The organism is Amycolatopsis alkalitolerans, assembly GCF_006152065.1.
GTDB classification, from domain to species: Bacteria; Actinomycetota; Actinomycetes; order Mycobacteriales; family Pseudonocardiaceae; genus Amycolatopsis_E; species Amycolatopsis_E alkalitolerans.
Genome location: NZ_VDFW01000001.1, coordinates 400,859 through 452,274 on the forward strand (window position 1 = coordinate 400,859; position 51,416 = coordinate 452,274).

Genomic DNA, 51,416 nt, shown 5'->3' on the forward strand with positions numbered 1-51,416 from the left:
CTGGGCAGCTCACGGGTCTTGGTGGGGTGCGCTCCTATGTGCTCGAACCGGTCACCACCGATCCGCTGGGGAACTATGTTTTGCGGCCACCGCCTCGTCATCGAGTCTGGCGAGGCGAAAGCGCTGGCCATGCCCGCCGACCCATTCGGGGAGAACCAGTTGCCAGCGGTTCACCGAGTTCGGCAGCGCGACGGCGGGTTGTGAGGCCGGTGGTGGTTGGGTGAGTTTGACGGCCGGGGAGTGGCGCGGGTGCGGTCGAAGGTAGTCGATTCCGTGGCCGGGGCACCGACCCCGCAAGAACGAAAGGCCCCACGCTCGGGAAAGCCATCGCCACGAGATCAGGTGGGCTCGTAGGCCGGCAGGCAACAACGCACGACGGAAGCGGTCTGGAGGTGAACGAACAAATACAACATCGGGCTCCGTCTGCCGAACGCGAGGTTCCTAGAATGGGCCCTTCAGGACCTCGGGACCGGAGGAGACGTGGCCGGCGAAGGTGAGCTGATCGCAGGACGGTACCGGCTGGTGTCCCGCATCGGCCGCGGGTCGATGGGTGTCGTGTGGCGGGCGCGGGACGATCGCCTGGACCGGACCGTGGCCGTGAAGGAGCTGGTGCTCGACGCGGCCGCGGGTGAGGAAGCCGCGCAGCAGGCCGTTCGTCGCGCGGTGCGCGAGGCGAGGCTGGCCGCTCGGCTACGCCATCCGCATGCCATCACCGTGCACGACGTGGTGGAGCACGGCGGGAAACCGTGCCTGGTCATGGAGTTCCTGCCGTCGAAAAGCCTGGCCGCGCTGCTCGCCGAGCGGGGGACGTTGCCGCCGGAAGACGTCGCCGGCATCGGTGGTCAGGTGGCGTCGGCGGTCGCGGCCGCGCACGCCGAGGGAATCGTGCACCGTGACGTGACGCCGGGCAATGTACTCATCACGGCCGATGGCACAGCGAAACTGGCCGACTTCGGCATTTCGCGTGCCCTCGGTGAAGGCACCATGACGGATGGTGGGGTCATCGCCGGTACCCCGGCCTATCTGGCGCCGGAGGTCGCGGGCGGGGCGGATGCCGTCTTCGCGTCGGACGTGTTCTCGCTGGGCGCGACGATGTACGCGGCCGTGGAAGGCGTGCCGCCGTTCGATGGCGAGGAGAACCCGTACGCGCTGCTGCAACGGGTGGCGCGAGGTGACGTCCGTCCGCCGCGGCAGGCGGGTCCGCTCACCGGGGTGCTGGTCCGGATGCTGCGGCCGAACCCTGCTGACCGGCCGCGGATGGACGAGGTCGAGGAAACGTTGACGGCGGTGGCGGAAGGGAAACCCGCGCCGCCGCCGCGCGATCCGACGCTCCTGCTGCCCAGTCGCCGCAAGCCTTCTCGGCGGTTGGTCGTCGCTGGGGCGGGTGCGGTGGCCTTGCTAGCGGTTGGGGTTCTGCTCGGCAGCCGGATCAACGGCTCCGGCACGCGGTCGGCCGAGGGCGTTCCACCGCCGGCGGCGGCTCCCGCGAGCACGACCACCACGACGCAGGCTCCGGAGCCGGACTGTACGGCCGATTACCGGGTGACGAACTCCTGGCCGAACGGCTACCAGGTCGAGGTGACGGTGCGCGATGACGGGCGTGGCCTCACGGGGTGGGCCGTCCAATGGCAGTTGCCGGGCGGCGACGCGATCGACAACCTGTGGAACGGCACGCTCGCCCGCGACGGGCGCACCGTGACCGTGACGAACGCGGGATACAACGCCGTGGTCGCCGCCAACGGCACCACGAGCTTCGGTTTCGTCGCGACCACATCGGGCGGTGGCGCGGCCACGCCCGACTTGAGCTGCGCCCGTTCCTGATCTGTTCGGCGGGGGTCCCGCCGAACAGATCAGCCAGGGTCGGGGCCTGGGGTGGTTCAGGAATGGGGCCGTGTTCGGCGGTCGCGGGTGTGGGGGTCGTTTGAGAGTTGGGTCGTGTTCGGCGGTTGTTGGGGGAGGGGTCGGGCAGGTTAGTCAGGGTGAGGGTGTGGGGTGGCCCGGGAGCTGGGCCGTGTTCGGCGGTCGCGGGGGGCGAGAGCCGAACCGGTCAGCTGGGGTTGGTGTCGGGCGGTTCGGGAGGTGGGTCGTGTTCGGCAGTCGCTGGGTGTGAGGGCCGAGCAGGTTAGTCGGGCTCAGGGCGTGGGGCAGTTCAAGAGCTGCACCGAGTTCTGCAGCCGCTGGGTGAGGAAGTCGAACAGGTTCGCGGCGCCGGCGTCTGGGGACGGTGCTTGCTGGAACAGGGCGCGATCGGTTGCCAGGCGGCGGTTTCCGATCGAGGCCAGGTTCGTGCAGTAGGCGTTCGCCGTATCGAGGCCCGCGACTGGCGGCGGCTGGTTCACGCCCGCACGGTACAGGTTCACCTTCGGGACGCTCGGTTTCCCGTCCGCCAGCGTCATCGGATCATTGGGCGGCACCAAGGCCACCGGCTGCGCCTGGTGCGCCGCCGCTTGGAGTTCGTTCAGCGCTAGCGACGTCGCCGGCTTGCCATGGTTCGTCAGATCCGGTGCGGTGAACGGAGTGCAGCCCAAAGCCGGGTCGACGAAGTTCACCAGCAGCCCGTTGTCGCTGCCGTTGGTCAGCGTGGTCGTGCCGGGCAGGCGGACCGTGCCGGCCTGCGCTGTGCGACCATCGCGCGTCGCGAGGTAGGTCGCGGTGACGTTGTCGCTCTGATCCTGGTCGACGAGGCCGAAGTCACGCACCGTCGGGCAGGGTTGCCCGTCCTTGCCGGTACCTATGTCAGGAACGGTCAGCCGCTTGTTCTCGATGGCCGCGTTGGCGGCGGCGAAGAACGCCGGCGCGTTGCAGTACCCGAACTGACCGAACGGCGACCCGGGCAGGCCGTTCACGCATCCCGGCGCACCAGTCAGCGTGAGGACGTCGCCGTTGAACCCGAACCACACACCCACGACCGCGTTCGGGGGCAGGGTAGGCACGATCGTCGGCGCCGCGGGGCGCCGGCCGCGGTCCACGACCAGCGGACGGTAGACCGACAGCTTGCCCGTGGCCGGATCCAGGATCGTGGCCTCGACGAACGCCGACTGTGCGGCATCCGCTTCGTGGCAAGGGCCTCCGTCGCCGGTTCCGCTCAGTTCGTAGGGCGTCGCAAGACCCTGCGCTGTCAACGGGTTCGCCGGAACCGAGAGCGTGCAGTTGGGGTTCACCGCCTGCGGCGGCGGTTGCTCGCGTTTGTGTGGCCGGTGCCCGTAGGGCGTGCGTGCCGGCACGGCTTGCGCGGCCACCGTCAGCGTTTGGCCGCCGCCGCGCTGCGAGCCCGATCCGAAAGAGGCGAACCCGAAGACGACAAGGAGTGGCACCACCAGCAAAGTGCCGATCAGCAGATTTCTCGCGGGTTTCGGCGCACGATGCCGCCCGGTTTTTCTCAGCAAGGAATTCTCCTGTCGTGTTCGTTTCTCACCCCCCTCGGGTCGAACGGATCGTGAGGCTAGCACGGATAACGGGCGGATCACAGTATGATCACCGTGCGAAAAATTCCCCAGTTCAGCAGTGAGGTGCGGGTGGCCTTTTTCTTCCCGTTGAGTACCAGAAGTGGGCGCGCTGGGGTCGGAGCGCTTCCGTTTTCGGACGTTCGGTTCCCGGCGAGGGCCCAATGCCGGCGGGGTGCCGGAAATTGATCAGAGGTGCCTTGCGTCCCAATTCGGTATTGGAGGTAAAAAGGTCCGATTTGCGCGGGAGATCACTCTGGAACGAGCCAGAGCACCCCGGCCGGAGGAAGCTGCAACACCGCCGACGCGGGCATCCCGTGCCACGGCCGCGCCACCGCCTCCACCATGCCGTAGTTGCCGACGCCCGAGCCGCCGTAGACCTCGGCGTCGGTGTTGACCACCTCGCGCCACCGGCCGGCGGACGGCAGGCCCACCCGGTAATCGTGGTGCGGCATGCCGGCGAAGTTCGCGATGCAGGCCAGTTTTGAGCCGTCGTCGCCGTGCCGGAGGAAGCTCACCACGTTCCCGTAGGCGTCGTTCGCGTCGATCCACTGGAAGCCTTCCGGCCTCGTGTCCGCCGTGAACAACGCGGGGGACCGGCGGTACACGGCGTTGAGTTCGGACAGCAACTGCCGGATACCGCCGTGTAACGGCTGGTCCAGGAGATGCCAGTCCAGCGACCGCTCCTGCGACCACTCCTGCTCCTGCCCGAACTCCCCGCCCATGAACAACAACTGCTTACCCGGATGCGCCCACATGAACGCCAGCAGCGAGCGCACGCCGGCCGCCTTGTTCCAGCCGTCGCCGGGCATCCGACCCCACAGCGAACCCTTGCCGTGCACCACTTCGTCGTGCGAGAGGGGCAGCACGAAGTTCTCGCTCCAGGCGTAGACCAGCGAAAACGTGAGTTCGTTGTGGTGATACGACCGGTGCACCGGGTCATGCCCCAGATACTGCAGCGTGTCGTGCATCCAGCCCATGTTCCATTTGAACCCGAACCCGAGCCCGCCCAGATGCGTCGGGCGCGAAACGCCCGGCCAGGCCGTGGACTCCTCGGCCACCATCACCGTACCCGGGTGTCGCTTGTAGACGGTCGCGTTCAGCTCCTGCAGGAAGCGCACGGCGTCGATGTTCTCGCGCCCGCCGTACTCGTTCGGCACCCACTGCCCCTCCGGCCTGGAGTAGTCGAGGTACAGCATCGACGCCACGGCGTCCACCCGCAGGCCGTCGAGGTGGAACTCCTCCAGCCAGTACAGGGCGTTCGCCACCAAGAAGTTCCGGACCTCGTTGCGGCCGAAGTCGAACACGTACGTGCCCCAGTCGGGCTGCTCACCGCGCCGGGGGTCGGCGTGCTCGTACAACGGCGTCCCGTCGAACCGGGCCAGCGCCCAGGAGTCCTTCGGGAAATGGGCGGGCACCCAGTCCACCAGTACGCCGATCCCGCGCTGGTGCAGCCTGTCGACGAAGAACCTGAAGTCATCCGGTGAACCGAACCGGGCCGTCGGCGCGTAGTAAGAAGTGACCTGGTAACCCCACGAGCCACCGAAGGGATGTTCCGCGACCGGCAGCAGTTCCACATGCGTGAAACCGGTCTCCCGCACGTAGTCCGCCAGCTCCTCGGCCAGCTCCCGGTACCCCAGTCCCTGCCGCCACGAGCCGAGATGCACCTCGTAGATGCTCATCGGCGCGTCGGTCCAGTTCGTCTCGGCGCGCTCGGCGAGCCAGTCGTCGTCGCCCCACTCGTAGTGCGAATCCGCGACCACCGACGCCGTCTTCGGCGGCTTCTCCGTGGCGAACGCGAGCGGATCCGCCTTCTCACGCCAGTGCCCGTCCGCGCCGAGGATCCGGTACTTGTAACAGGTCCCGGCTTCGATCCCCGGGATGAAGATCTCCCACACCCCCGACGAGCCCAGCGAACGCATCAGGTGCGCCCGGCCGTCCCAGCCGTTGAAGTCGCCGATCACGCGCACGCCGCGCGCCGTCGGCGCCCATACCGCGAACGAAACCCCGTGCACGGCCCCATAACGGCGGACGTGCGCGCCGAGCACGTCCCACAGCCGCTCGTGCCGTCCCTCGCCGATCAGGTGCCGGTCGAGTTCGCCCACCGTGGGCAGGTAGCGGTACGGGTCGTCGAGCTCCACGACATGCCCGCCGAAATCGGCTTCGAAGCGGTAGTCGCCGGGATGCCGGGGCAGCACGGCACAGAACAGCCCGTCCACGACGCGGGTCAGCTCGTACTTGTGGTCGGCGGCGACCAGCGTCACCGAGCGGGCTTGCGGCAGCAGGGCCCGCACGACGGCGCCGTCCCCGTGACCGTGCACCCCGAGCACCGAGTGCGGGTCGTGGTGCGACCCGGCCAGCAACCGGTCGATGTCCGCGGGCGCCGGGGCGCCTTCGGGCAGTTCGGACACGGGTTATTCGCCTCCTGAGCTACTGTTCCGGCAGATATCAAACCGACCGAAAGTAAGCGGCTTGTGCAGGTCAGCCCGCTTCATCGGTCGGCTTACTTCCGGCCTCATCGGTAAGCTGCGCGATCGACGCGAGCGGCACGCCGAGCCACTCCGGCCGGTTCGCGTGTTCGTAGGCGACCTCGTAGACCGCCTTGTCCAGTTCGAGGGCCCGCAGGAGGACAGCGTGCGCGCGCGGGTCGCCAATCGCGTCGTCCGCGCTCTTCGCGTAGCCCTCGCAGAACGCCGTTCGGTTGCGCCGCGCCCATTCCAGCGCGCGCTCGGTGAGCCTGGGCTCCTCCGGCTGCCCGACCAGCATCTGGTGCGCCGCGTAGTCGAACGAGCGCAGCATGCCCGCGACGTCTCGGAGCGGTGAGCGCAGGGCCGACCGTTCGCTCACCGGCGCGGCGGGTTCGCCTTCGAAGTCCAGCAGCAACCAGCCGGTGACCGTCCGCAACACCTGGCCCAGATGCAGGTCGCCGTGGATGAACTGCATCGGGACCGGGCCGTCGTGGTCACGCACCTTTTCGAACGCGGCACGCAGAACCGGGGCGTACGCGCGCAGCTGCGGGACCGCCTCCAGCACCGAGTCGAGCCTGTCGTGCATCGTCTTCACCGTGCGGTCGAGCTCGTCTTGGTCCGCCAGTTGCCCGCCGAGCGCGCGCCGCAGGTCGTTGTGCACGGTCGCGACCGCTTGGCCCAGCCGGTGCGACTCACCCGCGAAGTCCCCGCCCACCTGGTCGGGCGGCAGCTCCGGATCCGCCATGAGATCGCGGACGCTCGTGGTGGCCATGGCCCAGCCGTCCACCGCGTCGGTGATGAACCGCTGCAGCATGCCGACCGTGGCCGGCTCGCCGCCCAGCTCGCCGGTGATGCTGCCCAGCAGCGGGGCGATGTGCTCGGACCCCTGCCGCTGCAACGCCCGGTGGAGCCGGACGTCCGGGTTCTCGCCGGGGGAGAGCTTGCGGAACAGCTTGAGGATGTACTGGTTGCCGTAGACGATCGAGGTGTTGCTCTGCTCGGAGGTGATCGGCCGGCCCCGGAGGCCGCCGCTCACCTCGGCGCCCGGCTCGTGCTCGAACTCGAGCGACCCCACCCGCGTGCCCTCGGCGATCAGATCCAGCAGCCGCCCGTTGACGTCGGCGTCCCCGGCCGCCTCGTAGCACGGGCGGCCCTGCTCGGTGCCGATCCAGCTCGAGCCGAGGTACTCCGGCAGCGGATCCCGGCTCGCGATCAGCAGCTGGTACGGCGCGCTCCGGTCGGCCTGGCGCACCTCGACGATCAGGTGCACCAGCAGCGGCTCCTCGGCCAGCACCGTCGTGCTCAGCGCACGCACCTCACTGACCGGGCGGTCCTTCCCGCCGAACCACCGCTGGCCCGGCAGCCATTCCGGCAGCGCGTGCACCAGGGGGCCGATCAGTTCAGCCGGATCGCTCACGGTCCGTCACCTCGCCTCGCTTTCGCGTCCTCGTCGAGCAGCTGGAACCAGTAGAACCCGTGTCCGGGCAACGTCAGCAGGTAGGGAAGTTCCCCGATGTCGGGGAACGACACCCCACCGGTCAGCTCCATCGGCGTGCAGCCCTCGTGCTCGGCCAGGTTCAGCTCCACCGGCTGCGGGAACCTGGACAGGTTGTTGACGCAGAGCACCACGTCAAGCTGCCCGTCCGGCCGCATCCAGGTGCGCTTGTAGGCCAGCACGCTCGGGTTGGACCCGCCGAGCTCGATGAACTCGCCTTCGGCGAACGCGTGGTGCTGCTTGCGCACCTCGATCATCCGCCGCGTCCAGTTGAGCAGTGAGGAGGCGGCGTCCCGCTGCGCCTCCACGTTGATCGCCTGGTACCCGTAGATCGGGTCCATGATCACCGGCAGGTAGATCCGGCCGGGATCGCACTGCGAGAAGCCCGCGTTGCGGTCCGGTGTCCACTGCATCGGTGTCCGCACCGCGTCCCGGTCTCCCAGCCAGATGTTGTCGCCCATACCGATCTCGTCACCGTAGTACAGGACGGGTGAGCCCGGGAGCGAAAGCAGCATCGCGGTGAACAGTTCGAGCTGGTTCCGGTCGTTCTCCAGCAGCGGGGCCAGCCGCCGCCGGATGCCGATGTTCGCCTTCATCCGCGGATCCTTGGCGTACTCGGCGTACATGTAGTCGCGCTCTTCGTCGCTGACCATCTCGAGCGTGAGCTCGTCGTGGTTGCGCAGGAAGATGCCCCACTGGCAGTTGTCGGGGATCTTCGGGGTCTGGGCGAGGATCTCCGAGATCGGGAACCGCGACTCGCGCCGCACCGCCATGAAGATGCGCGGCATGAGCGGGAAATGGAAGGCCATATGGCATTCGTCGCCGCCGTTGGCCGGGTCGCCGAAGTACTCGACGACGTCGGAGGGCCACTGGTTCGCCTCCGCCAGCAGCACCCGGCCCGGGTACTCGTCGTCGACCACCTTGCGGCACTTCTTGAGGAACTCGTGCGTGCGGGGCAGGTTCTCGCAGTTGGTGCCCTCCTGCTCGTACAGGTACGGCACGGCGTCGAGGCGGAACCCGTCGATGCCGAGGTCCAGCCAGAACCGCAGGACGTCGACCATCGCCTCGGCCACGGCCGGGTTCTCGTAGTTGAGATCGGGCTGGTGGGTGAAGAACCGGTGCCAGTAGAACTGGCCGCGCACCGGGTCGTAGGTCCAGTTCGAGGACTCGGTGTCGACGAAGATGATGCGCGCGTCGGCGTACCGGGAGTCGTCGTCGCTCCACACGTAGAAGTCGCCGTACGGGCCGTCCGGGTCGCAGCGCGACTGCTGGAACCACGGGTGCAGGTCCGAGGTGTGGTTGAGGACCAGGTCGGTGATCACGCGGATGCCGCGCTTGTGCGCCTCGTCGAGGAGGTAGACGAAGTCCTCGACGGTCCCGAAGTCGGGCAGCACCGCGCGGAAGTCGGAGATGTCGTACCCGCCGTCGCGCAGCGGCGAGGCGTAGAACGGGGGCAGCCACAGGCAGTCGACCCCGAGCCATTCGAGGTAGTCGAGCCGGTTCGCCAGGCCGCGCAGATCGCCGGTGCCGTCGTTGTTGGAGTCGGTGAACGCGCGCACCAGCACCTCGTAGAACACCGCGCCCTTGAACCACATGGGGTTGGCCGGGGCCTGTTTCGCCGGCCGGAAGTCGTCGGCCTGCGGTTCGACCAGGATGCCTTCCGGGGTCACCGCTTCACCGGTGTGCGGCACGCCTTCCAGCCCGAGCGCCGCGTCGGGCCGGGGTTCTTGATCCATCAGCTCCACCTCGTCCCAGTGCCGGTAACCCCTGCGCGCCTCGCCGGCGCAGGGGGTGGGTTCGCTCTTAAATCTCTAGTCGGCCAGCCGCCGTTGCAGGCTGACGATGTGGGCCACCGCCCGCCACGGCTCCAGCCGGACGAAGTTCGCCTGCCCCCAGTCCCAGGTTTCGCCGGTCACCTCGTCGTGCGCGATCAGCCGGTCGTACCAGCCGAACCCGAGCGAGGGCAGGTCGAGCCAGAGCGTGCCTTCCTCGGCGCCGTACGGGTTCAGGGTCGCCACGACCACGACGGTGTCGCCGGTGGCGGGATCCTGTTTCGAGTAGGCGATGAGACCGCCGTTGTCGACGTGATGGAAGCGCAGCGTCCGCATCTGGTGCAGGGCCGGATGAGCCCGCCGGACCGCGTTGAGCTTCGTCAGCCACGGTTCGAGCGAGCGCCCCTCGGCGAGCGCGCCCGCGAAGTCGCGCGGGCGCAACTCGTACTTCTCGGAGTGGAGGTACTCCTCGCTGCCCTCTCGCGCGGGCTGGCACTCGTAGAGCTCGTAACCGGAGTACACGCCCCAGGTCGGCGACATCGTCGCGGCGAGTGCGGCGCGCAGCGCGAACATGCCCGGCCCGCCGCGCTGCAGCGACTCGTGGAGGATGTCGGGCGTGTTCACGAAGAGGTTCGGGCGGCCGGAATCCCAGTGCTGGACGAGATCCACCCCGAACTCGACGAGCTCCTCCTTCGAGGTCCGCCAGGTGAAGTAGGTGTAGCTCTGGGTGAACCCGAGCTTGGCCAGCCCCCACAGCCGCGCCGGGCGGGTGAACGCCTCGGACAGGAAGAGCACGTCGGGATGCGCGTCCTTGACCGTGCTGATCAGCCAGGCCCAGAAGTCCGGCGGTTTCGTGTGCGGGTTGTCCACCCGGAACAGCCGCACCCCGTGCTCGGCCCAGTGCAGCACGACGCGCAGCACCTCGTTGTAGATGCCCTGCGGATCGTTGTCGAAGTTGATCGGATAGATGTCCTGGTACTTCTTCGGCGGGTTCTCCGCGTACGCGATCGTGCCGTCCGGGCGCGTGGTGAAGAACTCCGGGTTCTTCATCACCCACGGATGGTCAGGCGCGGCCTGCAGCGCGAGGTCGAGCGCGACCTCCATGCCCAGTTCCTCCGCGCGGGCGACGAAGGAGTCGAAGTCCTCGAGCGTGCCCAGCTGCGGATGCACCGCGTCGTGCCCGCCCTCGTCGGCGCCGATGGCCCACGGCGAGCCGACGTCGGACTCGTCGGCCACGATGGAGTTGTTGCGGCCCTTGCGGTTCACTCGTCCGATGGGGTGAATCGGGGGCAGGTAGACGACGTCGAAGCCCATCTTCGCGATCCGCTCCAGCTCGCGGCTCGCGGTCGCGAACGTGCCGTGCACCGGTTTGCCCTCGGCGTCCCAGCCGCCCGTCGAGCGGGGGAAGAACTCGTACCAGGCGCCGTAGGCGGCGCGCTCGCGGTCCACCCAGAGCTTGAGCGGTTTGCCCTTGGTCACCAGCTCGCGCACCGGGTACTCGTGCATCACGTGCTCGACGTCCTCGGACAGCGCGGGCCCGACGCGCTCCGGCAGCAGGCGGACGGAATCGCGCAGCGCGGCCGAAGCGCTGGCCAATATCGCGCGTTCGCGACGACGGTCCGGCCTGCGCGACACCCGGTCGAGCAGCTGGGCGCCGGTTTCGAGGTCGTTGGCCAGCTCCTCGGCGCCCTGCCCAGCGGCCACCTTGACCTTCACGTTGTGCCGCCAGGTCGCCCACGGGTCGCTCCACGCGTCCACGCGGAAGGTCCACTTGCCCTCACAGTCGGGGACGATCACCGCCGCGTAGCTGTCGAGCCCCTGGCCCACCTCGGTCATCCGGGTGCGCCGGGCGACCCGGTCGTGGGGGCCGCGCCAGGTCACGGTCGCGGCGAGGGCGTCGTGACCCTCGCGCCAGACGGTCGCGGAAACCGGTACGTGCTCACCGACTACGGCTTTGGCCGGGTATTGGCCACAGCTCACCATCGGGGTCACGTCGTCGATGCCGAGCCGGCCGGTCATCGGCAGCGCCCCTTTCTTGCGAATGTGGATAGCAGCCGCAGCCTCGTGTGTGAACGTGGCGGTACGCGTTACCCGGCTGCGGACAGGCGCAAACCTATCGGTTGTCACTTTCTGCCGCCGGGCGGCTCCTGTCCAGTCCGCGAGCCGTCTGGTAACCCAGGTGTCACCCGTCAGCGGGGTGCGCGCAACAGCAGAAGGGACCAGGACGGCAGCGTGAGGGCGCCGCCCGGCTTCATCGGATCCGAGGAAACCGGCGTCCCGTCCGCGCGGCTCGTGTCGAGCGTCGGCTTGAACGTCGCGCCGTATTCCTCCGGGGGCAACGTGATCTCCACGGGTTCGTCGCCGGCGTGTAACCACAGCAGCCACGAATGGTCGGGGATCAGTTCGCCCGCACGGGTGCGCGACTGGCTGTTCGACCCGTCGATCCACATCCCGAGGGTGCGGCGGTCGTCGTCGAACCAGTCCTGTTCGGTCATCTCCTCGCCGTCGGGCCGCAGCCACACCAGGTCCGGTTTGCCGGTCGGCGTCGTCCGGCCCTCGAAGAACTGCGGCTGGCGTAGCGCGGGGCTGTCCGCGCGCAGGTGGATCAGGCGCCGCGCGAACGCGAGCATCGATTCGGATTCGGCGCCGCCGGCCCAGTCGAGCCAGGACGTCTCGTCGTCGAGGCAGTAGGCGTTGTTGTTGCCGTGCTGGGTGCGCCACAGCTCGTCGCCCGCGGTGACCATCGGGGTGCCGGTGGACAGCAGGAGCGTCGCGAGGAGGTTGCGGGCCTGGCGGGCGCGCAGGGCGTTGATCTCCGGATCGTCGGTCGGGCCCTCGGCGCCGTGGTTCCAGGAGCGGTTGTCGTTGCCGCCGTCCCGGTTGTCCTCGCCGTTGGCCTCGTTGTGCTTCGCGTTGTAGGAAACCAGGTCCCGCAGCGTGAACCCGTCGTGCGCGGTGACGAAGTTGATCGACTGCCACGGCCGGCGCAGGTTGTGGTCGTAGAGGTCCGACGAGCCCGAGAGCCGGTACGCCAGGTCGTCCACCCGGACCATGCCGCGCCAGAAGTCGCGCACCGTGTCGCGGTAGCGGCCGTTCCATTCGGCCCACTGCGCGCCGAACGCGCCGACACGGTAGCCGTCGCCGGTGACGTCCCACGGCTCGGCGATCAGCTTGCAGTGGGACAGGACCGGGTCGGTGGTGATCGCGGTGAGCATCGCCGAGTCGCGGTCGAAGGCGCCGCCGTGCGGGCGGCCGAGGGTGCTGGCGAGATCGAAGCGGAAGCCGTCGACGCCCATCTCGGTGGCCCAGTACCGCAGGGAGTCGGTGACCAGGCGGATCACGGTCGGGGAGCCGGCCTCCAGCGTGTTGCCGCAGCCGGTGAGGTCGAACCCGCCGCCGCGCGGGCCGTGCAGGTAGTAGGCCGGCGCGTCGAGGCCGCGGAAGCTCAGCGTCGGGCCTTCGAACCCGCCCTCGCAGGTGTGGTTGAAGACCACGTCCATGATGACCTCGATGTTCACCGCGTGCAGCGCGGCGACCATGGTCCGGAACTCCTCGACCTCGCGCCCGGGCTCGCTCGCGTACGCGACGTGCGGGGCGAAGTAGCCGAGAGGCGAGTAGCCCCAGTAGTTGCGGCGCCCGGTGCGGACGAGATGCGGCTCCTCGGTGAACCAGTGCACGGGCAGCAGTTCGACGGCGGTGACGCCGAGGCGCACCAGATGCTCGATGATCACCGGGTGGGCGATGCCGAGGTACGTGCCGCGCAGCTCCTCGGGCAGGAACGGGTGCCGCTCGGTGAAACCCTTGACGTGTAGCTCGTAGACGACCGATTCCTCGTACGGCACTTCGGGTTTGGCTCCCGTGTCGGGCCCGCCGTGCGAGCCGACGACCGACAGCGGGACACTGCCCAGAGAGTCCACTTCGGACGGTTTGCCGTGCATCGGGTCGCCGGTATAGCCGAGCGCCGCGTCGAGATCGGTCAGCGCGCCGGTGATCCTCGTGGCATACGGGTCGACGAGGAGCTTGGCCGGATTGCAGCGCACGCCCCGGTGCGGATCGTACGGGCCGTGGACGCGGTAGCCGTACCGCTGGCCCGAGGTGACGCCCGGGATCAGGCCGTGCCACACGCCGAAGGTGCGCTCGGTGAGTTCGACACGCCGCTCGGTGCCGTCCTCGGCGAGGAGACAGACCTCGACGGCCTCCGCGACACTGGAGGTGACCGCGAACCGGACGCCGCCACCCTCCGCGTGCGCACCCAGGGGAAACGGGTGCCCGGCGAGAGCGGACGTTTCGGCGGGCAGTCGGGTGGCCATCTTCCGATCTTCTCAGTTCGGTACGACATTACGCATCTATGCAGGTCAATGGTCTTCAGCGGGTCTTCAGGTCGGTCACCTAGCGTGTCGATCACGGCTGAGGGAAGGGAGTTGTCGATGTCGAGCGCCCTTGTGACGCGCCGCCGGATGCTCGGTCTGGCCACCGCGGCGGCCGGGCTCGCCGGAGCGGCACTCACGGGCTGTGGCTCGAACCCCGGCGCGACGGCGTCCGGCCGGGTCACCGCGCCGCCTCCGGCCGGTGTGCTGGGTGTCAACGTCGACCAGAACCTGAGTGCCACGAATTTCGCCGAGCTGCGGGCCGTGTGGGCGACCTGGCTGCGGGGCTTCTACCCCATGCAGGACGCCGATCAGGGCGACGTGGCGGGCCAACAGGCCATGCAGAAGCTCCTCGCCGCCGTGAGCCAGGGCTACGGCACGGTGCTGAACCTCAAGTTCGACTATCCGCACGGGCTTCCCGCCGCGGGCAGCGCCGAGTTGAACGTCGCGTTCCAGCGGCTGGACAAGGTCCTCGCCGTGGTCATGGGCGAGGTCGACATCCTGGTCGTCGGCAACGAACCCTTCTACGAATGCGGCCGCAAGACCGCCAACCTCAATGCGTTCTACGAGGCGCTCGCCCAGCACACGATCGACTACCGGAACCAGCGGGCCCGAACAGCCGGCAAGACCCGGATCTATCTGGGTGCCCTCACCGATCTCGAGGATTCGCGGAGCCGCAACGCGCTGACCGACCGCTGGCTGGAGTTCGTGCGGAACACGCCGTCGGTCGCCGGTACGGATTGCCATCCGCACGTGGCCTCTTTGACCGACGCCCAGCAGTATCTCGACTACATCGTGCCCCGGCTTCGACCCGGCCAGAAATTCCTGGCCACGGAGTTCTCGCTGGTCAAGCTCTACAAACAACATCTCAAAGATCCCGTACCCACGGGGTTCGCCGACAGTTACCGGATACCGCGAGGCACCCTGGTGTGGCAGTTCGTGCGCGAGGCGATCGCGCGTCCGATCCCCGAGCGCGAGTGGAACGATTTCCTCTTGGCCTGCCCGTGGTTCGCGGACACCAAGCAGTTCCTGACGGATACCGTCGGGAACTTCCGGCGGACCGGCCGGTGCGCGGTGGCCGCCTGCGCACTGACCCAGGCCGCCCCGATGGTCCAGGATTTCGGCCCCGCGAAGCCGCCCTGGGTGTTCAACACGCTGTTCTGCCCGCGCACGGTCCAACCGGGAGCCGACGGCGTTCCCGGGCAGAACCTCACCTGGACCGGAGAATTTCGCCCACTGCAACAAGGCTGACGTCAACGCAGGTCCACCAGCACGAACGTCTTTGGCGGCAGCGTCGCGGCGCGCTCTGACGCCGTCGCGTCGCCCCAGGACAGCAGGATTCCCGCGGCTTCGCCGTCCAAGGGGGCCGTGACCGGCTCCGGGCCCAGGTTCACCGCCAGGCGCAGGGAGCCGCGGTGCAGGACAAGTGTGGAACCCTCGGCCTGCACCGTGAACCGGTCCAGCCGCGGATCCGCCAGTTCAGCGCGTTCGGCCCGGAGCGCGATCAGGGACCGGTACAGCTCCAGGATCTCCCGGTGGCCCGGTTCGTCACGTTCGGTCCAGGGCAGGCGCGAACGTTCGACCGTCGCCGGGTCGATGGGGTCGGGAACCTCCGCCTCGCCCCAGCCGTGGCGGGCGAACTCCCGGCGCCTGCCCGTGCGGACCGCCTCGGCCAGCGCGGGGTCCGGGAACGAGGCGAAGAACTGCCATGGCGTGCTCGCCGCCCATTCCTCGCCCATGAAGATCATCGGCGTGTACGGCGAGCACAAGACGATCGCGGCCCCGCACGCGAGCCGGCCCGGCGACACCGAGGCGGACAGGCGGTCGCCGGTCGCGCGGTTCCCGATCTGGTCGTGGTTCTGCAGGTACGCCAGGAACCGGTGCCCCGGCACGGTGCGCGTGTCCACCGGACGCCCGTGAGTGCGGCCGCGGAACGAAGACCAGGTGCCGGCGTGGAAGAAGACCTCCCGCAGCGTGCGGGCCAGCGCGCCGGGTGCGGCGAAGTCGGCGTAGTAGCCGCTCTTCTCGCCGGTCAGTGCGACGTGCAGCGCGTGATGCAGATCGTCGGACCACTGCGCGTGCAGCCCGTACCCGTGGGCCTCGCGCGGGGTGACCAGTTTCGGGTCGTTGAGATCCGACTCGGCGATCAGCGTGAGCGGCCTGCGGACGGCCGCGGAAAGCGCTTCCACCGCGACGGCCAGTTCCTCCAGCAGATGCGTGGCGCGGCGGTCGGACAGCGCGTGCACGGCGTCGAGGCGCAGCGCGTCGACGTGGAAGTCCCGCAGCCAGCCCAGGGCGTTGTCGATGACGTAGCGGCGGACCTCGTCGGAACCCTCGCCGTCGAGGTTGAGGCCGGGACCCCAGTCGTTGTGCCCGGCGAAGTACGGGCCGAACCGGTCGAGGTACGCGCCCGAGGGCCCGAGGTGGTTGTAGACGACGTCGAGCACCACGGCCAGCCCGCGCCGGTGGCACGCGTCCACGAACCGCTTGAACCCGTCCGGCCCGCCGTAGGGTTCGTGCACCGCACCCCACAGCACGCCGTCGTAGCCCCAGCCCGCGGTGCCGTCGAACGAGTTGACCGGCATGACCTCGACGAACGTGAGGCCGAGATCCGCGAGGTAGTCCAGCTTTTCGATGGCGGAGTCGAAGGTGCCGCCTTCGGTGAACGTGCCGATGTGCAGTTCGTACAGCACCCCACCGGGCAGCGCGCGGCCTGTCCAGACCTGGTCCGTCCAGGCGAACGCGCTGTGGTCGTAGACGCGCGAGGGCTCGTGGACGCCGTGGGGCTGCCACGCCGAGCGCGGATCCGGCAGAGGTTCGCCGTCCCCGAGCAGGAACGAGTAGTCCGTTCCCGCGACCTCGGAGTACCACCACTCGCCCCGTTGGGCCATCTCGTGGTCGACGCCATCGACCCGCACGCGGACCCGCTGCTGCCCCGGGGCCCACACTCGGAAACTCATGCGCCGTCCCGCACCAGCAGTGCGACCGGATACCGCGTCAGCAGCTCCCCCACCCGCGGAACTGCCGTGAGGGACCCCCTCATGCCCTTATGTGCCGTGAGGGACCCCCTCACGGCACTGCCGGTCAGTGCATCGGTCCAGGTGCCGGGTGGCAGGGGCAGGACCGTGTCGCGCCAGCCCCCGGTCGAAGCGAGCCGGACCGGGAGGCGGGTTGCCACGGTGACGAGCCCGGCGCGGGCGAACGCCACGGCGTGCGCGGCCGCCGGTCCTTCCGCGTGAAGTGGGCGGTAGCCACGGAAAAGCTCGGGGCGCTCACGCCGCAGCGTCAATGCCTTGTGCACCACCAGGAGTTTCGCCGTGCCGGTGTCGTCGATCTCGGGGAGTTCGCCGCCGAGGATCTTCTCGAGCAGCTCGCGCCGGACGCCGTAGTCGACCGGACGCCGGTTGTCCGGGTCCACAAGGGACAGATCCCACAGCTCCGTGCCCTGGTATACGTCGGGTACGCCGGGCGCGGTCAGCTGGATCAGCTTCTGCCCCAGCGCATTCGACCAGCCCGCCGCCTTGATCCGCTCGGCGAACGCCGCGACGTCCGGCTCGTCCAGCGCCCGCGCGGGCCAGGCCGCGATCTCCGCCTCGAATTCCTCGTCGGGCTCGGTCCATGTGGTGCGGATCTTGGCTTCCCTGGCGGCTTTCAGCAGGTACTCACGCAGCCGCTCGGCGCTGATCGGCCAGGCGCCGACCAGTGTCTGCCAGGCCAGCAGGTTCAGCGCGGGTTCGTCGATCCCGCACTTCTCGGTCCACCGCTCCACCGCGTCGGCGAACTCGTCCGGCAACTCGGATAGCACGGCGAGGCGGGCCCGCACGTCTTCGGAACGCTTGGTGTCGTGGGTGGTCAGCGTGGTCATCGTCGCGGGATGTCCGGCCTCGCGCGCGGCGGCAAGGTCGTGGAACTCGGCGACACCGAGCCCGAAATGGTCCGGCGAGCCGCCGACCTCGTTCAACGCCGCGAATCGCGTGTACCGGTAAAATGCCGTGTCCTCGGTGCCTTTCGCGACGACCATGCCCGAGGTCTGCTGGATCCGCGTCGCGACCTCGCCATGTGGTTCGCCGCGCACGAGGCGATCGACCAGGTCCACTGTGGACGCAAGATCGGGGCGTTTCACCTTGACCCGTTCGACCGCGAGCGCCCAGTGCGCCGAACCCTCCGGCAAATACGAGCGGTACACCGGGAACGCGATCATCAGCTCGGCGACGGCCTCGGCACCATCGGGCACCAGCGCGCCGATCCGGCGCATCTCCGCGACCAGGATCGTGTCGGTGACCAGGCGCCGCGCGTCCTCCTCGACGGCGTGGTAGTCCGGCGAACCGGCGAGCAGGGAGAACCGGGGCGCGGCGGCGGGATCGAGGAAAACCCCCGTGATCTCACGCAACGCGTCGTATCCGGTCGTGCCGTCCACCGGCCAGCTCTGCGGCAGATCCTCGCCCGGATGCAGGATCTTCTCCACGACCAGCCACGCGTCCGGCGCGGCCGACCGCACCGCGCGCAGGTACCCGCCGGGGTCGGCGAGTCCGTCGGGATGGTCCACGCGCAGCCCGGTGACCTCGCCCGCGGCGACCCAGCGCAGCACTTCCCCGTGTGTGGCCTGGAAAACCTCGGGCAGCTCGACGCGCACCGCGGCGAGCGAGGTGATGTCGAAGAACCGCCGGTAGTTCAGTTCCGTGTTCCCGCGCCGCCAGTGCACCAGCTCGTAATGCTGCCGCGCGTGCACCTCGTCGGGAGTCCCGCCTTCGGTGCCGGGTGCGATCGGGAAGCGGTGTTGGTAGTACACCAGTTCGGAGCCTTCGATCTTCAGCTCCACGTCGTCACCGAGCACCGGCAGCAGGATCCGGCCACGGCTCCAGTCGATGTCGAAATAGGACGCGTAGGCCGAGGACTGCCCGTGCCGCAACACATCGAGCCACCACGGGTTCGGCACCGCCATATGGTTGGGCACGATGTCGACGACGAAGCCCAGCCCGGCCTCTCGCAGCTCCCGCGCCAGCGCCTGCCGACCGGGCTCTCCACCCAGCTCCGGCCGCGCACGCGCCGGATCGACCACGTCGTAGCCGTGTGCCGAGCCCGGCGTCGCGTCCAGCACCGGCGACGCGTACAACGCACCCACGCCGAGCTTCCGCAGGTAGCCGACCTGGTTCCGGGCATCGGCGAAGGTGAACCCGGGGCGCAGCTGCAGCCGGTAGGTCGAGCTCGGCACGCTCATCCGGCGACCTCGCGGATCCGCTGGAGCACCATCAGTGACCGGGCCGCGAGCGTGACCTTGCCGCCGGCCGCGACATCCGGTTCGCCGGGTTCCTCGATGATCTCGCCGTTCGCCGTGTCGATCATGATCGCCCACTCGGCGCCGTACTCACCGTCCGGAATGGTCAGTTCGATGTCCTCGTAATGCGCGTTGAACGCCATCAGGAACGAGTCGTCGCGCACCGGCATCCCGCGCTGGTCGAGATCGGGGATACCCTCGCCGTTGAGGAACACGACGACGGACTTGCCGAAGCCGTCGTCCCAGTTCTGCTCCTTCATCTCGCTCCCGGACGGGGTGAACCAGGCGATGTCGGCCACTTCGTCGCTCTTGCGGATCGGCTTGCCCTGGAAGAACCGCCGCCGCCGGAACACCGGATGCCGCCTCCGGAACTCCGCGAGCCGGCCGGTGAAGTCGACCAGATGCGGGTTCGCGTCGACCAGATCCCAATCCACCCACGAGATCTCGTTGTCCTGGCAGTACGCGTTGTTGTTGCCCTGCTGCGTGCGGCCCATCTCGTCGCCGTGCAGCAGCATCGGCACACCCTGCGACAGCAGCAGCGTCGCGAGGAAGTTGCGTTTCTGCCGCTCGCGCAGCGCCAGTATCCCGGAATCGTCCGTCTCGCCTTCGACGCCACAGTTCCACGAGCGGTTGTCGTCCGCGCCGTCGCGGCTGTCCTCGCCGTTGGCCTCGTTGTGCTTTTCGTTGTAGGACACCAGATCCTGCAACGTGAACCCGTCGTGCGCGGTGACGAAGTTGATCGAGGCGAACGGGCGGCGGCCGTCGTCCTGGTACAGATCGGAGGAACCGGCGATGCGGGACGCGAACTCGCCCAGTGTCGCCGACTCGCCACGCCAGAAGTCCCGCACGGTGTCGCGGAACTTCCCGTTCCACTCCGTCCACAGTGGAGGGAAGTTGCCGACCTGGTAACCGCCGGGCCCGACGTCCCACGGTTCGGCGATCAGCTTCACGCGGCTCACCGTCGGGTCCTGCTGCACGAGATCGAAGAAGGTGGACAGGCGATCGACGTCGTAGAACTCGCGGGCCAGCGTAGCGGCGAGGTCGAACCGGAACCCGTCCACGTGCATGTCGGTGACCCAGTACCGCAGCGAGTCCATGATCAGCTGCAACGTATGCGGGTTGCGCACGTTGAGCGAGTTCCCGGTGCCCGTGTAGTCCATGTAGTACCGCGGTTCGTCGTCGACCAGCCGGTAGTAGGCCTGGTTGTCGATGCCGCGCATGGACAGCGTCGGGCCGAGGTGGTTGCCCTCCGCGGTGTGGTTGTACACGACGTCGAGGATGACCTCGATATCCGCCTCGTGCAGGGCGCGGACCATGCCCTTGAACTCCTGCACCTGACCGGCCTGTTCGGGCAGCGCCGCGTAACCCTCATGCGGGGCGAAGAACCCGATCGTGTTGTAGCCCCAGTAGTTCCGCAGGCCTTTCCGCGTCAGCCCGTGGTCGGTGATGAACTGGTGCACCGGCATCAGTTCGATCGCCGTCACGCCGAGTTGCTTGAGATGCTCGACCACGGCGGGATGCGCGAGCCCGGCGTACGTCCCGCGCAGCCGCGGCGGCACCGCTGGATGGTTCATCGTCAGCCCGCGTACATGGGCTTCGTAGATGACGGACTCGTTGTACGGGGTGCGCGGCGGCCGGTCGTCGGCCCAGTCGAAGAACGGGCTCACCACCAGCGAATGCGGTACGTGTGCGGCCGAATCCCCGTCGTTGCGCCCGCCGGGGGAGCCGAACGGGTACCCGAACAACGACTCGTCCCAGTCGAGGCCGCCGGAGATCGCCTTGGCGTACGGGTCGATGAGCAGCTTGTTCGGATTGCAGCGATGCCCGTTCTCGGGCTCGTACGCCCCGTGCACGCGGTAGCCGTACCGCTGGCCGGCACCGATACCCAGCAGGTAGCCGTGGTGCACGAACCCGTCGACCTCGGGCAGCACGACGCGCTCTTCCTTGCCCTCCTCGTCGATCAGGCACAGCTCGACCCGGTCGGCGACCTCGGAGAACAGCGCGAAGTTGGTCCCGACACCGTCATAGGTGGCGCCAAGCGGGTAAGGCGTTCCGGGCCAGGGCGGCAACTCGCATCTCCTCAGTCGGGCAACGGGCGGGCCGCCCGCAGGGTGGTGATCAGGCGGCGGACGCGCTCGTCGGCGAAGAACTCGTCGACGGTGACGGGCAAGGGTATCCGCCAGTTCGGGTACTGCTCGACGGTGCCCGGCAGGTTCGGCTGGCGGCGCTGGCCGACGACGTCGGCGGGGGCGGTCAGCAGCAGGCGGGAGGCGGCGGAGGCGAGCAGCGCGTGCAGCGCGGCCACCATGTCCTCGTAGGGAATTCCTTGCCCGGCCAGGAAATCGGTGAGGTCCTCCCGTTCCCGGCCGGCCACCTCGTACTCCCGGTCGCCGTCGAGCAGGCCCAGTTCAGCGCGGACCCGCACGTGTTCCCCGGTGAGCCAGCCGGCGACGGTCGGCAGGTCGTGGGTCGTGATGCTCGCCATGGATTCGGGATCCCACTCGGATGGCGGAATGAACGGATGCCCCGGCGTGTCGTAATCGCGCTGGAACCACAGCACGGCCGAGCTGAGCACGCCGCGTTCGTGCAGCGTCTCGGTGACTTCTGGCTCCACCGTGCCCAGGTCCTCGCCGACCACCACCGCGCCCGCCCGGTGCGCTTCGAGCGCGAGCACGCCCATCATCGCTTCGGCGTCGTAATGCACGTACGTCCCGCGAGAAGGCGGCTCGCCCGGCGGGATCCACCACAGCCGCCACAGGCCCGCGACGTGGTCGATGCGGATGCCGTCGGCATGCTGGAGCACCCCGCGCAGGACGTCACGGAACGGTGCGTAGCCCAGTTCGGCGAGCCGGTCGGGCCGCCAGGGCGGGAGGTTCCAGTCCTGGCCCTGCTGGCTGAACGCGTCGGGCGGCGCGCCGACGGTCACGCGTGGCGCGAAGACGTCGCCGAGCGCCCACGTGTCGGCGCCGCCCGGGTGCACACCGACAGGCAGGTCGTGCACGATGCCGACCGGCATCTCCTGTGCGGCCTCGCGCGCGGCGTCGAGTTGCTCGCGGCACAGGTGCTGGAGCCAGCCGTGGAAGGCGACGCGGTCCGCCAGCTCCTCGCGCGCCTTGACGACCTCGGGGCTGCCCGGATCGCGCAGCGGCTCGGGCCATTCGCGCCAGTCGGGGCCGTGTTTCTCGGCGAGCGCGCCGAAGGTCGCGAAGGCGTCCAGCGCGGGGTCGAGCTCCGCCGTTTCGCCTGGCCACAACAGTTCGAGCGCGGCGAGCTTCGCACTCCACACGGCGTCGTAGTCGATCAGTTCGGTGCCGTGAGGGACCCCCTCACGGCACTTAAGGGCATGAGGGGGTCCCTCACGGCGTTCCGGCTTGAGAGCGCGGACGCGCGCGCGGGTCGGGGCGTCCGCGTCCGCAAACGCTTTCGTGTCGGTGACCCGCAGGTAGAGCGGGTTCGCGAAGCGGCGGCTGGACGGGGAGTAGGGCGAGCGTTCGACCGGGTGAGTCGGGCTGATCGCCTGCACCGGGTTGACCAGCAGCACGCCCGCGCCCAGGTCCTTCGCGGACCGGCGGGCGAACTCCGCAAGGTCGCCGTAGTCCCCGGCGCCCCACGATTCGTCCGAGCGCAGCGCGTACAGCTGCAGCATCCAGCCCCACGCGGGCGGCACGTCCGGCAGCTTGTTCGGGACGACGGCGAGTACGACGTCCTGCTCCGCCGTGACCACCCGGTGCCAGCCGAGCGGGAGATCGTCGGGAATGAACCGCTCGATCTCACGCCGCGTACCGTCTTCCAGGTGCACCACGGCCGGGCCGGTTTCGTACCCGGTGCCCTCCCCGAGCACCAGGGTCGGAGGCAGCACGGTACGTTCACGGGTCTCGCGGACCGCCGCCAGTTCACGCCGGATCGCTTCGGGGGTCGAAGCGTCGACGCCGAACTGGGCGAGCACCGCGACCACGACTTCGGCGTCGACGACGACCTCGCGCTGCTCGGCGTTTTCGTACCGGGTGGCGACTCCGTAGGCGTCCGCGAGTGCGGTGAGGTCGCTGAGGTCCTGCTGCACCCGTAAAGCATCGCGGTCCGGCCCGGGCCGCGCTACCGCTGGGCATGAGACAAGGAGCACGGATGGTTCGCTGGGCCGAGTACGCGATCTTCTGGCAGGTCTACCCGCTGGGGTTCACCGGCGCGCCGCGGGTGCTGTCCGACGAGCCGGACCGGCACCGGCTGCGAAGACTCGTGGACTGGCTGGACTACGCGGTCGAACTCGGCTGCTCGGCGCTGCTGCTCGGCCCGGTGTTCCTGGCGGAGACCCACGGCTACGACACGATCGACCATTTCCGTATCGACCCGCGCCTCGGTACGGACGAGGACTTCGACCGGCTGATCGGCGCTGCGCGCGAGCGCGGGGTGCGGATCGTGCTCGACGGCGTGTTCAACCACGTGAGCAGGCGGTTCGAGCACACCGAGTGGTTCCGGCGCCGCGCGGACGGGACGTACGACGTTTTCGAAGGGCATCAGCACCTCGTCGCGCTCGACCATGAGAATCCCGCCGTCGCCCGGTACGTGGCGAGGGTGCTGGACCACTGGCTCGAGCGCGGTGCCGCAGGGTGGCGGCTCGACGCGGCGTACGCCGTGCGGCCGGAGTTCTGGCGGAAGGTGCTGCCTTCGGTGCGGCAACGGCATCCCGAAGCGTGGTTCCTCGGCGAGGTGCTGCACGGGGATTACGCCGCGTACGCCGAGCGAAGCGGGCTGGACTCGGTCACGCAGTACGAGCTGTGGAAGGCGATCTGGAGTTCGCTCAACGACGCCAACTTCTTCGAACTGGCGTGGGCGCTGAAGCGGCACGCCGGATTCCTCGAAACCTTCGTGCCGCAGACGTTCGTCGGCAACCACGACGTGACGCGCCTGGCCACCTGCCTGACCGACGAGCGGCATTTCGGGCACGCGCTGGCGTTGCTGATGACGCTCGGCGGCATCCCGAGCATCTACTACGGCGACGAGCAGGCGTTCCGCGGACTGAAGGAGGAGCGCGAGGGCGGCGATGACGCGATCCGCCCGCGGTTCCCGCGCGACCCGGCGGAACTCGCCCCGTTCGGCTGGCCGGCCTACCGGCTGCACCAGCGGCTGATCGGGATGCGCCGCCGCGACCCGTGGCTGGTGCGCGCGCAGACCTCGGTCGAACACCTGACGAACCGGGCCGTCGCGCTCCGGGCGCACTCAGCCGAAGGCGAGGTGCTCACGCTGCTGAACATCGGGGACGAGCCGTACCGGTTTCCCCTGGACACCAGCGGGTTCTCGGTGATCGGAGCGCCCTCGTCCGAGGAAGGACCCGGCAGGCCCGTGCCGGGGCACAGCTGGGTGGTGCTCAGGCGACCTGATGGACCCGGCGCAGCATCAGGCTGAACCAGATCATGCCGATCCCGCGGAAGAGCAGCGAGATGCCGAGCCAGATCGCGAGGGTGAGGATCGTGATCCCGGGCCACGCGAGCGCGACGACGCCGATGAGCACCGTCAGGATGCCGAGCACGAGCGACAGCCCCCACATCGGCGCACGCGTGGTCACCGCCATCACCGACTCCAGGGCACCGGCGACGATGAGGCCCACCCCGACGGTCGCCGCGAGGGCCAGCAGGGTGATGCCCGGCCAGGCCAGCGCGATCACGCCGACGACGAGCCAGACGACGCCGAGCAGGTAGGACGGCCACCGCCGCCGCGCCCGGTCGGCCATCACCAGCTCGTTGAACCCCTCGAAGATCAGGGCGACCGCGACGAGCACGGCGAGCACCCCGACCGCGGTCGCGAGGTCCGCCAGCAGGAGGATCCCGAGCACAGCGGTCGCGAGGCCGAACAGGGCGACCAGCCACCACCTGCCGGTCACCTTGCGCACGGTTTCGCCGATGCCTTCAGCCGTGCCGAGCCCGAACGGGCGGTATGGCGGATTCGTCACCATACCGCCGAGCTTAAGCGGGCTGGTCCAGTTGCGCTCGCTGGCGGATCTCGCCGGGGGTCAGCTCGAGCAACTGGTCGGGGCGCAGCGGCAGGTCGAGCAGGCTGCGGCTCGCGTGCGTGCCGGCCGGTCGACGACGACCGCATCGCGCCGAGCGTGGTCCCGTCGCCGCCGAGGCTGATGATCCCCTCGACCTGGCGCACGAACTCCTCGTCGGGCACCGGCGCGACGTCCGGCACCCGCTCGGCCTGCGACGCGCGCACCAGCACCCGTAACCCGTGCCCGCCGGCACCGGATTTGACAGTGCTTATATAAGTGCTGTTACATTTGGCCGGTGACCGATCCCACCGAGCAGAGCCGGTGGCGCCCGCTGCGCCTGCTGCTGGACGCGATGGACGCCGATATCGACCGCCTCTACCGCGAAGCGCGGATCGAAGGGCTCAAGACGAGCTTCGTGATGGAGCTGATCCGCCTGGACGCCCGCGGTCCGATGACCATCACCGAGCTGGCCGAATCCGTGGAGCGCACCCATTCGGCGATGAGTCAGAAGGTCTCCGCGATGCGCGCCGCCGGTCTGGTGCGCACAGTCGCGGGCTCCGACGCGCGCAGCAAGCGGGTCACGCTGACCGCGAAGGCGAAGCGCGTCGTCGGCCGGCTGGCGGCCGAGTGGCGCGCGACCGAGGCCGCCGTAGCCGAACTCGAGGCCGAGGTCCCGTATCCGCTGACCAGGGTGGTCGCCGACATCCAGGAAGCCCTGGGCCGCAAGAGCTTCCACGACCGGATCGCGGAGCGGCTCGCCGAGGATCCGGCGTGGCGGTGAGACATGCCTTGCTCGATATCGGCCCGCTGAGATCTTCGCCCGCGTTCCGCCGGTTCTGGATCGGCCGCACCTTCTCGGTGTTCGGCAGCCAGATGACGATCGTCGCCCTGCTGTTCCAGATCTGGCAGACGACCTCGAGCACCGTCTGGACCGGCGCGGCCGGTCTCGCGCAGGCGCTTCCGATCCTCGCCTTCGGGCTGTTCGCCGGATCGCTCGCGGATCGCGTCGAACGCCGGAAGTTCTACCTCGGGGCGCTCACCGGGCAGGCGGTCTGCTCGGTCGTCCTTGCGGTACAAGGCTTTCTCGGGCATCTTCCGGTGCTGCTCGTGTTGCTGGTGGTCGCCGCGCAGGCCACCTTCGTCGCGGGCGGGGGTCCGGTCGGGCGCGCGGTCGTCGTCCGGCTCCTGCCGCCCGAACAGCTCGGCGCCGGGCTCGCGCTCAACGGGTTTTCGTTCCAGGGCGCGATGTTGCTGGGCCCGGCGGTCGCCGGGGTGCTGCTGGGCTGGCTCGGTCCCGGCGGCTGCTACGCGGTCGACGCCGCGACGTTCCTGCTGGCCTTCTACGGTGCCTTCGGCCTGCCGCCGATGCGCCCGGACGGCGAACCGTCGCGGCCGGGCGTGCGCGGCGTGCTCGACGGCCTGTCGTTCCTGGTCCGTACCCCCGTCGTGCGCGGCGCGCTGCTCACGGACCTGGCCGCGACGGTGCTGTCCATGCCGATCAGCCTGTTCCCGCTGATCAACGCCGAACGCTTCGGCGGCAACCCGCGCACCCTGGGCCTGTTCCTGACCGCGATCGCCGTCGGCGGCGTGCTCGCCTCGATCTTGTCCGGCACCTTCACCCGCCTGCCGCGGCCCGGGCTGGTCATGGTCGCCGGCTCGGCGGCGTGGGGCCTGGCGCTCGCGCTGTTCGGGATCGCCCCGAACGCGTGGCTGGGCCTGGGTTTCCTGGTGCTGGCCGGCGCCGCGGACACCGTCTCGGTCGTCTCGCGCGGCACCGTGGTCCAGTTCCATACGCCGGATCGCCTGCGCGGGCGGGTGAGCGCGGCGGAGCAGATGGTCGGGATGGCGGGCCCGGATGTCGGCAACATGCGGGCCGGGCTGGTCGCCGGGGCGACGTCAGGCGCGGCTGCCCTGCTCAGCGGTGGGCTGCTCTGCGTGGCCGCCGTGCTCGCCGTCGTCTGGCGTACGCCGGGGCTGGCGGCGGCGCGAACGCAGGAACCGCTCGGCGGGCATCTCGACGAACCGGTGTAGCACCTCGGAAACGAACGCCGCCGCGGCGAGCCCGGCGAGTACGCCCAGTTCTGGGCCGACGCGCGGGACGAGCAGGTTCATCAGCGGGTACATGCAGGCCAGATGCACCAGGTAGATCGCGTACGTCCGCCGCGACCAGCCGGCGATCACCCTGGACCGGCTGACCCGGCCGTTCGCGCGCATCATCAGCAGCACCACGGCGGTCACCACGAGCAGCGTGCGGGGCATCGCGGTGCCCTGGAAGGTGAAGCCGCCGATCCGGTCGGCCCAGATGAACAGCAGCACGTGCACCGCGCCGATGGCCAGCGCGACATAGCGGTGCACCGCGCGGGCGTGCACGAGGGAGATGAGCTGGCCGATGCACAGCACCGTCAGGTACACCGCCCATTGACCGATCTGGTGGGCCCACATGTGCAGCGAGCCGGTGGTCGAGTTGCGGGACAGGGTGGACAGCAGGATCGCGACGAAGCAGACCGGGGCCATGATCGCCGGGGGCAACCACGGTCTTCGGCGCAACAGCGGGATGGCCGCCGCGACATAGCAGTAGAAGATGAGCTGGATCCACAGCGTCCAGGTGGATCCGACCAGCCCGATCTGCGGCCGCTGGAAGAAGTTCCACAGCACCATGCCGGAGAGCAGATCGCCGAGGTCCAGCCGCGGATCGCGCGTGGACGAGACCTGCAGGCCGAAGTTGATCAGCAGCCAGACCAGCGGGGTGACCACCCACAGCAGCGGCATGAGCCGGCTGACGCGGCGGTACAGGAACGTCCACGGACCCTCGCGCGCGGTCACGTGCGTGACGACGACCCCGCTGATCATCAGGAACGTGCACACCCCGAGAAAGCCGAGGAGCGCGTTGAGGTGCAGGCCGCCGACGATCTCCGCCTCCGCCCAGTCGGTCAGCCACCAGTGCTGATGCGAGAGCGTGAAATAGGCGGCGATGTGTTCGTAGATCACCAGACACGAGGCGAGCACCCGCAGCAGGTCCAGCCCGTGCAGGCGGTCCGGGCGGCTCACCGCGCATCCCCGAGCGGCCGTTGGACGAACCGGTACCCCGCCTCCGCGAGCGCGCCGGTCACGAGCACGGCGAGCACGAGCGAGACGGGCAGCGGGATCCGCTGGTAGCCGAGGCCGAGCACGGTCCAGCCCGCCGCGCAGGCCGCCCCGATCAGCCACAGAGCCCGCGAGGCGAGCCATCGCACGAGTGCCGTCTCACCGGCCACCTGCCCGCTCGGGGCGGAGAGCAGGCCGATCAGTACGGCGTACAGCGCGGTCACCGGGTACCAGTAGCCGTGCCATTCCGCGTAGCCGTGGTCGGTCATGATGAGCACCCCGAATGCGATCGCCCCCAGCGCGCCGCCCGCGAGCGCGGGCAGGCGGTGCGCACGCACGTAGCCGATCACCTCGCCGAGCACGAACAGCGTCGAGAACCCGGCCAGCAGGCCCGCCTCGTGCAGCGCGGCGGGCCCGTCGGCTCCGAACAGCACGAGATCGCCGATGACCACCAGTTGCACGGCGGTACCGGCCACCGGGTGCAGCCGCCGGGTCGCGAGTGCCAGCAGGGTGCCCAGCGCCGCGACGGCGAGCGGCCAGAGAAGCCCGGCATACGGCTCACCGCCGAGAAGCCGCGCCGCGCCGCCCACGAGCACGGCGACCACGAGAACCGGCACCGTCACCACCAGCATGCGACGCACCGGGATCCCTTGTGCCACGCGGAAACCGGCTACGAGCAGGAGGACGGCGACACCCAGCACGCCGAAGTCCTGGCTGATCCCCGATGGTTTGTTCAGCCAGTCGCGGATCGCCACGAGCGTGGCGGGGGAGTAGCCGTGGCGGTTGAGCCACAGCGCGCCCAAGTAGCTGTAGAGCACCAGGACGACGGCGATCGCGCTGGCGACCCGGAGCCCGGGTCGCGGGTCCGGTTCACGCATCCGCGGACAGCTCCTCGAGCTGACTGCCGATCACCTGGGTGAACGCGGGCCCGAGGGGGACGCCGGGTGCGGCCGCGAGGTCCACGCGGACCAGCAACTGGCCGTGCGCGTAGTGGACCCGGCCGTCCGGCGACGCTCCCCCGATCTCGACCCGGTGCACCCCGGGCGGGGCCGGCGCACGCCGCATCCCGGCGTCGACCTGGAGCCGGTCCAGTGCGGCGGCGGCGTCGCGGGCTGCCTGCGGGCTCGCCATCTTCACCACGACCGCGACGACCCGCCCCCGCGGGGTCTCGGCCACCTTCGCCCGCGCCGCGCTCGGCTGCCCTTGCCTGAACGCGGCGATCTCATGATCGCTCAGGAACTTCATGGCGACGACCTGAGTGAAGGTGTGCACGTAGTCATAGCCGTCGGACTCGCCGAAGCCGGCCAGCGCCAGCCCGTCACGCGCCATCCGGCCTTCTTCGCCGGTGGCGGCGAGCGTCTGGTAGTTCAGGTCCGGCAGCCGGGACGCGAAATGCTGGTAGGTGAGCGCGCAGCCGAGCGCGAGCACCACCAGCACGGTGATTCCGGCGAGGGTGCCACGGTCAGGCCTGCGTACCTGCGCCATCACGCCTCTCACCCCCCAGCCCGGAATCGACCCGGGCAAGTTTCGCAAACGACCGGGCCACCGGCGCGCGGTGGTCGTCGAATCGATTCCCGGCGACTCGGCTAACTCCCGTCCAGCTCCTGGCTTGCCGGAGGCTCCGCCGCGCGCAGCCGGTGCGCCTCGCGGGCCAGGTCGATCAGCTGCTCGCGCGAGGCAAGCCCGAGTTTCACCCGCATGTTGTGCACATGGTTGCGCACCGTGCTGACGGTGACGAACAACCGGCGCGCGATCTGCTGGCAGTCGGCGCCTTGCCCGAGCAACTCGAACACGTCCCATTCCCGCCGGGTGAGGGTCGGATCCTGGTAGGCATGGTCGTGCCAGGTGACGAGCCGGGCGGCCAGCGAATCGTCGCCGGACGGCTGGGGGTCGGGCGCCGGGTGGGCATGCCGCCGCAGCGCTTGGCGGCGTACCTCCATGGCCAGCGCGACCGTGGCCGCCGCGGCCAGCACCCAGACAACCAGCACCGCGGGGCGCACCTCGCCGTTCGTGCGCGACACCTTCACGACGGCGCGGATGACGATCGCCAGGCCGAACACGCCCACGCCCGACAGCGCGCCCAGCCGGCCGTACCGGACGCTCAACCGGAACACGACGATGGGGAACAGCACCGGTGGGATGGCGTCAGGATCCGGCAGGAACACCAGGTAACAGGTAGTGGCGAGAAGGCCGTCCAGCACCAGCGAAACGTCGTGCAGCCGCACCGGCACCTCGGCCCGTCGCCGCATGGCCCATTCCAGGTAGCCCGTCCACCCGGCGGCGACACCGGCGATCAGGATCGCCATCCATCCCGCGAACGGATCGAAAACCGCCCACATGACAACCAGTAGCGCGGCGCCGACCAGACGCAGCCGTCCGGCGACGCGCTCCTCTTCTGCCCCGATCATGGCGCCATTACCACCGGCTCAAGGTAACAGTCCGATCTGCCCGGTTCCAGTGTGCGCGGCCCCTGAACAGGCTTCCAGGAAATCTGGATGCGGCGTCTATGGAAGTCCAACGCGGCGACGCGGTGAGTTGTTCTGGCCGGGTCACCGGCGAACACCAACGAAGGGTGACGCTATGCGCGAAGAGCACACCGAGCCCTCTCGATCGGGCGATGCGTTCCGGACCACTCGGCGCGACCTGCTCAAGGCCGTCGGCGTGGCCGGGCTCGCGGTGACCTTCGGGCCCACCGTGGCCGCGGAGGCCGGAGAGGGCACGGCGGCGCGGCAATCGATCCGGCGCAGCCGCGCCGTCGCCGGCGGGAAGGCAAGCCATCTGACGCTCCTGCAGACGGCCGACATCCACGGTCAGATCGAGACTCACGACGAGTTCTTCTGGGAGAACGGCCGCCCGGCCTACCGGCGGGTCGGTGGCTTCCCCCGGATCAAGACCCTTGTCGACGGGGTGCGGGCGGACAACCCCGGCGGCACCGTCCTGCTCGACTGCGGCGACTGCTTCCAGGGCAGCGGCTACGCGGCGTTGAGCCGGGGCGAGGTGATGGCTCCGATCATGCGGGAGATGGGCTACAACCTCGTGATCCCCGGCAACTGGGAGGTCGTCTACGGCAAGGACCAGCTCCTCAAGGTGATCAACGACTACGGCGCGCCCGTGGTCTGCACGAACATGTTCCACGACGAGAACGGCCGTGCGGGTGGACCGCTCTTCCTGCCACACCACGTGGTGGACATCGCCGGCGTCCGCATCGGCGTCGTCGGCTTCAACGACCCGATGGTTCCGGTCCGCCAGGACCCCGCGTACAGCGCCGGAATCAAGTTCACGCAGCCCGAGTACAACGCGGCCGAGCAGATCCGCATGCTGCGCGAGGACGAGCACTGCGAGCTCGTGCTCGCCATGACCCATATGGGGATCGCGCAGCAGGTAGGGCTCGCGTCGGAGCCCTACATGGCGGGAGTCGACTACGTGCTGGGCGCGGACACCCACGAGCGCATCCGCGATCCCTTGCAGGGCAAATACTGCCGCGTGACCGAGCCCGGCGCCTTCGGTTCGTTCGTCGGGCGCCTGGACGTGGTGGTGGAGAACGGCAAGGTCCGTGAACAGGGCTACGAACTGATCGAGGTGGCGGAGCGCCGCTACGTCGAGAACCCGAAGATGCGCCACGCGGTCAGCGAAGCCACCGGTCCGTACAAGGCCCGTCTCGAGAAGGTGATCGGCCGCACGAAGACGCCGATTCTCCGCTACTACATCCTCGAAACGCCGATGGACAACCTCATCACCGACGCGTTGTACGAGAAGGCACGTCCTGATGTCGCGTTGTCCAACGGGTTCCGATTCGGCCCACCGCTGGTACCGGGGCGCGGCGGTATCGCGCAGATCACCGAGAACTACCTCTGGAGCATGCTGCCGGTCAACTCACAGGCGGAGGTGGCCGACGTCTCGGGTGCGCTGCTGAAGCCATGGATGGAGAAGGAACTCAACAACGTCTTCGCCGCCGATCCGGCCCAGCGCTTCGGGGGCTGGGTGGTGCGGATGCGCGGGATGGAGGTGAACTTCACCGCCGGCAAACCGTTCGGGAGCCGGGTGAACTGGATCAAGATCGCCGGCGCGCCCCTCGACCCGAACCGCGTGTACCGGGTGCTGGCCTGCGATCGCGGTGGCGACCCGCCGGACGTGCTGTGCCGCATCAAGGGCGTCGGGAACAAGACCGCGCTCGGCTTCACCATTCACGACGCCGTCACGGAGTACCTGGCCAAGAATTCTCCGGTCGCACCCCGGCTGGAGGGCCGCGTCACCGCGACGGATCTGCCGCAGACCGCGCTCGGGCAGCTGCCCGGGACCGGCTACGAGTTCCACTGAGCCGGAAGGAACGGAGGAAGCGCTATGGATACAGCAGCAAGAGGTCGCCGGATATCCGTCCTGCTCGTCATCGCGGCGGCCGTCGCGATGCTCGTCGCACTCACCAACCCGGCTGCCGGTGATCCGGCAGCGGCCCGGTTCGGCCTTGCCCCCAGGATCTACACCGTCACACCGTCCTCGGAACCCGGTGCGATCACCGGGCCGTCCAGCGTCAAGGTGTGGGACGCCGGGACGAACAAGATGATCAAGGAGGTGCCGGTTCCCTCGGACAGGGCGGACGGCCTCTCCAGGCCGCACCATTTCATGGCCATCCCGGGACGCAACTTCGCGTTCGTGATGGGCTTCGCGCCGACCTCGTCCATCAAGGTCTTCGATATGGTGAAGAACGAGTTCACCGGCGAGATCCAGACCGGGCTGGGCCCGCGGCACCTCGAGTTCAACCCGAACGGCGCGGTCGCCTACAGCGCGAACTTCGACGGCGACAGCATCAGCGCGATCAATATCAACTCGCGGAAGACGGAGGCCACGATCCCGGTCGGTGACCGGCCGAACTACGTCGAGTACGTCAAGACCAAACACGGGCCGCGGCTGTTCGTGTGCAACTTCGGCGAGAACACCGTCACCGTCATCAATGCCGACACCTACCAGGTCATCGGCAAGGTCACGGTGGGCGACGGTCCGTTCAACATGTCCGCCACGCTTGACAACAGGTTCCTCGTCACCGCCGACGCCCGCAGCAACACCGCGACGTTCGTCGACGTCGACACCCTCAAGGTGACCGACCAGATCGGCATCGGCGGCACGCACCGCACCGATCTCCCGCCGTCGGCCTTCCAGCGGCTGAACCCCCGGATCTCTCCCGACGGCAAGTGGCTGTTCATCGGCAACCAGGACGCTTCGGCGGTCAGCGTCATCAACATTCGCGAGCGCCGGCTCGAGGCGCTGATCCCGGCCGGGCTCGGTGCCGACATCGCCTTCTTCCCGGGAGGTCCCGCGGACGGCTACGCGTTGGTCACCAACCGCTACGACAATTTCGTGACGGTGGTGAAGCTGCACGGCGACGAACCGCCGACGTTCGTCAAGAACATTCCCACCGAGCGGATCGGCTCCCACTACATCACCTTCAGCGAGGACTGGAGCAAGGGAATCGTCTCCGAACGGCCCGGGCGCGCCTACTCCGTCATCGACATGGCGAAGCTGGTGGAGACCGCGAACGTCTGGGTCGGCGGTACTCCCGGTCCCTCCGAACCCGACCACAGCCAGGACTACACCAGGGCCGGTCCCGACATGGCGGTCTACGTCTGGTTCGACAAGGGCAAGGCGATGTTCCACCACGAATGACGCGACGCCTGATCTGACCGCACACCCGAAGCCTGGGGCCGCCGCGACGGCGGCCCCAGGCTTCGCGCTCGTTCTTGACCCAGAATTGACTAAGTGATCTAATCAATTCTGCGCGAGAACGGAGTACGCGATGACGCGACGAGCTGAGACGACCGGGAACGGGCCGAGCCTGTCCGACCGGCTGGCCACCGGCCTACTGGAACTGATCGCCGAACTGCGGCTGTCCCCGGGCGACCCCCTGCCCACCGTTCGCGAGCTGGCCCAGCGCTTCTCCGTCACCCCGCCGACCATCCGCGAGGCACTGCGCCGCCTGCAGGCCACCGACGCCGTGCGGCTGCGGCACGGGTCCGGCGTCTACGTCGGTGCTGGCCTCCACCGCACGCTCATGGCGAACCCGAACTCCGCGCCCCTGCAGGACGAACTGGTGCTGCAGATGGTCGACGCGAGGATCACGATCGAGCCGGGCATCGCGGCGCTCGCGGCGGCGCACCGGACCGAAGACGACCTGACCCAGCTGGAGCTCGCGCTCGACACCGCGCTGCGCGATCTGGCCGACAACCGTCCGCATCTGAACTTCCACCGGGAGCTCGCGAGCGCGTCGCGCAACCAGGTGCTGTTCGAGGTCGTGGACTCGCTGCTGACCGTGCGCGCACGGGAGCAGCGGATGGTGCGCGTGCTGATCCACGACCGCCGCCGTGACTACGACCAGCATCTGGCGATCTTCCAGGCGGTGCGCGACGGCGACCCGGCACAGGCCGAGCGCCTCACGCGCGAGCACCTGCACCAGCTTCGCGAGGACATCACCGAGCGGCTCGGCTGAGCCCGGACACGACCCGTAGGAGACACATGGCGTCCCCCGATCATTTCGTGCTGCGCTCGCACCGGCTCGCGGACCTGACCTGGCCCGAGATCGCCGGGCTGAGGCAGTACGCGCCGGTCGCGATCGTGCCACTCGGCGCGTGCGAGCAACACGGGCCCGCGATGGCGCAGCGCACCGACACGACCCGCGCCGAGGTCGTCGCCGATCTGGTGGCCGAGCGGCTGAACCCGCGCGTCGTGGTCGCGCCCGTGATCCCGGTGGGAGTGTCGGAGCACCATATGGCCTTCCCCGGCACTCTCACGCTTTCGCCGGTCACCCTGCAGCAGATGGTCTACGAGCTGGTCACGAGCCTGCACCGGCACGGCTGGCGGAAGGTGTTCGTGCTGACCGGGCACGGTGGCAACAACGCTGCCGTCGAGGTCGCCGTCTCGCGGCTGAGGGGCGATCTGCCCGCCCTGCACATCGCGTGGAGTGGCATCACGCCCGTGGTGTCCGATGTGGCCAGTGAACTCGCGCTGAGCGAGATCCGGGGCCACAGTTGTGAAATCGAGACCTCGCAGGCGATCTTCGTCGATCCGGAGCTGGTGCTCGAAGAGCGGCTCGCCCGTGGAAGTTCTACTGTGGACGATCTCGACCCGGCCGGCCGGCTGTCCCGGAGCCAGCCGGGAATCCATTTCCCGCAGGGCTATGACGCGCTTTCGGCCACCGGCAACCTCGGTGACGCACGCGCGGCAGGCAAGGAGGCGGGCGCCCGGCTGATCACCACCGCAGTCGAGCGCATCGCCGGGTTTCTGCGAGAACTGCTCGACCTGCCCGACCGCAAACCCGCAATCGGAGTGGAGAAACCATGAAAGCCGCACTGAACCGACGACTTCTCGGTGTGGCGGCCCTCTCGCTCGTGGCCTCGGTGACGCTGGCCGCCTGCGGAGGCGCCGCCAGCTCCGGCAGCAACCAGCTCGGCACGATCGCCCCCGGGCAGCTCAAGCTCGCGTTCCGCTCCGACGACAAGCCGACGTCCTTTGTGGAGAACGGGAAGCCGGCCGGGTTCCTGATCGAGCTGACCGAGGCGATGGCGAAGAAGATGCGTCTCGAACCGTCCTATGTGGCCACAGACTTCGCCAGCATGCTGCCCAACGTCCGCAACCACACCTACGACTCGGCCGCGTTCGGCACGCTGGTCACGCCGCCGCGCCAGGAGGTCACCGACTTCACGAAGCCGGTGTCGTTCGGCCAGGCGCAGCTGATCTCCCGCAAGGCGGCCGCACTGGCCACAGTGGACTCCGCGGCCGGGAAGACGGTGGCGGTCACCCGTGGCAGCGAGCTGATCCCGCTGCTGAAGGAGAAGGTGCCGACCATCCAGATCAAGGAGTTCCCGAACATCGCGGCGAGCGCCAACGGGCTGACCGCCGGGCAGGTCGACGGGCTGTTCACCGGCACCGCGACCACCTCACAGCTGCTGTCCCAGCACCCGGCCTTCACCGCCACCGAAGCGATCACGACGGCGCAGACGGCGTTCCCCGTCGCCAAGGACCGTGGTCCGCTGAAGAAGGCGCTCGACGACGCGCTCACCGCGGTCATCGCGGACGGCACGTATACCGCGCTGTTCGACAAGTGGAACCCGCCGGGCATGCTCATCCCGCAGGAACTGCTGAACGCGTACCCGGGCATGGCGCAGCGCCCGGCGCACGGCGGATCGTGAGGGCACGATGGACGGTCTGAGGCACTTCCTGGACACCTTCTTCGACCTGCCGATGATCGGCGGCACGCTCCTGCAACTGCTGCGTGAGGGGCTGCTCAACACCCTGCTGCTGGCCGTGCTCGCGTCCGCGATCGGCCTGGTGATCGGGATCGTGTTCGCCGGCGGCCTGATGTCGCGCTTCCGTGCGGTGCGGATGCCCTGCCGGATCTACGTGGACGTACTGCGCGGCCTGCCGCACATCCTGTCCGTCTACCTGATCGGGCAAGGGCTCCCGCTGGCCGGGCTGACGGTGTTCGGTGACTGGACCTACGGGTACGCGGCGCTGGCGATCGGGCTGATGGAGGGCGCCTACATGGCCGAGATCTTCCGGTCCGGCTTCCAGAGCGTCGAGCCCGGCATCGTGGAGGCCGCCCGCAGCCTCGGGCTGGCGCACCTGAAGACGATGCGGCTGATCGTCATCCCGATCGGCATCCGGCGGGTCCTGCCCGCGCTGACCGGCCAGTTCATCCTGGTGATCAAGAGCACCGCGCTCGTCTACCTGCTCGGGCTGGCCTCCGGGCAACGGGAGATGTTCGCGATCGCGCAGGACACCGCGGTGAACAACGCGTCGCTGGCGCCGCTCGTCGCGGCCGGCCTGATCTACCTCGCCATCACCGTCCCGCTGACCTACGCGGTCAACGCGTGGGACCGGCGGCTGCGCGACGGCCGGCCCGGCGCGCCGAAACCCCAGCCCGTGCCCGCCGAGGAGGCCGTCGCATGAGGACCACGATGACCACCGAAGCCCCCGTCCGGACCGCCGTGCGCTACGAGCGGATCAGCAAGTCGTTCGGCGCGACACCCGTGCTGCGCGAGATCGAACTCGACGTTCCGGGCGGCACGACCACGTGCATCGTCGGCCCGTCCGGATCGGGAAAGTCCACTTTGCTCCGCTGCACGAACCTGCTCGAGGTCCCGGACTCCGGCCGGGTGCTCGTCGGGGACGAGGCGATCACCGACCGGGGCGCGGACATCGACCGGATCCGGAGCCGCGTCGGCATGGTGTTCCAGCGGTTCCACCTCTTCCCGCACCGGACCGTACTGGACAACGTGACCCTTGCGCAGCAACAGGTTCTCGGCCGGTCCCGGGACGAGGCCGCCACGATCGCGCGGCGCGAACTGGACTCGGTCGGGCTCGCCGGGCTCGAGGACCGCCGTCCGGCGCAGCTTTCCGGCGGGCAGCAGCAACGGGTCGCGATCGCCCGCTCGCTCGCGATGAACCCGGAGGTCATGCTTTTCGACGAGGCGACCTCCGCGCTTGACCCCGAGCTGGTCAAGGGCGTGCTCGGCGTGATGCGCGAGCTGGCGTCCCGCGGCATGACGATGATCGTGGTCACCCACGAGATGCGCTTCGCCCGCGAGGTCGCCCACCAGGTCGCCTTCCTCGATCACGGCCGCCTCATCGAAACCGCGTCGCCCGAAGAGTTCTTCGACGCCCCGCGCAGCCCTCGCCTGCGCACCTTCCTGGAACAGGTGTTGTAGATGAACCTTCGGATGCTCGCGCCGTTCGCCGCGGCGCTCACCCTCGCCGCGCTCGCGCCTGCCGCGGCCGCGGACGAGGGGCCCGAGGACCATCCGGTCCCCACGACGGGGTGTCTCCTCGCGCCGCCATCGGTACCCGGCCAGACCACCAGGCTGGGCCTGGAATCCGGTGGCTACCAGCGGAACTACCTGATGCACCTACCCGCGAACTACGATCCGGCGCGGCGGTTGCCGGTGGTGCTCGCGTTCCACGGCCGCAAGGGCAACGGGTCCGATATCGAGGCGTTCTCCGGTCTCGACGCGCTCGACGCCATCGTCGTCTACCCGGTCGGCCTCCCCGGCGAGGCGGACGAACCGGCCTGGCAGGGCGCGCCCTACCAGCCACCCTCGGACGATGTGCTGTTCGTCAGCGATCTCCTCGACCGTCTGCAGTCAACGGTGTGTGCCGACCCCCAACGGATCTACGCGACCGGGAAGTCGAACGGCGGCGGGTTCACGGCCTTGCTGGCGTGCCGGTTGCCGAACCGGATCGCGGCGTTCGCGACCGTCGCCGGGGCGTTCTACCCGGAAACGGCCCAGGGCTGCCGCCCGGGCCGCCCGGTGTCCATAGTGGACTTCCATGGCACCGCGGACCCCATCGTGGGCTACGAGGGGGAGGCCAGCAGCCACGGTGAGCCGTTGCCCGCGCTGATGGACTGGATTCAAGGCTGGGCCGACCACGACTACTGCGGTCCGGCGACCACCACCGCGATCGGGAGCGACGTGCTCGAGTTCGCCTTCACCGGCTGCGCCGCCGGATCCGACGTCGTGCATTACCGCATCGAGGGCGCCGGTCACACCTGGCCGGGCGAACTCGTCGACAGCGGCCCGGGCTCGGCTACGCAGACGATCTCCGCGACTCGGGTGCTGTGGGACTTCTTCCTCGCCCACCCGCTGACTCACGCGCCGTCGATCGCCACCACTCCGGACGTGGAGCCGAGGTAGGCCCGGTTGCCGGACAGTGCCGGAGACGCGAACCGCGGCATCGGGCCTACCGGCACCTGCGCCCGCACCGCGCCGGTTCCCGGATCCAGCGCGTACAGCACGCCGCCGCTCGCGTCGACGGCCCAGACGGCGCCGCCGCCGACGACCGGCGAACCGGCGACCTGCGCGGGCGCCTGCCAGCGCACGGTCAGCCGGCCGCCTGGGGCGGCGTCCACGCGGCGCACCCCGTCGCTGCAAGGCAGGTACATGCTCTGCCCGTCCACCGCGCTGCCGCCGTAGGCCGGGCAGACACGCTGCTGGGCGACCTCGCCGCCGACGCCGCCGAGGTGACCGCCGTCGAGGACGTAACCGACACCGCGTTTGCCGTTGGCGTAGACGTGGTCGCCTACCACGGTCGGCCCCATCGAGCCGAGGTCCAGGTCGTTGCTGTTGTCGTCGGCCCATGACGCCGGGCTGAACGAGTCGGCGAGGGTGAGGCCCGGGGTCAGCGCGAGAATCGAGTCGCTGTGGTCATAGTCCGAAGTGGACTCGCCGTTGCCGACCGCGTACAGCAGCTTGTCGCCGGCCAGCGCCGCGCCACCGGGCGCCCAGATCCCGCCCTCACGCGGGGTCGGAACCGCGTACGTGCGCAATGGGCCCAGCCCCGTGGTCGGCGCCGCCACGACCGAGCCGACGTAGTCGCCGCAGTCGCCGTAAAGACCGCCGTAGGCGATGTCGACGTACCCGTCGAGCACGGTGAGCGCGGCTCGCTGCTGGTGCACCGTCCGGTCGCCGCGCGGCGGTTCCACGGGACGGCTGAGCCCGATCTCCCCGGAGGCCACGTCGAGCCCCGCGAGCAGGTGCGCGCCGCCGCGCAGTTCGGCGACCACGAACACGAGCCCGGTCGCGGGGTCGTAGGCCGGGGTGCCGGTGATGCCCAGCGGGTCGATGTTGCCGCACGGCAGGTCCGACAGCGGCTGCGGATCACCGAGATGCCGCGACCACACGATGTGCCCGTCGGTCGCCGACAGGCCGTACACCGTGTCGTTCTCGGTGGCCGCGATGATCGTGTCACCGAGCACCAGCGGCTGGCCGTAGACGGCGCCGTCGAGCCGCGCGCTCCACGCCCGCGTGAGCGTCCCCAGCGGTGGCACCCCGGCCGCGACGCCGGTGCGCGCGTTGTCGTGGTGGTAGGTCGGCCAGTCGGTCGCACCGACCGGGCGCGGCGGGCCCGCGACCGCCGAACGGGCTGTCGGCGCCGGGTCAGGTGCCGGGGCCGGCGCGGGCGACGAGCACGCGGAGAGCGTGACGAGCAGGATCGCGATGAGGGCGATACGTCTCATGCCGGACAGTCTGCCCGTCTGCCGAGGGCGGATCTGCTCACGGCAGAGAAACCCGGGACCGGTGCCGGGGCGGCGGCATGCTCGGGGCCATGACCAACGACGAGAAGCAGCCGCTGTTCGATCACCGGCTCCGCGAACGGTTCTTCAGCCAGCGGGTGCTGGTCCTCGACGGCGCGCTCGACGACGACAACGGGACGGTGCTCGCCACCCAGCTACTCTCCCTCGCCGGCGAAGATCCCGAACGGGATGTCGCGCTGTGGATCCACTCGCCGGGCGGCTCGGTCCCCGCGATGCTGGCCATCCGCGACGTGATGCGGCTCGTGCCGTGTGATGTGGCCACGCTCGCGCTGGGACTGGCGTGCAGTGCGGGGCAGTTCCTGCTGTCGGCGGGCACGCCGGGCAAACGGTTCGCGCTGCCCCACGCTCGCATCCTGATGCACCAGGGCTCGGCGGGGATCGGCGGATCGGCGGTCGAGGTCCAGGTGCAGGCGGACGATCTGCGGCACACCAGGGACACGGTGCTCGGGCTCATCGCGGAGGACACCGGCCAGCCGCTCGAGCGGATCTTCGCCGACTCGCTGCACGACCGCTGGTTCACCACGGGGCAAGCGCGCGAGTACGGCTTCATCGATCACGTCGTCGACGATCTCGGCCAGGTCGTACCCGTGCGCACGTACCAACTGGGGCTCGGCTCCACGGCGGGGGCACGCGCATGAGTTCGTACACCATCCCGAACGTCATCACGCGCAGCTCGAACGGCGAGCGGATCCTGGACGTCTACTCGCATCTGCTGTCGTCGCGGATCGTCTATCTCGGCACCGCGATCGACTCCGGCGTCGCGAACGCGCTGATCGCCCAGTTGCTGCACCTGGAGGCGGACAACCCGGAACGGGAGATCAACATGTACGTCAACTCCGAGGGCGGTGACCCGTCCGCGATGCTCGCGCTCTACGACACCATGCGCTACATCAAGGCGCCGGTGGCGACGACGTGCGTCGGCCAGGCTGTCGCGGCCGGTGCGGTGCTGCTGGCCGCGGGCGAGACCGGTCGCCGCGCCGTGCTGCCCCACAGCCGGGTGGTGCTGCACCAGCCCGCGGCGCAGGGCCGCGGCGCCATCCCGGACCTCATCCTGCAGGCCGACGAGGTGGTGCGGGTGCGCACTCAGCTGGAGGAGATCCTGTCGGCACACACCGGCCGCGCGGTCGAGGACCTGCGGCACGACACCGACCGGGACCGGGTGTTCGACGCGGCGGGCGCGGTCGGCTACGGGCTCGCGGACCACGTCCTCGACCACCGGATCTGAGGCCTGCGTTCAGGCAGCCATCAGCACGGGTCCCGACGGCCGGCGCCGGACCGCGAGATCCATGCTGTGGTGCCGCCGGATTTCGCCCGCGACCCCGGAGAGCAGATCGGCCAGTGCGACGCCCAGCGCACCGGTGACCGCGGCGATCATCTCGCTCGAGGGCTCCTTGCGGCCGCGTTCGATTTCGGACAGGTACTGCGGCGAGATACCGGCCCGCTCCGCGATGTCGACGAGGCGGTCGCCCTGCTCCTCCCTGGTCGCACGCAGACGCCGGCCCAGCACCTCGCGCCAGAGCGGTTCCGGCTTCGGGCTGCGCTTGTGATGGAACGGCAAGATTTCGGCCACGTCGCCATCCTGGCAGCGGCCCGGCGCCGAGGGCAGCGGTTCCGCTCACGGCGGAAATAGAATGGCCGGCCGAAGCCAGGAACGGGGGAGGCCCGGGTGCGTGTGTTGTTGACGTCGTGGGGATCGCGCGGGGACGTCGAACCGCTGGCGGGGCTCGCGGTCGCGTTGCGGGAACTCGGTGCCGAGGCGCGGGTGTGCGCGCCGCCGGACGAGGAGTTCGCGAAGCTGCTGGCGCGTGCCGGCGTTCCGCTGGTGCCGCTCGGTCCGGCGGTGCGCTCGGTGGTGACCGGCGAGCGGCCGGACGCGTTCCGGCTCGCGGCCGAGCTGGTCGCCGCGCGGTTCGGCACGCTCACCGCGGCGGCCGAGGGATGTGACGCGCTGGTGGCGACTGGCCTGATGCCGGCCGGCGCGCGGGACGTGGCCGAGAAACTGGGCATCCGCTACGTGCTCGCCTGCTTCCACTTCCTCGGGCTGCCGTCGCGGCACCGTCCTCCGCTGGCGCGGCCGGGCACGCCGTCCCCGCGGGACGAAACCGACCGGCGGGCGCTGTGGGAGCGGGACGCCCAGCGGGTGAATGCCTTGTACGGCGAGGCGCTCAACCGCCAGCGGGCGGCCATCGGGCTGCCACCCGTGGACAACGTCCGCGACCACGTCTTCAGCGACCGGCCGTGGCTGGCGGCGGATCCGACGCTGTGCCCGTCCCGGGGCATGACGGACCTCGACGTGGTGCAGACCGGGGCGTGGCTCGTGCCGGACGACCGCCCGCTCCCGGACGGGCTGGAGGCGTTCCTGGAAGCAGGCGAGCCGCCCGTGTACGTGGGATTCGGCAGCATGGCCGCCCACGTCTCGACGGACATCGCCCGGGTGGCCATCGAGGCGATCCGCGCGCGGGGACGCCGGGTCCTGCTCGCTCGCGGCTGGGCCGGGCTGACCGCGAGCGGTGGCGACTGCTTCGTCGTCGGCGAGGTCAACCAGCAGGCACTGTTCCGCCGGGTGGCCGCCGTCGTGCACCACGGCGGCGCGGGCACCACGACGACGGCCGCGCGTGCCGGCGCGCCCCAGGTGATCGTGCCGCAGATCGCGGACCAGCCGTACTGGGCCGGGCGGGTGGCCGAGTTGGGCATCGGGGTGGCACACGACGGCCCGGCGCCGACCGTCGACTCCCTGTCGGCCGCCCTCACCACGGCCCTGGCACCCGAGACCCGAACGCGAGCCAAGGCCATCGCTGGGACGATCCGCACCGACGGGGCCACGATGGCCGCGAAGCTGCTCCTCGCTACGCCTGATCGAGCAGAATGAGGTAGGCATCGAGTTGGGCGGCCCCGGCGAGAAGGTTGCGGCCGCGGGCGGTCAGCCTTTCCTGCCAGGAGTCGAGGAAGGCGCTCAAGGCGTCGGCGCCGCCTGCCTCGTGCAGCGAATCGACGAATCGCGCGACGCGGGGCAGCGGGTAGCCACCTCGGCGTAGCTGCCGGGCGATCTCGGCGTCGCGCACGTCGCCTGGTCCGTAGTGGCGGTAACCGGTCGCGCGGTCCCGTTCGGGACGCAGGATGCCCTGCGTCTCCCAGGTGCGCAGCGTCGCCGGGTGCACGCCGAGCCGGTGCGCGAGCTCGCCCACGGTCAGCGGACGGCGGTGGACAGGGGTGGCGGAGAGGCTGCCCAGCGCGGTGGCGACCTCGGTGCGGGTTTCGCGTTCGGCGAGCAGCGCGACGTGAACGCCGTCGATGAGCCGGTACGCGGACTCGACGTCGCCGCGGTTGATCGCGCGCATGATCTCCGCTGCCTGCTGGTGCCCGTGGCCCGTGCGCAAGGCAAGGAACGCGCGTAGCGCCTGAGCGTGCAAGGGCGTGTAGCGCCGGTAGCCGGTCTCGCCGCGCTCGGTCGGCGGCAAGATACCGGCGTCGTCGTAGTTGCGGATCGCCTGTGCGGACAACCCGTGCTCGCGCGCGAGGTCGATGGGTCGCAGCATGCACCCCCGTTTGAGGCTTCAGTCTCGAAAGACCAGGTCGACTTCGCCGAAGTTTCACTCGAACCTTCAACGATACCGTCAAAGGTATGTCCACTCTCGCATCGCTGGATGCCATCAGCCGCCCGCTCGACGACCCGGCCCGGCTCGGCCGTGCCCTCGACGAACTGCTCACCGAGCGGCCTGCTCTGCTCGCGCTCGGCGAGCCGACTCACGGGATCGAGGCGTTCTCCTTGCTGCGCAACGAAATCCTCGGCCACCTCGTCGAGCAGGGATACCGGTCGATCGTGCTGGAAACCGACTTCTTCGCCGCGTCCATTGTGGACGACTACGTGGCCGGTGCGCCGGCCGAGATCGACACCGTGCTCGCGACCGGATTCAGTCACGGGTTCGGCGGCGTGCCGGGCAACCGGGAACTCGTCGAATGGCTCCGCGCGCACAACGCCGGCCGCGCACCGGCAGACCGGGTTCGCTTCTACGGCTGCGACGCGCCAGTGGAGTACGCCGGCGCGCCAAGCCCGCGGCGCGCACTGTTCGCGGTCAACGACTGCCTGCCGGCGGCGCTGCGGCCGGCCTCAGCCCGTGACCTCGATGCGCTACTCGGCCGTGACGGGGACTGGACGAACGAGGCGGCCATGTTCGATCCGGCGGCATCGGTCGGCGGCTCCGATCGCGCGCTCGCCCTGCGTGTCGTCGCGGACGATCTGGCCAGCGCGCTGCGCCGCGCGGCACCTAGTCTGCGCGCGGCCGACCCGGACGGCTACCACCGCGCCCTCGCACACGCGCGCACGGCCCAGGGCCTGTTGCGTTATCACGCGGCCATGGCCGGCCCCGCCCCCGACCGCATCGAGACCCTGGGCAGTCTGCGCGCCGAAATGATCGCCGAGAACCTCCTGACGATCGTCGCGCAGGAACAGCGGCGCGGGCCGACTTTCGTGTTCGCACACAACGCGCATCTGCAACGCAGGCAGTCACCGGACGTGCGCTGGGGGAATGCCGGCGCGCTCGTCGGGCTCGCGCTCGGGGAGCGCTACCAGTTCGTGGCGACCGACGCCAGCCCCGACAGCGAACCGGGCACGCTCCAGCGCGTGCTGGCCGAGGCGACTACCCGCCGCACATTGTTTCCGGCACCGGCCCTGCGCGCCGCGCTTCCGCCGTCGATCGGCCCGAGCGCACCGATCGTGCCCGGCCATATCCCGTTGGCTCCCGCGGACCTCGACGGCGCCGCAGCGGTCGTCTTCATCACGGACACCGACGGAAAGCGGCATCAATACTGGTAAATCCAGCGGCGCAGCGTCTCGTGATCTTGTTGCCCTCGCGCGGGTGTGTTTGCTTGCCAGGGCATCGAGTTGGCCCCTCGCGTTACCGAGTTGGCTCGAGGCGTCACCGAGTTGGCCGACCGCCCTCGCCGAGAGCAAACTCAGCAACCGGACCAGCCAACTCGGCACCGCAGCGAGCCAACTCACCGCCGCAACGGGCAAATTCGGGTGCTGCCTAACCGATGTCGTTGCGGCGTTCGACGAGGACGGTGTCGTGCCACGTGCCGTCGCGCTGGGCGATGCGTTCGCGGATGCCGATGGTGCGGTAGCCGGCGGCGTGGTGCAGGCCGATGCTGGCGCGGTTTTCGGTGAAGATGGAGGTTTGCAGGGTCCAGATCCCGGCGTCGTCGGCCGCCATCACCTGCCGGCGGACCAGGGCTTTGCCGATGCCCTGGCCGCGGTGGCCGTCGGCGACGTAGAGGGAGGTTTCGGCGACGCCGGAGTAGCACTCGCGGGCGGACACGGGTGCGGCGGCGGCCCAGCCGACGACATCGCCGCCGAGTTCGGCGACCCAGCGGTGCTCCGGTAGCCATCTCCGGTCGAGCGCGGCGCGGCTGGGGACGCTGGTTTCGAAAGTCGCGGTACCGGTGTCGATGCCTTCGCCGTAGATGCGCCGCACTGCGGGCCAGTCCTCGTCGTGCAGGGCACGGACGACGACACCGCTGGGGACGTCGGCGGGGCAGCAGGGGCGCGGGGCGAGCAGCCCCATGACGGCGTCCGCGGCGTGGGGGAGCCCCGTGCAGCAGGCGGCGTTGACGGTCACCCAGGTCGCGGTGCCTTCCTTGCGCATCAGCACGAAGCCGACGTCCGCGAGCTTGCGGACGTGATGCGAGCAGGTGGACTGCGAGATGCCGAGCGTCTCGGTGAGCTGCCCGACGGTCAGCCCACGGGGCGCGGTGGCGACCGCGTGCAGGAGCCGCACCCGCGTGGGCTCGGCCAGGCAGGCGAACCAGCCGGCGTAGGTGGCCGCCTCGTGGTCGGGCAGGACGTTCGCCTGAGCGGCCGTGGTCGTCATGCGATCAGTATCGGCGCGATCCCCAGTCGCGTCAATCGATGACGGTCGATAAAGGCAGGCTGGCGAACGGGCCCACACTGCCCGACTCACCTTCACCCGTTCTCGCCGGCTCGCCCGAACCTCAGCCGCAGCACCCCTCCGACGGCGAGGCGTCCGTGAGCGGCACCGCGATCCGGGCCGGCGCGTCGGCGGGTTTGGTGGCGCGCACGATCGCCGAGTGCATCCCGTCGGCTGCCGCGTGGGTGGGGGTGATGCCGATGTCGGTGAACCCGGCCGCGGCGAGCCCGTCCCGGTACTCGGTGAACGACAACGCTCCGGCGATACAACCGACGTAGTCCCCGCGCGCGGCGCGGTCGGCCGGGGTGAGTTCGTCGTCCGCGACGACGTCACTGATCCCGATGCGCCCGCCCGGGGTCAGCACGCGGAACATCTCCGCGAACACCGCGGGCTTGTCCACCGACAGGTTGATCACGCAGTTCGAGATGACCACGTCGACCCGGTTCGCGGGCAGCGGGACGGCCTCGATGTGGCCCTTGAGGAACTCGACATTGCCCGCGCCGGCCTTGCGGGCGTTGTCCAGGGCGAGGGCGAGCATCTCTTCGGTCATGTCCAGCCCGTACACCTTGCCCGACGGACCGACGCGGCGCGCGGACAGCAGGACGTCGATCCCGCCGCCGGAACCGAGATCCAGCACCGTCTCGCCCTCGCGAAGCTCGGCGACGGCCAGCGGGTTCCCGCACCCGAGGCTGGCCAGTACCGCCTCATCGGGCAGGTCCTCGCCGGTCAGGTCGCCGTAGAGGCCGCCGGTGAGCTCGCTCGGGGAGCACGATCCCTCGCCGCAACACGAACCCCGCTCGCCGCCGCTGACCGCCACCGCCGCCGCGGCGTACCGCTCGCGGACCTGTTCGCGTACGCGCTCGTCTTGATCCACCATCACGCATCTCCCTGGTTCATCGACCACTGTCGATGAATAGCCTGCACCTTGACTCGATGGACGTCAAGATAGGCATCTGTTTAAATAGAGCCATGTCGAATCAGTTGCCGATCGTGGACGACGTGTGCTGCACGCCGCTGGTGCGGGAACCGTTGACCGAACCGCAGGCCGTCGAGCTGGCGCGGATGTTCAAGGCCGTGGGTGATCCGGTCCGGTTGCGGCTGCTGTCGCTGATCGGCTCGCACGACGGGGGTGAAGCCTGTGTGTGCGATCTGATCGGCGCGTTCGACCTGACCGGTCCGACGATCTCACACCACCTCAAGGTGCTGCGCGAGTCCGGGCTGATCACCGGCGAGCGGCGCGGCACGTGGATCTACTACCGGGCCGAGCCCGACACCCTCGCCCGCCTGTCCACGTTGCTGCAGCCGGCCGCGGCGGTGACCGCGTGACCACCACCAGCACCGCGCCGGCCACCGTCGTCGGCAAACTGTCCACACTGGACCGGTTCCTGCCGGTCTGGATCGCCGCCGCGATGGTCGCCGGCCTGCTGGCCGGCCGGTGGATCCCGGGTCTGGAGGCCGGCCTGAACGCCGTCGCCATCGACGGGATTTCGCTTCCCATCGCGCTCGGGCTGCTGGTCATGATGTACCCGGTGCTGGCGAAGGTCCGCTACGACCGGCTCGACACCGTCACCCGCGACCGCAAGCTGCTGCTGCCCTCGCTGATCCTCAACTGGCTCGTCGGGCCGGCGCTGATGTTCGCCCTCGCGTGGCTGCTGCTGCCGGATCTGCCCGAGTACCGCACCGGGCTGATCATCGTCGGGCTCGCGCGCTGTATCGCGATGGTGATCATCTGGAATGACCTCGCGTGCGGCGACCGCGAGGCCGCCGCGGTGCTGGTCGCACTCAACTCCGTGTTCCAGGTGATCATGTTCGGCGTGCTCGGCTGGTTCTACCTGTCGGTGCTGCCCGGCTGGCTCGGCCTGGAGACCACCAGCCTCGCGGTGTCGGGATGGCAGATCGCCAAGAGCGTGCTCATCTTCCTCGGGATCCCGCTCGTCGCCGGCTACCTGTCGCGGCGGCTGGGGGAGCGCGGCAAGGGACGCGACTGGTACGAGAACCGGTTCCTGCCCAAGATCGGCCCGATCGCACTGTACGGGCTGCTGTTCACGATCGTGATCCTGTTCGCTCTGCAGGGGCACCAGATCACCAGCCGCCCGCTCGACGTCGCCCGTATCGCCCTGCCGCTGCTGGCCTATTTCGCCCTCATGTGGGCCGGGTCCTACCTGTTCGGCAAGGTCATCGGGCTGAGCTACGAACGCACCACCACGCTCGCGTTCACCGCCGCGGGCAACAACTTCGAACTCGCCATCGCCGTCGCGATCGCCACGTTCGGTGTCACCAGCGGTCAGGCACTCGCCGGCGTCGTCGGCCCGCTGATCGAAGTGCCGGTGCTCGTCGCCCTGGTCTACGTGTCCCTGGCGCTCCGCCGGCGCTTCGCACAGTCCACAGTGGAGAGATCATGAGCCGACCCGGCGAACCCGCCTGTCAGGATCTCGAAGACTGCCGGCTGTCGGCCACCCACGTCCACACGCTCCTGGGCCGCGAAGCCGACGAACTCGCCGGCCACTTCCGCGGCGTGTTCTCCATCGAAACCGTCGAAGCCCTCATCGAGGACTCCTACGACCGCCTCGCCGCCCACGCCCGCATCCGCACCCACCTGCCCGTCCTGGCGGCTCGCTTCGCCCGGGAACGCCTCGAAGCCGTCGCCAAGACCCAAGGAGTCACCGTGTCCACCACGCCCGAAGTCCTTTTCGTGTGCGTCCACAACGCCGGTCGCTCGCAGATGGCCGCCGCGCTGCTCGACCACCACGCACAGGGCCGCGTCGTCGTGCGCTCCGCGGGATCGGCACCCGTCGACTCGATCAACCCTGCCGTCGTCGAGGTCATGAAGGAACTCGGACTCGACCTGTCGAAGGAATTCCCCAAGCCCCTCACCACCGAAGCCGTCGAAGCCGCGGACGTCGTCATCACCATGGGCTGCGGCGACGCCTGTCCCGTCTTCCCCGGCAAGCGCTACCTCGACTGGCAACTCGACGACCCCGCGGGCAAGTCCGTGGACCAGGTCCGCCCCATCCGCGACGAGATCGACCGCCGCGTCCGCGCCCTGCTGGCCGAACTCGTGCCGGCCGGCGCCTGAAATCCGGCCCGTCTCCGCCGGATCGTTGAACGGTTTCTAGAACACCGCGACTTCCGCGCCGACGGGAAGGGCCGCGTAGTAGCGCGCCGAATCGGCGGGGGAGAGGTGGACACAGCCGTGCGAACTGGACACGAGACTTCCCTCGTGAAAGGCGATGCCACCGGCGGCGAAGAACACCGCGTTGGTCATCGGCTCATTGAATTCGGAGCTGACGTGATGGGCGTCCTTCCACTGCACGTGGAACACGCCCGTGGGAGTGGCCACTGAATCGTCCGCGCCCGCGGTGCCGGGCATCACCGGAACCGGGCCGTAGACGACCTTCCCGTCCTGTTGTAGCCAGCTGATCCGGAGTTGCTCGTCGACACAGGCCACCGCGCTGGGCGGGCACTGGTTCACCACCACGGCCTGTTGCCCGCCCGTGGCCGGCGGCGCCGGGGCGGTCGTCGCGGCGGCCACCGGTGCCGGATGCTTCACCGGCGAGGGCGCCGCGGCGGACTCGCCGGAGACGCGAACCAAGGTCCAACCGGTCAACGCGGTCAAAATGGACAGTGCCAGCATCGTCAAGCCCCGGCTTCGTCCCAGCTTCGCGCGCCTGATCGTCACCACCACCCGTTCGACGGTTCTCGGGGAAGCAACGCTACCTCAGCACCCGGGGGCGTGACCCGCATGTCCACGCCGCCCGGCTCCGGTCCGGTCGCGGGTGCCCGACACCGCGGCCGCTTGAGATCTTGCCGAGCACCCCGGCCTGTAAGTGAGTCCCCGTGCCGGGCCATCGGGCGCTGTCAGCGGTTCATCAGCGCGAAGACGCCCCATCCGAGGTATTCGCGTTGGTATCGGGCGTAGCGTGCGGGGGCGGAAGCGAGTTCCGTGCGCATCTGCTCGGCCAACTCGTCTTCGGGATGTGCGTCCAGCCAGCGGCGGATGCTGAGCCACTGAGCCACTGAGCCGCGACGTAGCGGTCCCAGCTGTCCTGGTCGGCGAGGACCATCTCCACGACATCACAACCGAGATCCCCGAAGTGCTCCAGCAGGTCCGGAAGCGGGCGGAAGTCGTCTTCGCTGGTGGCGTGACAGCCTTCGATCGCGGCCTGGTTCGGAGGTTGCCGGCGCCAGTACGGTTCTCCGATCAGCATCGTGCCGCCGGGACGCAGGCTGCGCCGGAGCAGGTCCACGGTGCCGGCGACGCCACCACCGATCCAGGTCGCACCGACACACGACCCGATGTCCACCGGATCGTCGGCCACGTGGTTCGACGCGTCGCCATGGGTGAAGGTGACCTGCTCGGCGACGTCCAGTTCGAGCGCTCGTGCTCGGGCCGCGGCCAAGAACACGGTGCTGATGTCGACGCCGGTTCCGGTGATGTGGTGATCGCGGGCCCAGGTGCACAGCATCTCGCCCGAGCCACAGGCCAGGTCGAGCATCCGGGTGCCGGGCGGTGGGTTCAGCGCCTGGCCGAGGGCTGCCAGTTTCTCGCTGGTGAACGGGTTATGGATGCGATGGCTGTGCTCGCGGATGGTGAAGCTACGGGGAAGATCCACTTCTGGGATTCCGATCGTCTTGGCTGGCAATTCGTTCGCCGCGCACGCGGGCGGGGTCGGCTTCTGGAGGAACTGTGCCTGCGTCGGGCCGAGGATCAGGGTCAGGTACAGCGCAGGCAGGTCCGGGATGGTGACCATACCGAGGTCGGTCAGGATCTCTGGCCTTCGTCCAGGGACCGGATCAGATGCCCGGTCGCCGCCCGGGTTTAGTCTACGTGATCGTGCCGGCTGTTCGTGCTGGTCAGGCCCACCGGGTCGAAGAGGCGCTCCCGCATGACGTCGTCCCAGGACACGCTGGCCACCGCGCTCGACTGGTCTCGCGACCGTGCCACCGCCGCCACGGACACGATCCAAAGTCACCCGGCCCTGGCCGATCCCCTCGCTCTACAGGCCACTGCCCCGACACGTGCACCCTCACCACCGGACCGGACCGCCTGAGCCCGGCGCAACGCCAAGCACTCGAAACGTGCGGCACGCGAATCGCGCCACTACATCCTCGATAGCCGGGAGGCGCATGAGGCGTTCGAGTTGGTGTCCTGCTGGTCTGCCCTGGCCGGAGGCTGCGGCCGCGGCGGGATCAACTCGCCGTCACTGCTGCGATACGTCCTTTATGGACACCGCGGAGGAAGTGGAGCAAAAGGCGGCACTATTTGCGACTCGACACGAGCACGGCACTGGGTGGCGCGGTCACGCCCACGGCGAGCATCTGCGTCGCACGCCCGTCGGCGACCTCGCGCATGATGACCTCGCAGCGCGGCTTCGTGTCGATCTTCAACCGCCTGGTCCGGCCAACTCCGGCCCTGCATTCGGCCGTTCGGGTACTGCGGTCTTGAAGAATGAGGTGATCTCACCAACGATTGGTGTCTGGGTTCGGACGACACGGGCAAAGCAATCCATATAGGACAGTGCCCCT

The 51,416-nt window shown here is 69.5% G+C and carries 43 protein-coding genes and 2 pseudogenes; 21 read left to right on the forward strand and 24 right to left on the reverse strand.

Annotated features, from left to right (window positions below; genetic code table 11):
* Positions 1-480 precede the first annotated feature (480 nt).
* Positions 481-1,821: a protein kinase domain-containing protein gene (locus FG385_RS01815; RefSeq protein WP_139094782.1), complete on the forward strand. Its 1,341-nt coding sequence runs from the start codon at positions 481-483 to the stop codon at positions 1,819-1,821.
* Between the two features lie 311 nt (positions 1,822-2,132).
* Here the strand turns inward: FG385_RS01815 and FG385_RS01820 are convergent, their stop codons facing one another.
* The 6 genes from FG385_RS01820 to glgX (FG385_RS01845) all read right to left on the reverse strand — a co-directional run bounded on the left by FG385_RS01820 (position 2,133) and on the right by glgX (FG385_RS01845) (position 13,488).
* Positions 2,133-3,608: a hypothetical protein gene (locus FG385_RS01820; protein ID WP_235022323.1), complete on the reverse strand. Its 1,476-nt coding sequence runs from the start codon at positions 3,606-3,608 to the stop codon at positions 2,133-2,135.
* An 86-nt stretch (positions 3,609-3,694) separates the two neighbouring features.
* The gene (gene glgB, locus FG385_RS01825) at positions 3,695-5,854 is read right to left on the reverse strand and encodes a 1,4-alpha-glucan branching protein GlgB (RefSeq protein ID WP_139094783.1); all 2,160 of its coding nucleotides are present in this window, start codon (positions 5,852-5,854) and stop codon (positions 3,695-3,697) included.
* A 70-nt stretch (positions 5,855-5,924) separates the two neighbouring features.
* A complete protein-coding gene (locus FG385_RS01830) occupies positions 5,925-7,328 on the reverse strand; it encodes a maltokinase N-terminal cap-like domain-containing protein (RefSeq protein WP_139094784.1) in 1,404 nt (467 codons plus the stop codon).
* Positions 7,325-9,142 carry a maltose alpha-D-glucosyltransferase gene (treS, locus tag FG385_RS01835; RefSeq protein ID WP_139094785.1) on the reverse strand — a complete coding sequence of 606 codons (1,818 nt, stop codon included), beginning with the start codon at positions 9,140-9,142 and terminating at the stop codon, positions 7,325-7,327. The genes FG385_RS01830 and treS overlap by 4 nt, the downstream gene beginning before the upstream one ends.
* Positions 9,143-9,217: 75 nt before the next feature.
* Complete coding sequence (locus tag FG385_RS01840) at positions 9,218-11,197, reverse strand: alpha-1,4-glucan--maltose-1-phosphate maltosyltransferase (protein WP_139094786.1); 1,980 nt, start codon at positions 11,195-11,197, stop codon at positions 9,218-9,220.
* 170 nt (positions 11,198-11,367) lie between these two features.
* Positions 11,368-13,488 carry a glycogen debranching protein GlgX gene (glgX, locus tag FG385_RS01845; RefSeq protein WP_139094787.1) on the reverse strand — a complete coding sequence of 707 codons (2,121 nt, stop codon included), beginning with the start codon at positions 13,486-13,488 and terminating at the stop codon, positions 11,368-11,370.
* A 117-nt stretch (positions 13,489-13,605) separates the two neighbouring features.
* Here glgX (FG385_RS01845) and FG385_RS34225 point away from each other — a divergent pair, with 117 nt between their 5' ends.
* On the forward strand, positions 13,606-14,796 hold the full coding sequence (locus FG385_RS34225; RefSeq protein ID WP_200834250.1) for a hypothetical protein: 1,191 nt from the start codon (positions 13,606-13,608) through the stop codon (positions 14,794-14,796).
* A gap of 2 nt (positions 14,797-14,798) precedes the next feature.
* On the opposite strand, the gene treZ is transcribed toward FG385_RS34225, so the two are convergent.
* Genes treZ through malQ form a run of 4 tightly spaced genes read right to left on the reverse strand, consistent with a single transcriptional unit; the run spans position 14,799 to position 22,880 of the window.
* Positions 14,799-16,505, reverse strand: coding sequence for a malto-oligosyltrehalose trehalohydrolase (gene treZ, locus FG385_RS01855; RefSeq protein WP_139094788.1), 1,707 nt, complete (start codon positions 16,503-16,505; stop codon positions 14,799-14,801).
* Positions 16,502-18,763 (reverse strand): malto-oligosyltrehalose synthase, encoded by a 2,262-nt coding sequence (gene treY, locus FG385_RS01860; protein ID WP_139094789.1) that lies wholly within the window; start codon positions 18,761-18,763, stop codon positions 16,502-16,504. Before treY ends, treZ begins: the two co-directional genes overlap by 4 nt.
* Complete coding sequence (glgX, locus tag FG385_RS01865; RefSeq protein ID WP_139094790.1) at positions 18,760-20,889, reverse strand: glycogen debranching protein GlgX; 2,130 nt, start codon at positions 20,887-20,889, stop codon at positions 18,760-18,762. Before glgX (FG385_RS01865) ends, treY begins: the two co-directional genes overlap by 4 nt.
* 11 nt (positions 20,890-20,900) lie before the next feature.
* Positions 20,901-22,880, reverse strand: coding sequence for a 4-alpha-glucanotransferase (malQ, locus tag FG385_RS01870; protein ID WP_139094791.1), 1,980 nt, complete (start codon positions 22,878-22,880; stop codon positions 20,901-20,903).
* A 62-nt stretch (positions 22,881-22,942) separates the two neighbouring features.
* Between malQ and FG385_RS01875 the strand changes: the two genes are divergently transcribed.
* The gene (locus FG385_RS01875) at positions 22,943-24,220 is read left to right on the forward strand and encodes an alpha-amylase family protein (protein WP_139094792.1); all 1,278 of its coding nucleotides are present in this window, start codon (positions 22,943-22,945) and stop codon (positions 24,218-24,220) included.
* On the opposite strand, the gene FG385_RS01880 is transcribed toward FG385_RS01875, so the two are convergent.
* A complete protein-coding gene (locus FG385_RS01880; protein ID WP_139094793.1) occupies positions 24,183-24,767 on the reverse strand; it encodes an HdeD family acid-resistance protein in 585 nt (194 codons plus the stop codon). The genes FG385_RS01875 and FG385_RS01880 overlap by 38 nt on opposite strands.
* 331 nt (positions 24,768-25,098) lie before the next feature.
* Between FG385_RS01880 and FG385_RS01885 the strand changes: the two genes are divergently transcribed.
* Positions 25,099-25,584, forward strand: a complete 486-nt coding sequence (locus FG385_RS01885; RefSeq protein WP_327436810.1) for a MarR family winged helix-turn-helix transcriptional regulator — start codon at positions 25,099-25,101, stop codon at positions 25,582-25,584.
* Positions 25,575-26,834: an MFS transporter gene (locus FG385_RS01890; protein ID WP_139094794.1), complete on the forward strand. Its 1,260-nt coding sequence runs from the start codon at positions 25,575-25,577 to the stop codon at positions 26,832-26,834. The genes FG385_RS01885 and FG385_RS01890 overlap by 10 nt, the downstream gene beginning before the upstream one ends.
* Before the next feature lie 18 nt (positions 26,835-26,852).
* Here FG385_RS01890 and FG385_RS34640 read toward each other — a convergent pair.
* The 4 genes and pseudogenes from FG385_RS34640 to FG385_RS01905 form a co-directional block, all read right to left on the reverse strand.
* A pseudogene (locus FG385_RS34640) lies at positions 26,853-27,851 on the reverse strand (acyltransferase family protein); the annotation flags it as partial.
* Complete coding sequence (locus tag FG385_RS33740) at positions 27,848-28,765, reverse strand: hypothetical protein (RefSeq protein ID WP_160148703.1); 918 nt, start codon at positions 28,763-28,765, stop codon at positions 27,848-27,850. The gene FG385_RS33740 and the pseudogene FG385_RS34640, both read right to left, overlap by 4 nt.
* Complete coding sequence (locus FG385_RS01900; protein ID WP_139094796.1) at positions 28,758-29,375, reverse strand: hypothetical protein; 618 nt, start codon at positions 29,373-29,375, stop codon at positions 28,758-28,760. The genes FG385_RS33740 and FG385_RS01900 overlap by 8 nt, the downstream gene beginning before the upstream one ends.
* 98 nt (positions 29,376-29,473) lie before the next feature.
* Positions 29,474-30,295: a helix-turn-helix transcriptional regulator gene (locus FG385_RS01905; protein WP_139094797.1), complete on the reverse strand. Its 822-nt coding sequence runs from the start codon at positions 30,293-30,295 to the stop codon at positions 29,474-29,476.
* A gap of 172 nt (positions 30,296-30,467) precedes the next feature.
* On the opposite strand from FG385_RS01905, the gene FG385_RS01910 reads away from it, so the two are divergent.
* The 8 genes from FG385_RS01910 to FG385_RS01945 all read left to right on the forward strand — a co-directional run bounded on the left by FG385_RS01910 (position 30,468) and on the right by FG385_RS01945 (position 38,566).
* Entirely contained in the window at positions 30,468-32,204 is a 1,737-nt protein-coding gene (locus tag FG385_RS01910) for a bifunctional metallophosphatase/5'-nucleotidase (RefSeq protein ID WP_139094798.1), read from the forward strand.
* Between the two features lie 24 nt (positions 32,205-32,228).
* Entirely contained in the window at positions 32,229-33,545 is a 1,317-nt protein-coding gene (locus tag FG385_RS01915) for a YncE family protein (protein WP_139094799.1), read from the forward strand.
* A 130-nt stretch (positions 33,546-33,675) separates the two neighbouring features.
* The gene (locus FG385_RS01920; RefSeq protein WP_139094800.1) at positions 33,676-34,365 is read left to right on the forward strand and encodes a FadR/GntR family transcriptional regulator; all 690 of its coding nucleotides are present in this window, start codon (positions 33,676-33,678) and stop codon (positions 34,363-34,365) included.
* Positions 34,366-34,391: 26 nt separating this feature from the next.
* Positions 34,392-35,216, forward strand: a complete 825-nt coding sequence (locus FG385_RS01925; RefSeq protein WP_139094801.1) for a creatininase family protein — start codon at positions 34,392-34,394, stop codon at positions 35,214-35,216.
* Positions 35,213-36,064 (forward strand): ABC transporter substrate-binding protein, encoded by an 852-nt coding sequence (locus FG385_RS01930; RefSeq protein ID WP_139094802.1) that lies wholly within the window; start codon positions 35,213-35,215, stop codon positions 36,062-36,064. Before FG385_RS01925 ends, FG385_RS01930 begins: the two co-directional genes overlap by 4 nt.
* A gap of 7 nt (positions 36,065-36,071) precedes the next feature.
* Complete coding sequence (locus FG385_RS01935) at positions 36,072-36,824, forward strand: amino acid ABC transporter permease (RefSeq protein ID WP_139094803.1); 753 nt, start codon at positions 36,072-36,074, stop codon at positions 36,822-36,824.
* A gap of 8 nt (positions 36,825-36,832) precedes the next feature.
* On the forward strand, positions 36,833-37,582 hold the full coding sequence (locus tag FG385_RS01940) for an amino acid ABC transporter ATP-binding protein (RefSeq protein WP_139094857.1): 750 nt from the start codon (positions 36,833-36,835) through the stop codon (positions 37,580-37,582).
* The gene (locus tag FG385_RS01945; protein ID WP_139094804.1) at positions 37,583-38,566 is read left to right on the forward strand and encodes an alpha/beta hydrolase family esterase; all 984 of its coding nucleotides are present in this window, start codon (positions 37,583-37,585) and stop codon (positions 38,564-38,566) included. It abuts the gene before it with no gap.
* On the opposite strand, the gene FG385_RS01950 is transcribed toward FG385_RS01945, so the two are convergent.
* Positions 38,521-39,888, reverse strand: coding sequence for an outer membrane protein assembly factor BamB family protein (locus tag FG385_RS01950; protein ID WP_139094805.1), 1,368 nt, complete (start codon positions 39,886-39,888; stop codon positions 38,521-38,523). The two genes, FG385_RS01945 and FG385_RS01950, sit on opposite strands and share 46 nt — an antisense overlap.
* 89 nt (positions 39,889-39,977) lie before the next feature.
* Between FG385_RS01950 and FG385_RS01955 the strand changes: the two genes are divergently transcribed.
* Positions 39,978-40,604 carry a ClpP family protease gene (locus tag FG385_RS01955; RefSeq protein WP_139094806.1) on the forward strand — a complete coding sequence of 209 codons (627 nt, stop codon included), beginning with the start codon at positions 39,978-39,980 and terminating at the stop codon, positions 40,602-40,604.
* Entirely contained in the window at positions 40,601-41,191 is a 591-nt protein-coding gene (locus tag FG385_RS01960) for a ClpP family protease (protein ID WP_139094807.1), read from the forward strand. The genes FG385_RS01955 and FG385_RS01960 overlap by 4 nt, the downstream gene beginning before the upstream one ends.
* Positions 41,192-41,200: 9 nt before the next feature.
* Here FG385_RS01960 and FG385_RS01965 read toward each other — a convergent pair whose 3' ends face one another.
* Positions 41,201-41,536, reverse strand: a complete 336-nt coding sequence (locus tag FG385_RS01965; protein ID WP_139094808.1) for a helix-turn-helix domain-containing protein — start codon at positions 41,534-41,536, stop codon at positions 41,201-41,203.
* Positions 41,537-41,632: 96 nt separating this feature from the next.
* Between FG385_RS01965 and FG385_RS01970 the strand changes: the two genes are divergently transcribed.
* A complete protein-coding gene (locus FG385_RS01970; protein ID WP_139094809.1) occupies positions 41,633-42,835 on the forward strand; it encodes a glycosyltransferase in 1,203 nt (400 codons plus the stop codon).
* Here the strand turns inward: FG385_RS01970 and FG385_RS01975 are convergent.
* Entirely contained in the window at positions 42,813-43,502 is a 690-nt protein-coding gene (locus FG385_RS01975; RefSeq protein WP_200834251.1) for a TioE family transcriptional regulator, read from the reverse strand. The genes FG385_RS01970 and FG385_RS01975 overlap by 23 nt on opposite strands.
* An 86-nt stretch (positions 43,503-43,588) precedes the next feature.
* Between FG385_RS01975 and FG385_RS01980 the strand changes: the two genes are divergently transcribed.
* The gene (locus FG385_RS01980) at positions 43,589-44,779 is read left to right on the forward strand and encodes an erythromycin esterase family protein (RefSeq protein WP_139094810.1); all 1,191 of its coding nucleotides are present in this window, start codon (positions 43,589-43,591) and stop codon (positions 44,777-44,779) included.
* 214 nt (positions 44,780-44,993) lie between these two features.
* Here FG385_RS01980 and FG385_RS01985 read toward each other — a convergent pair whose 3' ends face one another.
* Complete coding sequence (locus tag FG385_RS01985) at positions 44,994-45,833, reverse strand: helix-turn-helix domain-containing GNAT family N-acetyltransferase (RefSeq protein ID WP_139094811.1); 840 nt, start codon at positions 45,831-45,833, stop codon at positions 44,994-44,996.
* A 121-nt stretch (positions 45,834-45,954) separates the two neighbouring features.
* The gene (gene arsM / locus FG385_RS01990; protein ID WP_139094812.1) at positions 45,955-46,767 is read right to left on the reverse strand and encodes an arsenite methyltransferase; all 813 of its coding nucleotides are present in this window, start codon (positions 46,765-46,767) and stop codon (positions 45,955-45,957) included.
* Between the two features lie 92 nt (positions 46,768-46,859).
* On the opposite strand from arsM, the gene FG385_RS01995 reads away from it, so the two are divergent.
* The 4 genes and pseudogenes from FG385_RS01995 to FG385_RS35405 all read left to right on the forward strand — a co-directional run bounded on the left by FG385_RS01995 (position 46,860) and on the right by FG385_RS35405 (position 48,966).
* On the forward strand, positions 46,860-47,216 hold the full coding sequence (locus tag FG385_RS01995) for an ArsR/SmtB family transcription factor (RefSeq protein WP_139094813.1): 357 nt from the start codon (positions 46,860-46,862) through the stop codon (positions 47,214-47,216).
* Positions 47,213-48,292, forward strand: a complete 1,080-nt coding sequence (gene arsB / locus FG385_RS02000; RefSeq protein WP_139094814.1) for an ACR3 family arsenite efflux transporter — start codon at positions 47,213-47,215, stop codon at positions 48,290-48,292. Before FG385_RS01995 ends, arsB begins: the two co-directional genes overlap by 4 nt.
* Positions 48,289-48,525: pseudogene (locus FG385_RS35400) on the forward strand (three-helix bundle dimerization domain-containing protein); the annotation flags it as partial. The gene arsB and the pseudogene FG385_RS35400, both read left to right, overlap by 4 nt.
* A 30-nt stretch (positions 48,526-48,555) precedes the next feature.
* Positions 48,556-48,966, forward strand: coding sequence for an arsenate reductase ArsC (locus FG385_RS35405; protein WP_200834262.1), 411 nt, complete (start codon positions 48,556-48,558; stop codon positions 48,964-48,966).
* A gap of 36 nt (positions 48,967-49,002) precedes the next feature.
* Here the strand turns inward: FG385_RS35405 and FG385_RS02010 are convergent, their stop codons facing one another.
* From FG385_RS02010 to FG385_RS35235, 4 genes are all read right to left on the reverse strand, one after another.
* Positions 49,003-49,569, reverse strand: a complete 567-nt coding sequence (locus tag FG385_RS02010) for a L,D-transpeptidase (RefSeq protein ID WP_235022324.1) — start codon at positions 49,567-49,569, stop codon at positions 49,003-49,005.
* Positions 49,570-49,759: 190 nt separating this feature from the next.
* The gene (locus FG385_RS02015) at positions 49,760-50,641 is read right to left on the reverse strand and encodes an SAM-dependent methyltransferase (protein WP_200834252.1); all 882 of its coding nucleotides are present in this window, start codon (positions 50,639-50,641) and stop codon (positions 49,760-49,762) included.
* A gap of 68 nt (positions 50,642-50,709) precedes the next feature.
* Positions 50,710-50,844 carry a hypothetical protein gene (locus FG385_RS35230; protein WP_268815893.1) on the reverse strand — a complete coding sequence of 45 codons (135 nt, stop codon included), beginning with the start codon at positions 50,842-50,844 and terminating at the stop codon, positions 50,710-50,712.
* Between the two features lie 305 nt (positions 50,845-51,149).
* Positions 51,150-51,278, reverse strand: a complete 129-nt coding sequence (locus FG385_RS35235) for a hypothetical protein (protein ID WP_268815894.1) — start codon at positions 51,276-51,278, stop codon at positions 51,150-51,152.
* Positions 51,279-51,416: the final 138 nt, after the last annotated feature.

Bases quoted from the DNA above. Each gene is read 5' to 3' on its own strand.
- treS (WP_139094785.1), bottom strand. From the start codon at position 9,142: ATGGATCAAGAACCCCGGCCCGACGCGGCGCTCGGGCTGGAAGGCGTG.
- FG385_RS01840 (WP_139094786.1), bottom strand. From the start codon at position 11,197: ATGACCGGCCGGCTCGGCATCGACGACGTGACCCCGATGGTGAGCTGT.
- glgX (WP_139094787.1), bottom strand. From the start codon at position 13,488: ATGGCCACCCGACTGCCCGCCGAAACGTCCGCTCTCGCCGGGCACCCG.
- FG385_RS34225 (WP_200834250.1), top strand. From the start codon at position 13,606: ATGTCGAGCGCCCTTGTGACGCGCCGCCGGATGCTCGGTCTGGCCACC.
- treZ (WP_139094788.1), bottom strand. From the start codon at position 16,505: ATGAGTTTCCGAGTGTGGGCCCCGGGGCAGCAGCGGGTCCGCGTGCGG.
- treY (WP_139094789.1), bottom strand. From the start codon at position 18,763: ATGAGCGTGCCGAGCTCGACCTACCGGCTGCAGCTGCGCCCCGGGTTC.
- FG385_RS01875 (WP_139094792.1), top strand. From the start codon at position 22,943: ATGGTTCGCTGGGCCGAGTACGCGATCTTCTGGCAGGTCTACCCGCTG.
- FG385_RS01880 (WP_139094793.1), bottom strand. From the start codon at position 24,767: ATGGTGACGAATCCGCCATACCGCCCGTTCGGGCTCGGCACGGCTGAA.
- FG385_RS33740 (WP_160148703.1), bottom strand. From the start codon at position 28,765: ATGCGTGAACCGGACCCGCGACCCGGGCTCCGGGTCGCCAGCGCGATC.
- FG385_RS01905 (WP_139094797.1), bottom strand. From the start codon at position 30,295: ATGATCGGGGCAGAAGAGGAGCGCGTCGCCGGACGGCTGCGTCTGGTC.
- FG385_RS01910 (WP_139094798.1), top strand. From the start codon at position 30,468: ATGCGCGAAGAGCACACCGAGCCCTCTCGATCGGGCGATGCGTTCCGG.
- FG385_RS01915 (WP_139094799.1), top strand. From the start codon at position 32,229: ATGGATACAGCAGCAAGAGGTCGCCGGATATCCGTCCTGCTCGTCATC.
- FG385_RS01920 (WP_139094800.1), top strand. From the start codon at position 33,676: ATGACGCGACGAGCTGAGACGACCGGGAACGGGCCGAGCCTGTCCGAC.
- FG385_RS01925 (WP_139094801.1), top strand. From the start codon at position 34,392: ATGGCGTCCCCCGATCATTTCGTGCTGCGCTCGCACCGGCTCGCGGAC.
- FG385_RS01930 (WP_139094802.1), top strand. From the start codon at position 35,213: ATGAAAGCCGCACTGAACCGACGACTTCTCGGTGTGGCGGCCCTCTCG.
- FG385_RS01935 (WP_139094803.1), top strand. From the start codon at position 36,072: ATGGACGGTCTGAGGCACTTCCTGGACACCTTCTTCGACCTGCCGATG.
- FG385_RS01940 (WP_139094857.1), top strand. From the start codon at position 36,833: ATGACCACCGAAGCCCCCGTCCGGACCGCCGTGCGCTACGAGCGGATC.
- FG385_RS01945 (WP_139094804.1), top strand. From the start codon at position 37,583: ATGAACCTTCGGATGCTCGCGCCGTTCGCCGCGGCGCTCACCCTCGCC.
- FG385_RS01950 (WP_139094805.1), bottom strand. From the start codon at position 39,888: ATGAGACGTATCGCCCTCATCGCGATCCTGCTCGTCACGCTCTCCGCG.
- FG385_RS01955 (WP_139094806.1), top strand. From the start codon at position 39,978: ATGACCAACGACGAGAAGCAGCCGCTGTTCGATCACCGGCTCCGCGAA.
- FG385_RS01960 (WP_139094807.1), top strand. From the start codon at position 40,601: ATGAGTTCGTACACCATCCCGAACGTCATCACGCGCAGCTCGAACGGC.
- FG385_RS01975 (WP_200834251.1), bottom strand. From the start codon at position 43,502: ATGCTGCGACCCATCGACCTCGCGCGCGAGCACGGGTTGTCCGCACAG.
- FG385_RS01980 (WP_139094810.1), top strand. From the start codon at position 43,589: ATGTCCACTCTCGCATCGCTGGATGCCATCAGCCGCCCGCTCGACGAC.
- FG385_RS01985 (WP_139094811.1), bottom strand. From the start codon at position 45,833: ATGACGACCACGGCCGCTCAGGCGAACGTCCTGCCCGACCACGAGGCG.
- arsM (WP_139094812.1), bottom strand. From the start codon at position 46,767: ATGGTGGATCAAGACGAGCGCGTACGCGAACAGGTCCGCGAGCGGTAC.
- FG385_RS01995 (WP_139094813.1), top strand. From the start codon at position 46,860: ATGTCGAATCAGTTGCCGATCGTGGACGACGTGTGCTGCACGCCGCTG.
- FG385_RS02015 (WP_200834252.1), bottom strand. From the start codon at position 50,641: ATGGTCACCATCCCGGACCTGCCTGCGCTGTACCTGACCCTGATCCTC.